This is a genomic window from Aeromonas sp. S15(2024) (genome assembly GCF_041402265.1).
GTDB lineage: Bacteria > Pseudomonadota > Gammaproteobacteria > Enterobacterales > Aeromonadaceae > Aeromonas > Aeromonas dhakensis.
The window spans coordinates 56,190-111,760 of record NZ_JBGLQY010000015.1 but is presented as its reverse complement, the minus strand read 5'-3'; the positions used below and the strand labels follow the sequence as shown (position 1 = coordinate 111,760).

Sequence of the window (55,571 nt, the reverse complement as noted above, 5' to 3'; positions counted from 1 at the left end):
AACTGCTGCAACTTAAAAGTTGCTTTGGTCACTTCATCAGACATTGAAAATCAAAAATTGTTTTTGATGCTCGATGCTGTGAGTGCCCACACAGATTGCTTGATTCAAATTATTAAAGAGCAGGGTCTGAAACTATAACCCTCACCAGCTTGCTTTGCAAGACCGACCAGACGCGCACTGTGCCGTGCTGATGGAGGCGCATTATAGGGATATGATTCTCGCTGACAAGCGAAAACTCCGTGTTTTTTTGAAAAAGACGTTCAAGTGTTTAACTAACCACCAATCAGGATAAAAAGCAATCCAGCAATAACCCAAAAGAGGCCCACTCCGGCTATTTAGCGTTACCGCCTGGTATGGCCATCCCACTACAGACATGCTAAGACGGCACTGATGCAGAAACGAAAAGGGCCCCTAGGGGCCCTTCGATATCACGGGGTATCTCTATATCTCAGATAGAGAAGCTGGAACCACAGCCACAGGTGGTAGTGGCATTGGGGTTGGTCACGGTGAAGCGGGAACCTTCCAGACCTTCGGTGTAATCCACACTGCCGCCAACCAGATACTGCAGGCTCATGGGATCGATCACCATGGTGACCCCGCTCTTCTCGACCACGGTATCCCCTTCGTTGATCTTCTCATCGAAGGTGAAACCATACTGGAAACCGGAGCAGCCACCGCCCGTGATGTACACCCGCAGCTTGAGCTCGGGATTTTCTTCTTCGGTGATCAGGGTCTTCACCTTGTTGGCTGCCGCATCCGTCATCTGGATGGGCAACGGGGCTTCTGCTACTGCACTCATTACTGACCTCACAACCGTTAAATCCACAAACATGGAAACCGCGAAATTATCCAATACCCGACCATTCAGTTCAAGTATTCACCAAGCTTCTTACTGTGCGGCCGGCACAGGTGCCGGTGGAGCGACCACCAGCGGCTTGATCACCTCGCCCCATTCGGCCAGCAGCTCCTGGGCCGGTTGCCGACCATCCTTGCTGATGGTGATCCGTACCCGGTCCGGTACAAAGCCTTCCGGCAACTGCCAGTTGCCTTCCAGCAGCTGGAAGTAACGCAGTGCATAGCGCCCCTCTCCTACTTTCATTCCCAGCTCACGGCTGCCGAGGGTTCTGGGCTTGTCACCCTGGCTTCCTTCCACCTTTATCTGGACCTGACCGCGGAACAGCTCGCGCTTCTTGGCGGGCTGGGTCAGTGCCAGCCGATAGTGATAACGGCCAGGGATACTGGTCTCCTGCAGGGTGAGGTTGTCGATCACCACCCCCACCTGCTCGCCAGTGGGACGCATGATCCGCTCGAAGAAAGCCAGCTGGCGCTTCTGCTCCTGCACCTGGGCTTCCTGATCCTTGAGCGCCTGTTGCAACTGCTCGAATGCTGCCTTCTGGGTAGCCAGCAGGGTCTCCTTGATACCGAGCTCGCCCTTGAGCTGGCCAATGGCCTTGGCCTGGCGCTCCAGCGTCTCCTGCTGAACCGTCAACAGACTGCTCTGAGCCAGCTCCTGGCGATTACCGACGAAATAACCGATGAGCACCCCCATCATCAGCACTGCCAACCACTTCATTATCTGGGACATAAGGCCTCTTTTGTTACTGCGCATACTGCGGCCACGCTCCCTTCACTATACGCGACACAGCAGATTCAGGCCGGCAGACAAAGAGTTAACCGGCACTGGCGCCGCCTTCTCCCCGCTTTTGACGCGCCGCGAGCCGTAAAGTTCGCTCCAGGATCTGGGAATAGATGGGGCGGCCTCCCAACCACTGGGCCACCAGGGTCGCACCCACCGTGGTGATCATCATGGGCAGGATCAGTTGATAGTTGTCGGTCATCTCGGTCACCAGCACTATGCCGGTGATGGGCGCACGCACGGTGGCGGCAAACAGCGCTCCCATACCGGCGATGGCAAAAGCGCCTGGCTCAATGCCAAGTTCGGGAAAGGCCGAGTGGAACAGGTGACCAAACACCACCCCGAACAGGGTGCCCAGGGCCAGGGTCGGCGCAAACACCCCGCCCGGCGCACCGGAGCAGAAACAGACCAGAGTGGCCACCAACCGGATGGAGAAGATGAGGAACAGGGTGGCCATTGCATACTCCCCGCCCATCAGGTGAGGGATAAGCTCGGTGCCGCCACCGGTCACCGCCGGGGCGAACAGCGACAGCACGCCGAAGGTGCCTGCCACCAGCATGCCGATGGCCACGAAGCGATGGCGCTTGTTTTGATGCAGTGCCAGATAACCATCCTGGCAGGCCAGCACCAGCTTGTTGAAGACGAACCCCAGCACGCCGAAAGCGGCCCCCATGAAGAGGAACAACCAGAGCGCCTTGAGGGCAGGCGCATCGTAGTGAGGCAAGCTGATCACCGCCCCCTGCCCCTTCATGTTCTGCAGCATCAGGGTCGCCATGATGGCAGAGATGCCCACCGCCTTGATGGCCAGAAAAGAGTAGCGAAACTGCGGTCGCATCTCCTCCATCACGAACAGGATCCCCGCCAGCGGCGCATTGAAGGCGGCGGCCAGACCACCGGCCGCACCGGCCGCCAGCAGGGCGTGGCCATGCTCCTTGGGCAGCCGGAAGATATCCGCCACCATCTTGCCGAGGTTGCCGCCGATCTGCACCGAGGGCCCCTCCCGCCCCAGCACCATGCCGGAGCTCAGGGTACAGATGCCACCGAAGAACTTGACCGGCAACACCCGCCACCAGCGCACCGGCCGCAACTCGTCCATGGCGCCCTCGATCTCGGGAATGCCGGAGCCCCCCGCCTCCGGCGCAAAGGTGTGGGTCAGGAAATAGCCGATCATCCCCAGCAGGGCGCTGAAACCGAAGCCGAGCAGACCGAGCTGCCACCAGGGGCGATCGGCCAGCAGATCAATGCGCTGCTGCGCCAGCCAGTGGACGCCGGACTCGAACAGTCCACAGACCAGCCCGGCCAGGGTTCCGACCAGTGCCGCCAACAGCAGCACCAGTAGAGGCATCTTGTCTTGATGAATGATCCGCCGCAGGACGGGGCCACGGGGAGGCGAGAGCGGTTCGGCAGAGGAGAAAGCTTGTTGCGACATGAAAAAACCACATTCGTTTGCTGACGGAGGTGACGACATCCAGCCTGCTGCCCGGCTGCCCAGCACCGGGCCTTTCTGCTATAGTCGGCCCGTTTCATTTAACACGGGGCAGTCCTTGGCCAGGGAGTCAAGAGCGCAAGCATACTCCAGCTCCCCCCGACTGCCGAGCCGCAATCGGCCACCTGCACCTGTGTGACGACCAAAATCCCATTAAGGATGATCCATGTCAAAATCAGATCAGCTGTTTGAACAGGCCCGCCAGACCATTCCGGGCGGCGTCAACTCACCGGTCCGCGCCTTCAATGGGGTCGGCGGCACACCCCGCTTCATCGATCACGCCGATGGCGCCTACCTCTATGACGTGGACGGCCAGGCCTACGTGGATTACATCGGTTCCTGGGGCCCCATGCTGCTGGGTCACAACCACCCGGCCATCAAGGCCGCCGTCATCAAGGCCGTCGAGAAAGGGCTGAGCTACGGCGCCCCCACCGAGATCGAAGTACTGATGGCCGAAAAGGTACGCCAGATCGTCCCCTCCATGGAGCAGGTGCGGATGGTCAACTCCGGCACCGAGGCGACCATGAGCGCCATTCGCCTGGCCCGCGGCTACACCGGCCGCGACAAGATCGTCAAATTCGAAGGCTGCTACCACGGCCACGCCGACTCCCTGCTGGTCAAGGCCGGCTCCGGCGCCCTGACCCTGGGTCAACCCAACAGCCCGGGCGTGCCGGCCGACTTTGCCAAGCACACCCTCACCTGCGTGTTCAACGATCTGGACTCGGTGCGCGAGGCCTTCAGCCAGTACGGCAGCGAGATCGCCTGCATCATCGTCGAGCCGGTGGCCGGCAACATGAACTGCATCCCGCCTGTGCCCGGTTTCCTGGAAGGGCTGCGCGCCATCTGTGACGAATTCGGCGCCCTGCTGATCCTGGATGAGGTGATGACGGGTTTTCGCGTCTCCCTGCGTGGCGCCCAGGGCCACTACAACATCGACCCGGATCTCACTACCCTCGGCAAGATCATCGGTGCCGGCATGCCGGTCGGCGCCTTCGGCGGCAAGAAGAAGGTGATGCAGCATATCGCCCCGACCGGCCCGGTCTATCAGGCCGGCACTCTCTCCGGCAACCCGGTGGCCATGGCCGCCGGCCTCACCATGCTGGATCTGCTGCTGGAGCCGGGCCTCTATGAACAGCTGAGCGCCAAGACCGCCCGGGTCGCCGAAGGGCTGAAAGCCGCCGCCGCCAAACACGGCATCCCGCTCGCCATCAACTACGTGGGCGGCATGTTCGGCTTCTTCTTCACCGAAGAGCCAGAGATCACCCGTTACGAGCAGGTGACCCGCTGCGACATGGAGCGCTTCAAGCGCTTCTACCATCTGATGCTGGAAGAGGGCGTCTATCTGGCGCCGAGCGCCTACGAGGCGGGTTTCCTGTCGCTGGCCCACGGCGACAAGGAGATCGAACACACCTTGGCCGCCGCCGAGCGCAGCTTCGCCAAGCTGGCCGGCTAAGCCGTCGCCATCTGTCGCACAAGGGCCCTTCACGGGCCCTTTTTCATCCTCCCCTCGCCATGCCCGCTGCCGGTGCAATCTGCCCGTCGGCAACCGTGATTTGTCACCAAACGGTGCAACCCCCACCACAGTCGTTGTCATAAAGCAGGCCCACAATTTGCAGCCGTCAGCAAGACCCACCCTTTGTGAGCGAGGTAGGTATGGCGGAAATGAGCCCCATCGATGTGCTGCGACGCTATCAGGAGTACGAAGCCGAACTGGCCCCCCTGCTGCTGGGGCTGCTCACGGCGCCACCCGATTCACTCAAGGATTACCCCTTTATCCTGCATCAGGCCCTCAGCCGGGAACCGCTCGGGATCCTACCGCCAGTGCCTGCGCCGCAAGCCCGTTTGCATCTGATAGTGAGAGGTCATGGCCGTGAACTGACCCTCTGCCTGAACCAGCTTATCGCCTGGCTGATGGGGGACAGGGAGCGGCGCCGGGCCATGCCCTGGTTCAAGGGGGTTTATGTGGTGCTGAGTCTGGCGCTGTTTCTGATCGTCGCGACGCTCATCTGGCACGGGCTGGAGCAGCTCTATCTGCTGCTGTGCGGAGCGCAGCAGAACCGGCTGGGGGCCTTCAGCGCCATCATCTTTCTGACCCTGGCGCTGGCGGTATTCGATCTGGGCAAGACCATTCTGGAAGAGGAGGTGCTGCTGCATAAAGACATCTTTCGCCACAGCGCCATTCGCCGCACCATTACCCGTTTCATCGCCGCCATTCTGATCGCGGTCTCCATCGAGGGGCTGTTGCTGCTGTTCAAGGGCTCTCTCGGCCAGGTCGAGCTGCTCTGGCCGGCGGTGGGGGTGATGGGGTGCGCCGTGGGACTGCTGCTGGCGCTCGGGCTCTATGTGTTTCTGGGGGCAAGGGCCGAGGCGGCGCTGGTGCAGGCCAGCCTGCGACCTCCGCCAGCCGGGGTTGTGGCGCCCGTCGCGCCGCCCGCCAAGAAGCGGGCATGGTCCAGGAGGTATAGATAACGCTAAAGGCCTGCAATCACATCAATACTCCACGGCCAGCACCGGCACGCGCCGTACTGGCTAACCAGTGACGCCTGCCAGCCGGGGTTGTGGCGCCCGCCGCGCCGCCCGCCAGGAAGCGTACATGGTCCAGGAGGTATAGATGACGATGAAGGCCACCAGCCATTTGAGCATCGCCATGTCCATGGATTTGACCAGCATGGCCGCCAGCACCACGCCGACCGGACCGAAGATGGCCACCGCCAGCACAGCCTTGGCGTCGAAGGCCCCCTTGCGGATGAAGGTGCCCGCCGAGAAGACGCTGAGCACGGCAGTGGAGCCCATCATGATGGGGAAGGCCGCCAGCGGGTTCATGCCGAGCAGATAGACCAGGGTCATGCAGGGGGCGAACAGGCCTATGCCCACGTTCATCAGCACACCGAAGAGGAAGTTGCCGGCGAGCGCGATCCCGAGCTTGTAACCGGTCAGCCCCATGGCATCGCCACCAAGGGGGAAGAGCCCCAGCAGGCCGGCGAAGATGAGGCCAGCCACCACCAGCAGGGAGACCGCCATCACCAGCCGGATGGTCTGGCGATCGAACGAGGCGACGTGGCGCGCCCCCCAGGCCGCGCCGGCAGCGGCGGCCACCATCATGCCGATGAGGGTGAGCGGATCTACCTGCACGGCGCCGATGAAGATCAGCGACTGGGTGACCGTCGGCAACACGCACTGGCCGTTGAGGGTGCCCGGCAGCAGCCGATCGTCGATCAGCTTGAACTGCTTGTAGCAGGCGGTCTTCACCGCGAAGCTGCCGACCCCCAGGGTATCGAGAAAATTGGCGACAAAACCGATGGCCGCCACCGGCCAGAAGGGGGTCGACTCCAGCGCACCCTGCTGCCGCTTGTGCCACCAGGCCCGTACCAGCATGAAGATGAACGCCAGCGCACAGATGATGAATATCAGGCGCAAAAGATTAATTAACATACAGAGTTCTCCAGCAACGGGCGGCGATTCTAAGGCAGCAAAAATAAAAAATCTTGGCCCTGATCAAGCATTCATCCCTTGCAAACGATTCCTTGGAGAAACTCTTGTTAGGCACGCCCGAACGAATCTGCTAATACTTCTCTATGAGGGCCAGCAGGCCTGGGGCCGCCGGTGGTAGTCATGGTCATTTCGCGACGACCACAGTCACCGGCGGGAAGTAGACAAAAAGAAGGCCGGTATGCACCGACCTTCTTTTTTATTGCTGACTCGCCGATGTTTTGCCCGCCAGCCACTGCCAGCCCGGCAGGCGTGGCAGCCGCTGGGCGATCCAGCCGATCAGCGCATCCGACAGACCGGTCGACAGCAACAGCGGCAGACAGAGCAGGGTCAAGGAGAGGGCGCCGACATAGACATCCGTCAGCCAGTGGGCACCGGAGAGGATGCGGGGCGCCGAGAACAGCGGCACCATCAGCAGCGCCGTCACCCCGGCCCAGCGTGGCAGATAGCGCAGGGCAAAACCGGCGAAGATCATCAGGAACAGGGCGTGATCGCCGGGGAAGCTGTCGCTGGACGAATCCTTGGTCGGGATCCCGCTGAGCTGGGTGACCCGCAGTACATCCGCCACCATCAGGGTCGGACTGGGCCGGCTGACCGGCAGCAGATGACCAAACTGGTTGATCACCAGGGCCCCCAGCAACATGACACACCCCATGGCCACCAACCGGCGACGCCCCTGCTCGTCCGCACGCCAGAAGCAGCGGGAGAGGATAAGCCCCATGCAGGAGAGCACCGCCAGATCGAACAACCGGTTGTTGGTCACCGCCACCAGATCGGCCCACCATTGGGCCTGACCCAGCCAGCCATTGACCAGATGGAAGACGACGAGATCCCACTGATCCCAAGGACCGTGCGCGGGCAGAGCGGCCCAGCTGACGGCGATGAGACCACCCAACAGATAACAGGGTATAAATTTGCGCATACGGACTCTCCTCCCCGAAAAATGGGGCCGTATTTTAGAACATAAGAAGCGTGACGTGAATCACACAAATGAGGGAGGAAGCAAAGTTCATGGGGAAAACAGAGCGGCAACACAGGTTCCGTTTAAGCCCTTCATGGAATGCTCCGATCCTGATGGCGGACTTGGCCGTCCCTGACCTTGCGGCTAGTATGGAGCTCTTCCCTTTCGCGAGATGAACAGCAATATGCGCAGCTACCTCAGGATGATGCTGTTTGCCTTTGGCCTGCTGGCCGGCGTGCAGATCCCGGGTCTGATCGACCTCTACTACCAGCGGCTGGATGCCCGGCTGCAACAGGCCAGCCTCAGCCTTGCCCCCTTTCAGGAGACGGCAGACCAGCACTTCGACGGCGATCTGACGGCCCTGGTCAACCACTACCGCACCAACCCGGATCCGGTCTTCGCCAAGGATGCGGCCAGCCTGCAACTGCTGGTCAGCCAGCGTCAGACCCTGCAGCAGGAGAGCGTCTACAAGGACGCCCCCTGGTACCGGCAGCTCGCCCACCTGCTGCTGCGTGCCGAGCCCCAGCTCTGGCAGGATACCCTGCAAAACTACAGCTACGTGGTACCGCTCAAGCAGGCCGCCATCGTCTGCGGCATGGCGGCGGGCTTGCTCGCGGCCCTTGTCGGCGATCTGCTGCTCGGCCTTCTGCTGCTGCCGTTTCGCCAGCGCCAGCCCAGGGTACGCTACGGCCAGCGCTGATCCCTCAGCCAGTCCCCGCCAACAACAAGGGGGCCCGTGGCCCCCTTGTTGTCTCTTGCTCACCCCTACAGCTCGTAGGGCAAGCGCGATTCGCTGACCAGCCGGTTGAGCGCCTTCACCACCTCGGGATCGAACTGACTGCCTGAGCGCGACATGATGTACTCCATGGTCTGGGCCAGCGACCAGGGCTCCTTGTAGGGGCGTTTGCTGAGCAGGGCGTCGAACACGTCGACCACCGCCACGATGCGGGCCGACAGCGGGATCTGCTCGCCGGCCAGCTGCTCCGGGTAACCCTTGCCATCGAAGTGCTCATGGTGGCCACGGGCGATCTCGGCCCCCAGCGACAGATAACTGGTCCCCTCCACCATCTCCCCCGCCTTGTGCAATATACTGGCGCCGATGTCCGCATGCTGCTCCATGATGGCCCGCTCGTCCGGCTCGAACCGCCCCGGCTTGTGCAGGATGTGGTCCGGCGTGCCCACCTTGCCCACGTCATGCAGTATGCTGGCCATGCCGATCATGTCGACGAAGCCGGGGGTCAGCTCGTCGGGATAGGCTCCCGCCTGTTGCAGCTCGGCCACGATGGCATCGGAGAGCTTCTGCACCCGCAGCACGTGATCGCCGGTATCCGAATCGCGAAACTCCGCCAGCGCCGCCAGCGCCACCACGGTGGCCTCCTGGGCGCGCAGCAGCTGGTTGTAGAGATAGAGGTTGTCATACGCCGCCGAGATCCGCTGACAGAACACGTCCAGCAGATCGCACTCGAGCGGGTCGAGCGGCTGGGTGGGGGTGAAGTTGAGCACGAACTCGCGCCCGTTCTGGGCCGCGATGTAGAGCGCATCCTGGGGATGCTCGAAGCGGTTGCAGCGATTGGCCAGCGCACTCATCACAGAGTCATGCAGGGCCGGGAAGGCAGTGAGCGGCACGTCGCTCAGCAGGGATTCATAGTCGCCGGTAGCGGCCAGGATCTCCAGCTCCTGCGAGCCGGGTCGGCGCTCTGCGCAGATGGCACCTTCGGTGCCCACGTCGAGAATGGCGCTGATCTGCTTGAGCACCCCAGAGGCAAACTCCCTGAGCGAATGCAGGTGATAAAGATCCCCCGCCCCCTCCAGTATCTTGCCGAGCCCCTGCCGGCTCTTGTCGATGGCGCAGAGGGTCTCGTAGGAGCGCAGGGAGGCGATGACGGTAGTGTAGAGCTTCTGCACCGTCAGCTCGGTCTTGGTCTTGTAGTCGTTGATGTCGTAATCGAGGATCACCCGCTGCTCGGGGGCTTGCCCGGGCTGGCCGGTGCGCAGCACGATGCGGACCAAGCCGTTCTTCATCTCGTTGCGGATCTGGTGCACCAGCCGCAGGCCGGCGTCCTCGGTCTCCATTACCACGTCGAGCAGGATCAGGGCGATGCGCGGGTTGGCTTGCAGCATGCGGGCAGCCTCGGCACCGCTGTAGGCGTTGAGCAGGGCTAGCGGGCGGGATTTGTACTGAATGTTGGAGAGTGCCAGCCGGGTGGCATGATGAATGTCCGGTTCGTCATCGACGATCAGCACCTGCCAGGGGTTGGCCATCCTGGTCACCACGGCTTCATCGTCATCCAGCTCGATGATGTCGTCATCCAGCCAGATCTCGTCCTTGTCTTGGGCACTGCTCATATCGTTCACGCCTCCAGGCGCTGCATGAGGGTACAGACAGTATGTACCATCAGGCCACGATGGATCACAAGCCCCGCGCGATCCGCCTGCCACCATCCATGAACAGATGACTCACTCGAAGGGTTCGAGATAGGCCTGGATCGCCTTGCGCAGCCAGGCCAGCACCCTGCCGTGATAGGCATTTTCCGACAGATAGACGCCGTAGTCCCGCCACTGCAGGCTGAACTTGTGCTTGAGGGTGAGCAGGGAGCCTTGGCGCAGCTGACTCTGGATCAGCGGCGACGGCAGTACGGCCCAGCCGAGGCCGTCGATCACCGCATCGCGCATCAGCTCGAAACTCGACAGCCCGATGTGGTGGCCGCCGATGGGCAGTAGGCTCTTGACCGAGAATTCATCCACGTAGGAGAGGGTGACCTGGGTATGGCCGGTCAGATCCTGCTGCAATACCCGCTTCAGGCTGGCCAGCGGGTGGCTCGGCGCCACCACCATCAGGGTGCGGATCGGGTTGAGCACCTCGATATTGAGGCCGCTGCGCTCCTGCTCCTCGGTGATGAGGCCAAAAGCGGCGTCGACAAACCCCTCCTCCACCAGCGCGGGCAGCTCGGGCGGCGAGGCCAGCACCAGCGAGATGCTGGTGCCGGGAAACCGGTGGCGCAGCTGGCCCAGCATCTCCCGCCACACCGCCTCTGGAATGGCATCGTCCCGCGCCACCCGCAGCGCCACCTCGGCGCCGGAGGCGTAGTGCTCGCACTTGAGCTTGAGACTGTTGGCCGCCTGCAGCAGCCGCTTGCAGTCGTCCAGCACCTGCTCGCCAATCTCGGTCAACCGACTCTGGTTGGCCCCTCGTTCAAAAAGTTCGACGCCAAGCTCCACCTCCAGTGCCGCTATCGCCGTACTGACAGCGCTGCGACTCTTGCCAAGCCGGCGCGCCGTGTTGGCGATGGAGCCGCTACTGGCTGATTCCACAAAGAGTTGTATCTGGTAGAGCTTCATGATCCGGGTCGAGAGCTGGGTATCCGATATTCACCTTACCTCGCCCGCTTCTGCCAAGGCAAACCGTCAGCGTCTGAATTATCGACGCTCAGCGATTCCAGCCTCCCGCCGGGCTGCGACTATCATGGCCCCGTCGCAGCAACAAAAGGACATTTTATGTTATTCAATCGCATGCTCCTGGCCCGCATCTTCCTGACGGGCGCCATCCTGACCGAGGTCGCCGGCACCTCCAGCATGGCCATGATCCCGGAGAACGAAGCCGGCTGGCTCAACTACCTGCCCATGTGGCTGCTCATCTCCTTCTCCTACATGTTGTTGGCCAAAGCCGCCAAAACAATCTCCATTGGCATTGCCTTCGCGCTCTGGGAGGGGCTGGGGATCGCGCTGATCACCGTCGTCTCCGTGCTGTTCCTCGACTACCAGCTGAATGCTCAGGAGTTGATCGGACTGGCGCTGGCCATAGTGGGGATTGTTCTGGTGACGATGGGCGAGCGCCACGATGAACCTGCCGCTCGCACACCCCGTGCCAACGAGGAGGTCGTATGCACCCGCTGATGATAGTGCTGGGCGCGGCCTTGCTGGATATCGGCGCCAACATGGCGATCAACCGTTCAGTCGGTTTTCGTCACAAAGGGTGGGGATTCCTCGGCATCCTGCTGGTGCTGTGTGCCTTCACCCTGCTGTCGGAAGCGGTCAGCACCGGCCAGATCGATCTGGCCGTGGCCTACGCCACCTGGGGTGCCATCGGCATCCTGGGCACCGCCCTCGGCGGCCTGCTGCTGTTTGGCGAGCGGCTCAAGCCCATCGGCTGGGTCGGCATGCTGGTGATGGCCGTCGCGGTCACCCTGCTCACCACCGCCTGATCCCGAGATTGCATCCATGAAAAGCAGCCGCCCGGCACACCGGGCGGCTGCTTGTTTTTGGGCATGGCTTCATGACGGCGAGCGCCCCGGCACTAGGCTTCGTAAAGCTCCAGCGGCAAGCCGTCGGGGTCGGCGAAGAAGGTAAAGCGGCGGCCGGTCAGCTCGTCCACCCGCACCGGCTCCACCTCGACGCCATGGCCCTGTAGATGGGCGATGACCCGCTCGAGATCCGAGATCCGAAAGGCCAGGTGACGCAAGCCGCACGCCTCCGGCCGGGAAGGGCGCGGGGGCGGCGCCGGGAAGCTGAACAGCTCCAGCTGGCTGCCGTCCGGCAGCGCCAGATCCAGCTTCCACGACTGGCGCTCCTCGCGCAGCGTCTCGGCGATGATGGGCAACCCCAGCACCTGGTGGTAGAAGTGGCGCGAGCGCACATAGTCGCTGGCGATGATGGCCACGTGGTGGATGGCATCGAACAGGGGAAGGCTCATGAGCACTCCTGGCAGACGGGCAGCCAGGGCTGCCCGCCTCCGTCAGTTGAAGAAACCGTTGAACCAGTTGTCCAGCGCATTGACCGGGCTGGACACCGGAGTGGCACAGCTCGTGGGTTCGGCCAGCCCGGCCAGCTTGGCCGGCACCTGCAGACTGCCGGGGCAGTCGCTGGCAACCCGGGCGCCGCTGGTGCGAGAGAAACTGGCCCAACTCACCCCCTGCGGCATGTTCATGGCCAGGCTGTTGACCCCGCGCTGGCTCATGTAGCCACTGAACAGCTGCAGGGCACCGCTGGCACCGGTCAGGCCGGCCGGGGTGTTGTCGTCGCGACCGACCCAGATGCTGACCAGCTCGTTATTGTCGAGCCCGGTAAACCAGGAGTCGCGCAGCTCGTTGGTGGTGCCCGTCTTGGCCGCCATGGTGGCACCGGGGAACTTGGCACCGAGCGCCCGCGCCGTGCCCTGGCTCACCGTCTTGGTCATGGCGAACAGGGTCAGCCAGCTGGCCTGCTCGTCGGTCACCCGCTTGGCCGCTTCATCATGCTGATAGAGCTTGCTGCCGTCGCTGTTGACCACGGCCCGGATCGCCGACAGCGGCTGGGTCAGCCCCTGGTTGGCGATGGGCAGGTACATCTGGTTCACCTCCATCGGCGAGAGGGCCACCGCCCCCAGCACCAGGGACGGATAGGGCTGGATCTCCTGCTCCACCCCCAGCTTGTGCAGGGTGTCCACCACCTTGTCCAGCCCCACCTGCAGCCCCAAGTTGACGGTCGGCACGTTGAGGGAGCTGGCCAGTGCATCCATCAGCGGCACGCTCTGGCGGAACTTGCGGTCGTAGTTTTGCGGGGTCCAGATCTGGCCATCCTTGCCGCGAATGCGGATCGGCTGATCCTTGAGCGGCGTGCCCAGGGTCAGGCCGTTGGAGAGGCCGGTCAGGTAGACCGCCGGCTTGACCAGGGAACCTATCTGGCGGCGGGCATCCAGCGCCCGGTTGAAGCCGGCGTAGCGTGGATCCCGCCCCCCCACCATGGCCACTACCTCGCCCTTGTGCCAGTCGGAGACCACCATGGCCGCCTCCAGCTTCTTCTTGCCACGTTGCTTCTCGATGGTGGCCAGACCCGACTCCACCGCCTGCTCGGCGGCGTGCTGGGCGATGGGATCCAGACTGGTGAAGATCTTGAGGCCGGACTGTTTGAGCAGATCCGGGCCGAAGCGGCTCTGGATCTCCCGCTTGAGCAGCCCCATGAAGGCCGGGGTGCGGCCATAACTCATCTGGCCGCGGGTAATGATGCCGAGCGGCTGCTTGCTGGCCAGTTCATACTCGGCCGGCTGCAAACTGCCGTGATCCATCAGCAGCTTGAGCACCAGATCACGGCGCGCCTTGGCCCGCTCCGGGAAGCGCCAGGGATCGTAATAGGAGGGGCCCTTCACCATACCCACCAGCAGGGCCACCTGATCGATGTCCAGCTCGTTGACCGGAATGCCGAAGTAGAAGTAGGAGGCGAGCCCGAAGCCATAGACCCCCTGGGAGAAGTTCTGCCCCAGATAGACCTCGTTGAGGTAGGCCTCCAGGATCTCGTCCTTGCTGTAGCGATAGTCGATGAGCACCGCCATGTAGGCTTCCTGGGCCTTGCGCCACAGGCTGCGTTCCCGGGTCAGGAAGAAGTTCTTGGCCAGCTGCTGGGTCAGGGTACTGCCGCCCTGCACGGTGCGCCCCGCCAGCAGGTTGGCCGCCATGGCGCGCATGATGGCCACCGGCGAGACGCCGCCGTGCTGGTAGAAGTCCCGATCCTCGGTGGTGAGCAAGGTCACCAGCAGGCTGTCCGGCACCTCGGCGAGGCGCACCAGCAGGCGATCCTCCCGATCCTCGGTGTTGAGGCGATCGAGCAGCACAGGGTCCATCTGGGCGTAACCGAGCTGACGCTGGTTCTCCAGCGACTGGATCCCCTCCAGCCGCGCGCCGTTGAAGGTGAGGCGCAGGCCGCGGGCGCCATCGGCCCCGTCATGGAAGGCAAACGGCCGGCGAACAAGCTCGATGCGATTGCCGCTCACCGCATACTCGCCCGGGGAGTGGGGCTGGCGCACCTGCTTGTAGCTCAGCATGTTGAGCTCGCGCAGCATCTGGGTCTGGGAGAGGCGCTGGCTGGGATAGAGCTCCAGCGGCCGGCTGTAGACCATCACTGGCAACTGCCACTTCTCGCCGTCGAAGCGTTCACGCACCTTGGTATCCAGGTAGATGCCAAACACCACCATGAAGGCCGCTCCCACCAGGGAGAGCTTGAAGCCCAGCCAGAACAGCGTGCGCCAGATGGTGCGTTTGGGCGCCGCCTTCTTGGGAGTGCGCTTGCGTCGTTGCGTTGCCATAAATCCTCTTTGCTTCTCTTTCTACTTATGTTGTCGCATTCGCGAACGTCCGATCGGGCCTGACCAATCGAACCGGGATCCTGAGTTTCATTTCGCCAGACATTCGCCAGACCAATGGCTGAACCCGCATTCCCAACCCTTCTCCCATCTCGTTGAAAAAGGCAGAGGAAAAGGGCGCAAACACCCAGCTCGATCGGTTCCCTCTCTCTGGGAGAGCGTCAGGGTGAGGGGCGTCTGCTGGCGCTGGGCTTCGCCATGCCCGGCAGCAATCTACAACCCCATCTTATTCTTGGTGACTCTGGTCGGCATCGCTTCCAGCGGGTTGTCCGGCCAGTAGTGGCGGGGGTAGCGTCCCTTCATCTCTTTTTTCACCAGCTCATAGGAGCCGGCCCAGAAAGCGGCCAGATCGGCGGTGATCTGCAGCGGCCGCTGAGCCGGAGAGAGCAGCTCCACCACCAGCGCCACCCGGCCATCGGCCACGCACGGGGTCGTGGCCTGGCCGAACATCTCCTGGATGCGTACCGGGATCACCGGTGCCTGACCCGGCTGATAGCGGATCCGCACCCTGCTGCCGGTCGGCGCGGTGAAGTGGCCTGGCAACGCCTCGTCCAGCCGCTTGGGCAATGGCCAGGGCAGAGACTGGCGCAGGATGTCGCTCATATCGAGTTTTTTCAACTGCTCCAGCCGGGTCATGCCGCTCACCGCCGGCAGCAGCCACTGCTCGAGGTCGGCCAGCAGGCTCGCCTCGCCCATGGCTGGCCACCCTTCGTCGGGCAGCCAGTCACGGGCGCAGCGCAAGCGGGCCAGCAGCCCCTCGCTGGTGTCATCCCAAGGCAGCACATGCAGCCCCTTGCGGCGGATCCCCTGCAGCAGGCAGCGCCCCTTCTGTTCATCGGAGAGATCTGTCAGCGGCCGTTGGCTCAGCACCAGCTCGCCGATCACCTGCTGGCGTTCGGCCCGCACCCGCTCCTCGCGCTCGTCCCAGTCGAACCACTGGCGCTCGCCGACCAGCTCGGGCAGCTGGCGCACCAGCTCATCCAGCTCCACCGGCTCGGCGATGAAGATGCGGCTGCCGCGCTCGTTCTGGCCCATCTCGATGGCAATGAGTGCCCCCTGCCCCTGACAGGGGTGACCTTCTACCAGATCGCAGCTCACCCCGCCACTGAGCTGATAGCGGCTGCCGCTGCGCAGCTTGCCGATGCGATCGGGCCAAGCGAGGGCACACAACAGCCCCAGCCATTGCCCCTGGGCACTGGCGGGGCGAGTGCCGAGCCGCTCGAACCAGCGGGCCGCACTCTGGCGCAGGGCCCCCTGACGGCGGTGGAACAGCACAGAGAGGCGCTCCGATCCTCGCAGATCTTCTTCCAGCAGCGCCACCAGGAAAGCCGCATCGGCGACAATCCCTGTCAGACCCTCGGCCTCCAGCGCGCGGGCACGCAGCAGCATGCGGGCAAGCCGGGGGTGGGTACCGAAGGCTGCCATGGCGCGGCCGGCCGGGGTAAGTTGTTGCTCACCCTCCGGCTTCATGGCGCCGAGGCACACCAGCAGTCGCTGGGCGCTGGCGACGGCGGCGGCCGGCGGCATGTCCAGCAGCGGCAGATCTTCGACCTTGGCGCCCCACTGGGCAGCGTCCAGCAGCAGGCCGGTCAGCTCCTGGGTGAGGATGTCGGGCGGGCTCTGCTCGGCGAGGCGCTCCTGCACCTCGCTGCTCCAGAGCCGGTAGCAGACGCCGGGGCCGAGACGACCGGCACGACCCGCCCGCTGGGTGGCGGAGGCTTTGGCGATGGGGCGGGTCTCCAGCCGGGTGACGCCACTCTTGAGGTCGAAGGAGGCGCGCCGCTCCAGCCCGCTGTCGACCACCACCGAGATCCCCTCGATGGTGAGGGAGGTCTCCGCCACATTGGTGGTGAGCACCAGCTTACGGCGCCCAGCAGGCGCCGGCTCGATGGCCGCCTGCTGGGCCGCCATGTCGAGGCGGCCGTAGAGGGGGGCGAGGGTCACCTCGTCCGGCAGCCGCCCTTCCAGCCACTGTGCCAGCCGCTCGATCTCCCCCTGGCCCGGCAGAAACACCAGCAGGCTGCCGGCATGGGCGGCCAGCGCCTCCAGCACCACGGCGCCAACCTGAGGCTCCAGCCACTGCTGGCGATTGGCGGGGCGATAGTGGTAGTCGATGGGAAAGCCGCGCCCCTCGGAGCGCACCACCGGGGCCTCCGGCAGCAGCGCCTCGAGCGCCATGCCATCCAGGGTGGCGGACATCACCAAGAGCTTGAGATCATCGCGCAACCCTTGCTGGCTCTCGATGGCGAAGGCCAGCGCGGTATCGGCGTGCAGGCTGCGCTCGTGGAACTCATCGAAGATGACCAGGGACACGCCGGTGAGTTCAGGATCCTGCTGCAGCATCCGGGTCAGCACCCCCTCGGTGACGATCTCGAGCCGGGTCTGGCTGCTGGTGCGGCTCTCGCCGCGTACCCGCAGGCCAATGCGCTCACCCACCCTCTCCCCGAGCTGGCGCGCCAGAAAGCCCGCTATGTTGCGCGCCGCCAGGCGTCTGGGTTCCAGCATGATGATGCGACCGGGCAGCCGGTTCTGGCGCACCAGCTCCAGCGGCAGCAGGGTCGATTTGCCCGCGCCGGGGGGGGCCTGCAGGATCACGCTGGCGTGGTTGTCGATGGCGGCAAAGAGTGCGGGCAGCACCGACACTATGGGGAGAGAAGACAAAGGGATCAGCACCTTCTTGTTGCAAGCCGTAAAACGGCGCCTATTCTGCCACAGCCTGCCCGGCCACCGTGAGTGGATGTCGGCCGGCGAGACAGGAGCGGACGGCTGCCATAGAATGGGCCACCCGTCCGCATCAAAGAGGCACCCTCACCCGAATGGCCAAACTCTTCTTTGCCCTGCCCGCCGAGGCGCTGGCCGCCGATATCGTCGCCTGGCGCGATCAACTGCCCTGGCCGGGCCAGCCGGTCCCCGCCGCCAACCTCCACCTGACACTGGCCTTCCTCGGCGAAGCGGATCAGATCACCACCACGCAGCTGATGGCCGCCGTCGAGCGCCAGCACTGTCCGCCGCTCACCATAACGCTCAATGAAACCGGCTGGTTCGGCCGCGCCAAGGCCGCCTGGATTGGCCCTAAAGAGTGGCCCAACGAGCTGACCGTGCTGGCCAGGGCGCTGCGCCGCCACGGCGAAAAACTGGGGCTTGGCAACGGCGAGCAGGGCTATCGCCCCCACGTCACCCTGTCGCGCAAGGCGAGCGAGCCGCCGGCGCTGCTGCCCGCCCCCGACTTTGTGCTGCGGGCCGACCGCTTCTGCCTCTATCAATCCCTCTCGACCCCGGACGGGGTGCGCTACCAGCCCCTCGCCTGCTGGCCGCTGCGGGCCAGAGAGAAGATGGCATCCTGACCGGCTGCCATGCCCAGACTCATCGATTAAGAGAGCCATTCCATGATCTTCGATCCCCCCCTGCAATCCGGGCAGCTGGTCGCCCGTTACAAGCGCTTCCTGACCGACGTGCGGCTCGACAACGGCGAGGTGATCACCATCCACTGCGCCAATACCGGCGCCATGACCGGCTGCGCCGAGCCGGGTACCCGGGTCTGGTACTCCACATCAAGCAACCCCAAGCGCAAGCTGCCCCACAGCTGGGAGATCGCCGAGAGCCCGGCCGGTCACTTCATCTGCGTCAACACGGCCCGCGCCAACCAGCTGGCCCGGGAGCTGATCGAGCAGGATGCCCTCGCCCCGCTGCGCGGCTATGCCCGGCTGCGCACCGAGGTGAAATACGGCGAAGAGAACAGTCGCATCGATCTGCTGCTGGAAGATGACCACCTGCCTGCCTGTTATATCGAGGTGAAATCGGTGACCCTGCTCGACGAGCGGGAGCAAGCCGGCATGGGCTACTTCCCCGATGCGGTAACCACCCGTGGCGCCAAGCACTTGCGTGAATTAATGGCCATGAAGGCGGCAGGGCACAGAGCCGTGCTGTTATTTATGGTTTTGCACTCAGGAATCGTGAGAATGCGCCCGGCAGCGCATATAGATCCGCACTATAGTCTGCTTATTGAGCAAGCAATTGCGGCAGGGGTTGAAATTTTATGCTATCGACCCCATGTTGGGGTGCAGAGCATGGTGGCACAAGATTTTATCCCGTTTGAATCTTGTCACCTGCTACCCGAGGGCAGCGAATAAATGTTGGAGTGGGTAACATTATTGGTACGGCTTGTTTGCCTCCAAGTTACCCTTCTGCTATAGATGTCGCCCTCAATTTATGGATGGCACGGGTAGCGTGCTGAATTAGGAGACAGGGCATGCCAACAGGCGAAAACAGGAAATCTCTGGGCCCCCTGGCCATTGCGGGTGTGGCGCCTTACCAGGAAAAACCGGGTGAGGAGTACATGAATGACCAACAAAAGGCACATTTTCGCAAGATCCTGGGAGCCTGGCGCAACCAACTGATGCAGGAAGTTGACCGCACCGTTGACCACATGAAGGATGAGGCTGCCAACTTTCCGGATCCAGTGGATCGCGCCGCGCAGGAAGAAGAGTTCGCGCTGGAACTGCGTACCCGCGACCGCGAGCGCAAGCTGATCAAGAAGATCGAGAAGACCTTGCTGCTGCTCGAAGACGACGACTTCGGTTACTGCGAACACTGCGGCATCGAGATCGGCATCCGCCGTCTGGAAGCCCGTCCGACCGCCGACCTCTGCGTTGACTGCAAGACACTGGCCGAGATCAAGGAAAAACAGATGGCCGGTTGATACCGACCTCTGGCATGACACAAAAAAGGGAGCTCGTGGGCTCCCTTTTTTATTGAGCTTTTGGCCGGGTCGTCCCAGAATGCTGCCTCAATGCCTTTTTTATCCGAATGACCATGTCCGTGAATGCCACCCCGTCATCCCCGCCCCTCCCTTATATAGGCCGCTTTGCCCCCTCCCCTTCGGGTCCGCTCCACTTCGGCTCCCTGATTGCGGCGCTCGGCAGCTTTTTGCAGGCCAGGGCACAACAGGGGCACTGGCTGGTGCGCATCGAAGATATCGATCCGCCGCGGGAGATGGCTGGAGCCGCCGACCTTATCCTCAAGACCCTTGAGGCCCATGGCCTCGGGTGGGATGGCGAGGTGATGTATCAGAGCCGGCGTCACACCCGCTATGACGAGGTCATCGAGCAGCTCTATCGGGCCGGCGATCTCTACTGGTGTCGCTGTACCCGGCGCGAAATCATGGCGAGCGGCGGCTTTTACAACGGCCACTGCCGCACCCTCGGCCTGAGCGCAGAGGGCTGCGCCGCCCGCCTGCGCCAGCATCACCCGGTCTACGACTTCGAGGATGGCCTGCAGGGTCATATCGCGGTACCGGCGGCGCTGGCCGAGGAGGATTTCATCGTGCGCCGGCGCGATGGCCTCTATGCCTACAACCTGGCGGTGGTGGTGGACGATATGGACTGCGGCATCACCGAGATAGTGCGCGGCGCCGACCTACTGGAGCCGACGGTGCGCCAGATTGCCCTCTACCAGACCCTGGGCGCCCCCGTGCCCGCCTGGGTGCATCTGCCGCTGGCGGTGCAGGCCGACGGCAACAAGCTCTCCAAGCAGAATCACGCACCCGCGCTGGCACAGGACGAGGTGCGCCCGGCCCTGTGGCGAGCACTGCACTTCCTAGGTCAATGTCCGCCCCCCGAGCTGATGGCGAGCCGGGTGGACGAGATCATCGACTGGGGCATAAGCCACTGGCAACTGGCCAAGGTGCCCGCCAGCGAGAAGATTGCGCTGACAGCAGGCGTAAACGAATAGACAGTTGGGGGGATTTGGGTGTGAATCAACGCGGTTTGCGGTGATTTAGCCGGAATAATCCGAGTCAAACGGGATCAATTGCCGTCACGGTTTTTCATTTGGTTAGACGTGAGTTATTGAATAGACCGCTATTTTTGGCGGCAATCCTGATTCAAACGGGATCAATTGCCAGCACGGTTTTTCATTTGGTTAGGCGTGAGCTATGATAGGCCGCTATTTTTTTGGCCTCCCGTCAATTTGAAGTCATAACGAGGTGTACCATTTTTTCCCAGATCGCAAACTTTTGCCGCAAGGTGCTCGGCAAGGAAGACGGCGAGCAGTCGGTGGAGTCCCCCATTCCGGCCCGTGTCGCCGGGCAACGTCGTACCTTAAGCCGTGACCAGCACCCGATTTCGCGCAAAGAGATCAGCGAGAATGCACTCAAGGTGCTCTATCGCCTGAACAAGGGCGGCTACGAAGCCTACCTGGTCGGCGGCGGGGTACGGGATCTGCTGCTCGGGAAGACGCCCAAGGATTTCGACATCGCCACCGATGCGACGCCGGAGCAGATCAAGTCACTGTTCAGCAACTGCCGCCTGATCGGCCGCCGTTTCCGGCTGGCCCACATCGTCTTTGGTCGTGACGTGATCGAAGTGGCCACCTTCCGCGGTCACCACCATCAGGTCAATACCAGCAAACATGTGTCGGCCCAGTCCGATGAAGGGATGCTGCTGCGCGACAACGTCTACGGCACCATCGAAGAGGATGCCGAGCGCCGCGACTTTACCGTCAACGCCCTCTACTACAGCGCCAAGGATTTCACCCTGCACGATTTCGAGGGCGGGCTGGAAGACCTGGCCGAGCGCAAGCTGGAACTCATCGGCGACCCCGAGACCCGCTACCGCGAAGATCCGGTGCGGATGCTGCGCGCCGTGCGCTTCGCCGCCAAGCTGGACATGACCATCAGCCCGCGCACCGCCGCCCCCATCAAGGAGCTGGCACCGCTGCTGCAGGATATTCCGGCGGCCCGCCTGTTTGAGGAGACCCTCAAGCTGTTCCTGGCCGGCGATGCCCTGACCACTTACAAGCTGCTGCGCGAGTACGGTCTGTTCCAGCAGCTGTTCCCGCAGGTAGCCGCGCTGTTCACTCCGCACGGCAACTCGCCCTACGAGCAGTTCATCGAGCAGGCGCTGATCGATACCGACACTCGCGTTCGTGAAGAGAAGCGCGTCACCCCCGCCTTCCTCTACGCCACCCTGTTGTGGGGCTGCGTCGAGGCCCGCGGCCGGGTGCTGGAGAACGAGAGCGGCCTGCCCTGGTATGACGCCTTCATGCTGGCGATCAACGAGGTGCTGGACAACCAGGTGCGGATCATCGCCATCCCGCGCCGTTTCACCACAGATGTGCGCGACATCTGGGCCCTGCAGCAGCGGCTGACCCGCCGTCAGGGCCGCCACCCCGAGCGCGCCATGGAGCATCCCAAGTTCCGTGCGGCGTTCGACTTCCTGCTACTGCGCAACCGGGTCGAACGCGGCCTGGGCGAGCTGGCCAGCTGGTGGGAACGCTACGTGGAGTCCAACCCGGACGTGCGCCCGCAGCTGCAACGGGAAGCGACTCGCCGCCCGGCCAGCGGTGAGCGCGGTCAGAGCGGTGCGGCCCGCAGCAACGATGGCGAGAAACGCAGCAGCAACAGCCGCAACCGTCGTCGCCCCCGTCGTCGCAAACCGAAAGCGGCAGAGTGACAACAGACGTGATGACCGAGGTCTTCGTCGCCATCGGCTCCAACCTGGCCGACCCCGTCGGCCAGGCTCGCCGCGCCATCGTCGCGCTGGCGACCCTGCCGGATTCCGTGCTGGTGCAGGCCTCGTCGCTTTACAGCAGCCGCCCCATGGGCCCTGCTGATCAACCGGACTACGTCAATGCCGTGGCCCGGCTCAACACCCGGCTGGCGCCGCTGGCGCTGCTGGATCAACTGCAAAAAATCGAGCTGGAACAAGGACGTGTGCGCAAGGATGAGCGGTGGGGGCCGAGAACCCTAGATCTCGATCTGCTGCTCTATGGCGATCAGGTGATCAACACTGAGCGCCTCATCGTTCCCCATTACGGCATGCAGGAGCGGGAGTTCGTGCTGCTGCCCCTAGCCGAAATCGCGCCCGCTCTGGTGCTGCCCTGCGGCACGCCGCTCGCACAACTGGTTGCCCGCTGCCCGCGCAATGGTCTTGCCATCATTGCCGCAAGTGCAGACGAACAGGAGCCTCTATGAGCAAGATCACCACCACCAACCTGCTGAAGATGAAGCAGGAAGGCCAACGAATCACCGCCATCACCGCCTATGATGCCACCTTTGCCAAGCTGTTCGACGACGAGGGCGCCCACGTGCTGCTCATCGGCGATTCGCTGGGCATGGTGCTGCAGGGTGGCCAGGACACCCTGGCGGTCAACATGGACGAGATGGTCTATCACACCCGTTGCGTGGTGCGCGGCACGACCAATGCCCTGGTGGTGAGCGACATGCCGTTCATGAGCTATGCCACCCCCGAGCAGACCTATCAGAATGCCGCCCGCCTGATGGCAGCTGGCGCCCGCATGGTGAAGATGGAAGGGGGTGACTGGCTGTGCGACTCCATCCGCCATCTGACCCGCAACGGCGTGCCGGTGTGCGGCCACCTCGGCCTCACCCCGCAGTCCGTGCACGTGTTTGGCGGCTTCAAGGTGCAGGGGCGCGACGAGTTCCAGGCCCAGGAGATCTACCGTCAGGCCCTCGAGCTACAGGCTGCCGGCATCCAGCTACTGGTGCTCGAGTGCGTACCCACTTCGCTGGCAGAGCGCATCAGCAAGGCGCTGCGCATTCCGGTGATCGGCATAGGTGCCGGCCCGGCCACCGACGGCCAGATCCTGGTGATGCACGACGCCTTCGGCATCACCTCCGGCTATGTGCCCAAGTTCACCAAGAACTTCCTAGCCGAGACCGGCGACATGCGTGCCGCCATTCGGCTCTATGTGAAGCAGGTGAGCGAAGGGACCTTCCCGGGCCCGGAGCACTGCTTCAACTGATGTGATGCCGTGACGAGAGCGGGGGTCTGCGCCCCCGTTTCGCCCTCCGGGGCAGAGTGAGCCCCCTCTTTTGATGATTCATCCCAAGGTAACCGCCGATGATGATGCCGCGCGTTGACACTTCGCGCTTATCCGCACGGGCTCCTGCCCGCCTCTCTTTGATCTTTTCGAAGGTGAACAGTTGATGTTGGTCGTTAACAATCCCGCCGCTCTGCGTGAACAGATCGGCCAATGGCGCCGTGAAGGGCGCGCCATCGCATTCGTGCCCACCATGGGCAACCTGCATCAGGGCCACCTTACCCTGGTGAAGGAGGCGCACAGCCACGCCGAGAAGGTGGTGGTCAGCATCTTCGTCAACCCGATGCAGTTCGACAAAGCCGAAGATCTCGCCAACTACCCGCGCACCCAGGAGCAGGATTGCGCCGTGCTGGAGGCGGCCGGGGTGGACATGGTGTTCACGCCGACCCCGGAGATCATGTATCCGCAGGGGCTGGCCAGCCAGACCTTCGTCGAGGTACCGGGCCTCTCCGGTCTGCTGGAAGGAGCGCTGCGTCCGGGTCACTTCCGCGGCGTCAGCACCGTCGTCACCAAGCTGTTCAATCTGGTGCAGCCTGACGTGGCCTGCTTCGGCCAGAAGGATTACCAGCAGCTGGCGCTCATTCGCAAGATGGTGGCCGACATGGCGATGCCCATCGAGATCGTCGGCGTGCCCACTGTACGGGCCGAAGACGGGCTGGCACTCTCCTCGCGCAACGGCTACCTGACCGCCGCCGAGAGATCTATTGCCCCTGAGCTCGCGCGCACCATGAACTGGATCGCCGAGCAGATTGAAGCAGGTGACCACCACCTGCCCTCCCTGGTGGCCCAGGCCAGCCTGCGCCTCGACAAGGCCGGTTTTCGGACCGACGCCATCGACATCGTCGATGCCGCCACCCTGGAAGCGGCCACCGACGAGAGCGAGCAGCTGGTGATCCTGATGGCGGCGTATCTCGGCAAGGCCCGCCTCATCGACAACCGGGTGGTGGCGCTGGCCCGCCCCTGAGTCACTGCGCCACTGACAACAAAGCCCGCATGTGCGGGCTTTGTTGTATCTGAGCACTTCCTGCCTACTCGGCGCTGATCGGGTAACCCGCCCCTTTCCAGGCGAAGATGCCGCCCGGCACCCGATAGACCTGCTGATACCCCTGAGTGACCGCCCAGGCTGCCCCGTTGTGGCTGCGGCCACACTTGACGAAGCCGCAGTAGAACACCACGGGCCGGGTCTTGTCGTCTCCCAGCAGGGCCAGCAGCTGCTCGGGCGTGCCGCTCCCCTCGACGATCTGGCTCCAGTCATCACCTGATTTGGCCTCCTTCACGAAGGCAAAATTCCTGGCCCCCGGAATGTGCTCCTTCTTGTAGGAGTCCTCGAACGGCATGGTGTCGATGATCACCAGCGCCTCGCCTTTATCCATCCGGGTTTTCAGCTCGGCCACGGTCAGCAGCTGATAGCCACCCTGTTGGGTCTCCTGGGAGAGCTGTACCGCCGCCTGCTCCAGCTTGGTCTCCTGCTCGAACTGGTTGTCGCCACAGCCACCGAGGGCAAAGCTGGCCGCAATCAGCGAGGCCATCAGGGTGCGGGATTGCAATCTCATCATGTCACTGCTCCTTTGAAACGGTAAAAACGGGGCGGGAGTGACGCAGCAAGGCGCCCGCAAGCGTCAACAGCAGCAGATCCCGCAAGAGGGCCTGTGGCAGCGAGCCGAGATCAGCCCTGCCAAGACAGCCGCAAGAGATGTCGAGCCCGATGGCGATGCCATAGCCCAACACCGGAATGAACAGGGCGAGCAGCCCGATCACCAGCCACAGTCCCCAGCGCCGGTTGGCGATGACCGCCACGCCTGCGCAGAGCTCCAGCCCGATAAGCCCCCAGACGGCAAGGGGAATGAACGGCGACCAGAGCAGACCGAAGGCGCCGATCTGCTCGGCGAACAGGTCCGGCGCAGCCAGCTTGAACCCGGCGGAGGCGACGAAAAATCCCCCCAGCGCCAACCTGGCCAGCCCCCACAGACAAACGGCCACAGACCACCTCTTTATGGATAGGCGCATATTCTATCAACCACAGATGGGGTCGCAATGACCTGGCTCAGGAACTACGACAAATCCGATTGTTGCTGACTTCGAACCGGTAAGGCAGTGGTTACACCCGTATGCTGCCAGCTTGCCTGGCTGCTGGTTCATCCTCCTGAGACTGCCCCCGATCGTACTGGTGGGCCAGCAGCTCGGCAGCAAGCTCAACGGCACGCTCCAGCAATATCAGCAGGCGCTCCAAAGTCAGGTGATCGAGCCACTCGCGGGTCCATATAAGGGTTTCACCCTGTTTGGTCTGGTCCAGTAGAAAGGCCGGTTCGTCACCAAGATGATTGAGCAGGGGAGCATTGGGCATGGCGTGGCCCGGCAACAACAGATAGATCACCAAGTGTCCCTCATCCTCTGCCAGCGTCAATACCAACTCTTCGTTGATGGCGAGGGTGGTGACGGACTGGCCGCTGGCAGGCAAGGGCAAACCCAGTTCGGTAAAGAGGGCGGAGATGAGAGCGTGATACATGAATGAATCTCAGATTAGGGGAGAGAAGGACACCCTATGTGGTCGGCCAGTTGCTGCTTATCACCTAAGGCCAGCTTTTTTTAGGTTAGTGTCGGCTGAGGGGCAAGATATGCCGGAATTGTGAGCTGGCAGGCATCTTTAAAGGGGCTGTCCGAATCCTAAAAAAGGGGGGCCGAGAGTGACAGGGGAGAATGTCGGGCAGGCGTAGGCTGAAGATATCCCCCCTTTCCAAGTCAGGATCACTGCCATGCCCGAAATGAGAATTGCACCACAGGATTTGAATGCTGCTCGCACTCAGCCCAACGGGGACGAACCAGCCCAGCCGGCAACGGCACACCTTGGCAACGTCCGATTGCGACTGCTGGATGCCGGCAACCGTGAGTTCGAACGTGGTATCCGTCGCGGGATCGGCCACATGCAGAGCCATGAACTCAAAGCGGTCAAACAAGCTGTACGCCAGTACCAGAATGGAAAGACACCTTCATTGGCCGGGCTGACCAAGATCGAGCAGGCGCTACAGTTCTGGATCGATTCAGGCAAAAACCGCTCCCGCCAGCAGGATCCCGTGCTGAAACAACTGGTGGCCGACATTGCCGCCCGTCGTCAGGCGTTGGGACAAACAGGAAGCGCCCCTTCGTTCCAGCTGTCCTGGCTCTGTAACGCACAGGGATTGGTCAATCAACCCATTGAGAGCAACCAGAAGATCCGCCAGTGGTGCAGTGAACTCGCCGGCCTGCAGAAGGAGGGAGCACACGATCTGTTCCACCACGAGCTGCAAAGGGGACTCGACCTGATGTACGGAGTGAGCGAGACCATGACGGCACGGCGGCTGGAGCGGGCTCCCACTCGGGAGGAAGTCGTCGACAGCCATGAGTGGAAGTGCTTCTGCGGCCTCTTGCGGGATCGCTTCCCTGCCGAGCTGACGCTCAAGCCGCAGGCCACCGCCGAGGAAAATGGTCGCGATATCCTGCTGACTCACAGCCAGTTGCTGGAGCTGACCCACCTCAAGGAGGTGTTGGCCCTCAGTATGGAGCAGAAAGTAAGTCAACAGGGAGAGATAGGCCTGCTTCGAACCGAGCTGCTGACGGCACTGGTCGATGGCCTGGATGAGCCCTGGCTTGAACGCGAGGCTCAGGATAAAGCACTCTGGCAGAGAGAGGGTAAGTCAGAAAAGCACTACCAGACCGGTGGGCGGGCCGAGATCAAGAGCCCGCTAGAGACTGCCGGCAAGGAGCTTAAACCGGGCGAGCCAATGAGCCAGAAAGCCTTCAGCGGGCTTGGTCTGGTAAGCGCCAGTGCGCTGGTAGAAGCCTTCGCCAAAATCGAGATCGGCAAGTGGGAAGGTAGCCGTGATACTCCTGTGGGCGAGTTTAGCGGCAAGGTAGCACTGACACAGGAGAACAAGGCGAGTGCCAAGGCCGAGCTGGTGGTGGGCAAGGCGGAAGGTTCACTGGCATTCAACCCAGCTACCCGCATCCTGAGTGAAACCGACGGTGATCGCTACAAGCCAGGCCCTCATGATGTGAGCCTGCTACGCATCGGCGCCAGTGCCGAACTGGTAAGCAAGCTGGGTCTCTCGGCCGAAGCCAGCTGGACGGTGGGCAATCTGCTCAACCTCAAGTTGGCAGGTACTGCCGAGGCTGGGATCAATGCCAAGCTGGAGGCGGGAACGGCGGCAATTATGACGCCGGCGGGCCCGATCCTGAGCGCCACAGCCAATGCTTCGGCTTTTGCCGGCCTCAAGGCAGAAGGCACTGCCCAGCTCAATCTGCTCAAGAGCCAGTATGCCGATGCCTATAGTCTCTCGGCCAAGGTGCGAGCATCAGCCAATGTTGGCGTCGGGGCATCGGCCGGAGCTACCGCGGCAATCGGACCTCAGGGGGCTAAACTCCATACCTCCCTCGGCGTGACGCTGGGGATAGGGTCTGATGTGGGCTGGGAAGGCAGCGTCAACGCCATGGCGACCAAAGCCTATGCACTGGAGCTGGCGGCCCGCGCGGTGAATGCCTTTGATCAGCGCAAAGGGGAGATGCTTGAGGGGCTGGCGATGGCTTCCGGCAACGACCACCGCCTCTTCGAGCTGGCTCAGCGAGTCGAAAGCCGGATCGACACACTCACGTCACAGCTTGACGAGTTGCAACTGGCAACCAGTGCAAACCGGATCAGGATGCAGGAAAGCCTTATCGATCCCGATATCGCCGCAGGCCGCAGCGCCATGGCCCAGGCCATCGATGACACCTTCGGGCTTGAGCGGGTCGATGAGCATGGGATAGTCACCGTGCCGGAGCGGGCAATTGAGCGCAATGAGAAACTTGAACTCACCGCCCGGTTGCTCAAGGAGCATGCCATCAAGGTATAACGGTCCGCTAATGACAATGAACAAGAGGAGCTACCGCACGGGAGCCCCTCTGCTCTTCAGGTGATGGGATAACGGGCCAGTTCGCAATACTCACCGTCTTCGTCACAGCGAAAGACGGCGGCGGTTTCGCCGCGCTGGCACCACTGCTGCCACTCCTCGGGCGGGCAGTGCAGGCGGATGGCGAGGCCGCAGCCGGCGCTGAGCCGGCGCGGTACGTCGCAGACCCGAAACGGGTGGGGCTGCTGCTCCAGCCGCTTGCGCAGCCTGACCGTGCCGAGGGTGGAGTGGAACAGGTAGAGGAACTCTGTGTTCATGATTTGCCTCCCGTGCGGGCACGGGCACCGAACAGGGCCGCCCCCAGCGCGCCGGCAAACTGGGCGTCCGGGTGGGTGGCCACGTCGCAGCCCAATCCTTGCGCCAGATAGTGGCGGAAGGTGGCGCAGTGGCTGACGCCGCCGGTAAAGAGCACTGTGGGTCTGGCGCCGAGGCGGCCGATGAAGTTGGCACTGCGCCTGGCCATGGATCGGACGATGCCGGCCAGGATCGACTCGGCGGGAATGCCCGCCGAGCGCAGGCTGATCGCCTCCGACTCGGCAAACACGGTGCACATGCTGCTGATGTCGTGGGGTTCGGCTCCTTGCAGCAGCTCGTCGAGTTGTTCGACCCGCGCCCCCAGGGTACGGGTGATCACCTCGAGAAAGCGGCCGGTGCCGGCGGCGCACTTGTCGTTCATCAGAAAGTCGGTGAGGTTGCCCTCGCCATCGAGCTGGATCACCTTGCTGTCCTGACCGCCGATGTCGATGACGGTGTGCACCGACGGACAGAGCAGGCGCGCCCCCAGCCCATGGCAGGAGATCTCGGTGACCCGCCGATCGGCGAATGACGCCAGATCGCGGCCATAACCGGTCAGGGTCAGATGGGGGCGCTCTGGCAAATCGGCCGAGAGCGTCTCCCAGCCTTGCTCGATGGCGGCCAGCGGGCGAAAGGGGGTCGGCACCAGAAAGCGGCGGACGATACGCCCGCCCTCCCTGTGGTCGAACAGGATCCCCTTGGTTGCACTGGAGCCGGAGTCAATCCCGATGGTGAGTGACACGGCGCCTCCTCACAACATCTCGATAAAGGCCGCCAGCCGGGTGGCCAGCTGTCCCTTGTCGGCGCTGGAGTAGTCGGTCTCCACCGCCATGTAGGGGATGCCGTGGCGTTCGCGCACGTGGCGCTTGATGGCCAGCGACTCCACCGCATAGGTGTGACAGGCCTGCAGGATCACGTCGATCACCCCGTCCGCCTGATACTCCTCCACCATCTGGCTCAGCAGATTCATGCGCTGGTGGTTGGGGGAGATGCAGGAGCAGCCGATGGCCAGATACTTGTCGGTCAGCGCATCGAACGGATCGCCCTCCTCGCTGACGCACTGCTCGGTCGCCTTGGCGCCAGTGCAGTTCTCGTAACCCACCACCCAGCCACCGTGCTCCTCGATGAGGCGCACCACCTTGTCGGCCGCGCCGCCAATGGGGCAGCCGGTGATGAGGATGCGCGGGCGGGCATCGAGCCGCTTGCCCTCGGCATAGTCGGCCTTGATGCGGCGAGTCATCTCCTGCAGCTCGCTGATGAGCTGCTCCTTGTCGAAGCGGAAGGTGGCGCCATAGACCACCTTGAGGATGTCGGTGCCGCTCAGCGCCGGCGGGTTGAGCTGACCCAGCCGATAGAAGTCGGCCAGCGCACGGCGCTCGCGGTTCTTCAGCACGATGGCGTCGCGCAGCGCCTGCTCGCTGATGGGATTGCCAAACTGCTGCTCCAGCAACTCCTTGAAGCGGACGATTTCGCTGCGCCACAGGGTGCGGGAGGCCTCGTCATCGGCGCTGTTGGGCAGCTGCATCACGTGCACCGGTTTGAACTCGGCCATGTACTCGTACATCTTCTTCTTGCCGTCGCAGGTGGTTTCCCCCACCACCAGATCGGAGAAATAGAAGTAGGGGCACTTGTCGGTCTTGCCAAACCCGTAGCTGCTCTTGATCAGCGGGCAGAGGTTGCGGGGCAAGTCTTTCTCGGCCTCCTCTATGGTCTCGTCGCTGGTGGAGCAGAGCGATACCACCACGGCACCGGCGGCCATCGCCACCTCTTGCGGCATGAAGGTGCAGTAGGTGCCGACCAGGGGGATCTGTCGCTCCTTGAGTGCCATCACGGCCAGAAAGCCCTGCCGGCGGGCATCTGAAAAACTGTCAAAAATGGCTGGCAACTCGGTGATCAGTGACATAGGCGATCCTGCCCTGGTGAGAAAAAGAAGAGACGGAGGGCCCCTATTGTGCAGACCTTCCAACCGCGGGAATTATACCTTTGGGGGTAAGTTGAAAAGTGCGGTGGATCACAAGGTGCCGGATAAAACCTTGATAAGCAGGAGGTTATTAACCCTGTTCGAGAGGGGGTCGGAGTAGAAGAGAAAACAGAGGCAACAAAAAACGGGCACCGAAAGGTGCCCGTTACATTGCATCAGTGGCGCAGCCCGGTGCCGCGGGAGATGAGCCACCAGGCCAGACCGTAGAGGGCCACGATGAAGCCGATGATGATGAGATAGGCGGTGCCGAGCGGCACGTCGGAGATCCCGAGGAAGCCGTAACGGAACGCGTTCACCATGTAGATGATCGGGTTCACCTGGGAGACCCCCTGCCAGAAGGGCGGCAGCAGGCTGATGGAGTAGAAGACCCCGCCCAGGTAGGTGAGCGGCGTCAGCACGAAGGTGGGGATGATGCTGATGTCGTCGAAGGTCTTGGCAAACACCGCGTTGATGAGGCCGCCCAGCGAGAAGAGGATGGCGGTCAGCAGCACGGTGAAGCAGACGCTGAACAGGTGGTGGATCTGCAGCGGCACGAAGAACAGCGACACCAGGGTGACGATGAGGCCGACACAGAGGCCGCGCGCCACACCGCCGCCGACATAACCGGCGATGATGACGTAGTTGGGCACAGGCGCCACCAGCAGCTCCTCCACGTTGCGCTGGAACTTGGCGCTGAAGAAGGAGGAGGCGACGTTGGAGTAGGAGTTGGTGATAACCGACATCATGATGAGGCCGGGCACGATGAACTCCATATAGCTGAAGCCCCCCATGTCACCGATGCGGCCGCCGATGAGGTTGCCGAAGATGACGAAGTAGAGGCTCATGGTGATGGCAGGCGGCACCAGGGTCTGGATCCAGATCCGGGTGAAGCGGCTGATCTCCTTGGCCAGAATGCTCTTGAAGGCGATGTAGTAAGTGGTCAGGTTCATGCTTTTCTCCCCTCCTCGACCAGGCTGACGAACAGCTCTTCCAGCCGGTTGGCCTTGTTGCGCATGCTCAGTACCTGCACCTGCTGGCTCGACAGCTGATCGAACAGGCTGTTGAGGGACTGGCTCTTGTCCAGATCCACCTCCAGGGTACGTTCGTCCTGCATGCGGCCGTTGAACTCCGGCAGGTTCGGCACGGCGGAGCCCGGCGCCAGATCCAGCATGAAGGTCTCGCGGCCCAGCTTGCCCAGCAGCTTCTTCATGCTGGTGTTCTCGATGAGGCGCCCTTTGTCGATGATGCCGATGTTGCGACACAGCATCTCCGCCTCTTCCAGATAGTGGGTGGTGAGTATGATGGTGACGCCCTGCTCGTTGAGATCCTTGAGGAAATTCCACATGGAGCGACGGATCTCGATGTCCACCCCGGCGGTCGGCTCGTCGAGGATCAGCAGCTTGGGCTCATGCATCAGGGCGCGGGCAATCATCAGCCGGCGCTTCATGCCGCCGGAGAGGGTGCGGGCCGGCATGTCGCGCTTGTCCCACAGGTCGAGCTGGCGCAGGTACTTCTCGGCACGGATCTTGGCCTCGGCTCGCGGCACGCCATAGAAGCCGGCCTGATGGGTGACGATCTGGATCACCTTCTCGAACTGGCTGAAGTTGAACTCCTGTGGCACCAGCCCGAGCTGGGCCTTGGCCTCTTCCAGGTGAGTGTCGATGTCGTAGCCGAACACCTTCACCTTGCCGGCACTCTTGTTCACCAGCGAGCTGATGATGCCGATGGTGGTGGACTTGCCCGCCCCGTTGGGGCCGAGCAGGGCGAAGAAATCCCCCTGTTTGACAGAGAGATCAATGCCTTTAAGGGCTTCGACGCCCCCCTGATAGGTCTTCTTCAGGCCGCTGATTTCCAGTGCGTTCATTGCAACCCCTGTGATGGCTCATCCCATCTCGAGACAGAAAAGGCGGCCAAGGCCGCCTGCAGACAGAAAATGGCGCTCTGCCACCTTGCCCGTCATATTCCTGAACCTTGCTTACTCTTGCGGTATTACCTTGCCGATGAACGGCAGATTGCGGTACTTCTGGGCATAATCGATGCCGCAGCCCACCACGAATTCATCCGGAATGGAGAAACCGATCCAGTCCACCGGCACCTGCACTTCACGGCGGGACGGCTTGTCCAGCAGGGTGCAGATGGCCAGGGATTTCGGCTCGCGCAGAGAGAGGATCTCGCGCACCTTGTTGAGGGTGTAGCCGGTGTCGATGATGTCTTCGACGATCACCACGTCCTTCCCTTTGATGTCGTCATCCAGGTCTTTGAGGATGCGCACGTCACGGGTGCTGTGCATGCCGGAGCCATAGCTGGAGGCGGTCATAAAATCCAGGGTGATGGGCAGCTGGGTCTGGCGGCACAGGTCGGCCAGGAAGACGCAGGAGCCGCGCAGCAGGCCGATCATGACCACTTCATCAGAGCCCTGGTAACGGGCGGTGATCTCTTCACCCAATTTGGCGATCCGGGCGGCGACTTCAGCCTCGGAGATCATCACCTCGACAGTGTGTTTCATCACTTACTCCATAATGGCCAAAGCAAATTTGGCCGTTCATTAACGTCAAAACCGATGATTCTACCATTCAAGCCGAAGGGCGTCAGGCATACGTGATGCTTTTATCGGCTTATTTTAATTGATAGAGTTAGCAGGCCCTCGGGCATTATCGGTGACAATACTATAAACACCATAATCAATAACTATTAGATGAAAAAACTATGGAACCACGCGCAGAAATTAGACGTCGAACCCGGCTTTCGCCGGAGGCCCGACGCAATCAATTGATGGAATGTGCCATCGAGGTGTTCTCCCGTCGCGGCATCGGCCGTGCGGGTCACGCCGAAATCGCAGAACAGGCCAAGGTCTCGGTTGCTACCGTGTTCAACTATTTCAACACCCGTGAAGAGCTGGTGGATGAAGTGTTGGCCGAGATCGAACGTTTCGTGCATCAGATGCTGGAACAGGCCTACTCCGGCCAGGGCCCGGTCAGCGACAGCATTCGCCGCCACGTGAAGCTGTTTGTTGACGCCGCCTACGATCAGCCTGACCACGCCAGCATCTGGCTGGAGTGGAGCTCATCGGTGCGGGAAGAGGTCTGGCCCCGTTACGCCAAGCTGCTGGACAAGGCTCTGGAGCGCATTGCACCTCACCTGCAACGCGCCATGGATGCCGGCGAGATCCAGAGCGTGCTGTCGGCGCAGGATCTGGCCCGCTCCCTGACCGGCTTCGGCTACGTCATGATGCAGATGATCAATCAGCCACAACGCCCGAGCCGGGAAGAGGTGACCGATTTTCTGTTCAAGTACGTAACCGCCCCCATCCAGGCAGCCTAATCCGCTCCAGCAAAAAAGCGGCGCCGAACTGTTCAGGTCGGCGCCGCTTTTGTTTGTCCGCTATCCGCTCATCTCACCCTTTGTCGTAGCCCCAGCGGCGGGTCAGTGCGTGCTCGATCCCCAGATGATCGAGGATCCGCGCCACCATGAAGTCCACCAGATCCGCGATGCTTTTTGGCTCATGATAAAAGCCCGGCGCCGCCGGCATGATGGTCACGCCAAGGCGGGCCAGTTTCAGCATGTTCTCCAGGTGGATCGCCGAGAAGGGGCTCTCGCGGGGCACCAGAATGAGCTGGCCACGCTCCTTGATCACCACGTCCGCCGCCCGCTCCAGCAGGTTGTCGGAGGTGCCGTTGGCAATGGCCGAGACGGTGCCCATGGAGCAGGGGCAGACCACCATCTGCTTGGGCGCTGCCGAGCCCGAAGCCACCGGCGAGAACCACTCCTCCTTGCCACAGGCGACGATCTGCCCCTCCTTGGCGCCATATTGGCGACAGAGGTAGGCAGAGAGCTCTTTTGGCGAGCCCGGCCACTCCTGCTGCTGCTCGGTCTTGAGCACCACACGAGCCGCCGAGGAGGCGAGCAGATAAACCCGATAGTCCGCCTGCACCAGGCATTCCAGCAGGCGCAGGGCATAGGGGGCGCCGGAGGCACCGGTCAGCGCCAGGGTGATCGCTTTGTTCATAGCTGGCCGTGATAGTCCTTGAGGCGGGCGATCAGCTTGTCATGAATGCCGCCGAAGCCGCCGTTGCTCATGATCAGAATATGATCGCCATCGCGGCACTCGGCCACCAGCCGGTTGATCAGGGTCTCCAGATCGTTGAACACCTTGGCCGGTCGGGTCATGTGGGCGGTCACCTCGCCGAGATCCCAGCCGATGTTGGGCGGCTGGAAGAAGAACACCTCGTCGGCGCCGTCGAAGCAGCCAGCCAGCTCTTCCTTGTGCACTCCCAGCTTCATGGTGTTGGAGCGGGGCTCCAGCACCGCCAGGATGCGGGCCTTGCCCACCTTGGCACGCAGGCCGCCGAGGGTGGTTTCAATGGCGGTGGGGTGGTGGGCGAAGTCGTCATAGATGCTGATGCCGGCCACTTCCCCCTTGAGCTCCATCCGCCGCTTGGGAGACTTGAACTGGCAGAGGGCCGCAATGCCGTGCTCCACCATGACACCGGCATGGCGGGCGGCGGCGATGGCCATCAGGCCGTTGTTGACGTTGTGCTCGCCGATGCACTCCCAGTGCACCTCGCCCTGCTTCACCCCATCCAGCCACACCTCGAAGGCAGAGCCGTCGTCGGCCAGCTTGACCGCCTTCCACTTGGCATCGTCCTGACCCACCAGCTCCACTTCGCTCCAGCAGCCCATCTTGCGCACGGCGGCCAGGTTCTCGTCCCCCTTGGGGAAGAGCACTCGACCGTTGCTCGGCACGGTGCGCATCAGGTGGTGGAACTGACGCTGGATGGCGGCGAGATCTGGGAAGATATCCGCGTGGTCGAACTCCAGGTTGTTCATCACCAGGGTACGCGGGTGGTAGTGAACGAACTTGGAGCGCTTGTCGAAGAAGGCGCAGTCATACTCGTCCGCCTCGATGACAAAGAAGGGAGCCGAGCCGAGACGGGCGGAGACCGGGAAGTTGCCGGGCACGCCGCCGATGAGGAAACCGGGCTCCAGCTTGGCGTATTCCAGTACCCAGGCCAGCATGCTGGCGGTGGTGGTCTTGCCGTGGGTGCCGGCGACGGCCAGCACCCAGCGATCCTGCAGCACGTGTTCCAGCAGCCACTGGGGGCCGGAGATGTAGGGCAGATTGCGATCCAGCACATACTCCACACAGGGGTTGCCGCGGCTCATGGCGTTGCCGACCACCACCAGATCCGGCGCCGGATCGAGCTGGGAAGGATCGTAGCCTTCGGTCAGTTCGATGCCCTGTTGCTCGAGCTGGGTACTCATGGGGGGATAGACGTTGGCGTCAGAGCCGGTGACCCGATAACCAAGCTGTTTTGCCAACACCGCCAGACCACCCATGAAGGTGCCGCAGATCCCGAGAATGTGAATATGCATACCGCTTCCTTTCGCAGTAAAGGGAAGTGCGCATTCTAACAAGGTGACGGCAATTTGGCAGACCCAAGCTGCACGGTATCCACCAACTCTGTCGCAGTGGCCCTGAAATATGGTCATTTGACGCGACATCGCTATAATATCGGCCTGCAAACTTGACTCCAACACTCAAAGGAAACGTCATGAGCCTGAATCTGGTACCGGCTGGCAAGAGCCTGCCCGACGACATCTACGTCATCATCGAAATCCCGCAGAACGCCGACCCGATCAAATACGAAGTCGACAAGGACAGCGGTGCCATCTTCGTTGATCGCTTCATGTCTACCCCGATGTTCTATCCGTGCAACTACGGCTACGTGAACGCCACCCTGTCTCTGGATGGTGATCCGGTTGACGTGCTGGTTCCGACTCCCTACCCGCTGCTGGCCGGCTCCGTCATTCGCTGCCGCCCGGTTGGCGTGCTGAAGATGACCGACGAATCTGGCGAAGACGCCAAGATCGTGGCCGTTCCGCACTCCAAGCTGACCAAGCAGTACGACCACATCCAGGATGTGAACGATCTGCCCGAGCTGCTGCGCGCCCAGATCCAGCACTTCTTCGAGCGCTACAAAGAGCTGGAAGCTGGCAAGTGGGTCAAGGTTGAAGGCTGGGGCGACAAGGCCGCTGCCGAAGCAGAGATCAAGAGCTCTGCCGAGCGTTACGCTGCCAAGTAAGCGTAACCTTCGTGAAAAAGGCGCCTCAGGGCGCCTTTTTCACGGGCTGTTGCTGGGGCTGACCCGGCGTCACACCGCTGGGATCCCCCTGTATATAGATGTCACGTCCATCCTGCTGATAAGGCCGATAGTAATTCCCCCCGCAGCGATAACTACCGCCAGCATCGCTCATCAGCTCGCAGTTCACCGGCAGCACCTCCAGCCACTTGATGGCCTGCTGAAAGCGCAGCCACTCCTGCCACTCATGTTTCTTCGCCAGCTTGTCGCGCAGGGCAAAGGTATCCGCGCTGGACATTCCCTGGTTGACGATGACAGGCCCCGCCGCGGCCGGCAGCGTGGCCAACAGCAGCAACAAGGGTGTGATTCGCTTCATGACGGTTTCCTGCATGACTTATTTCCAGAATTAAATTAAAAGCCCGATCAATCTGTTATCAAAATCACAAATGCCGGACTCATCCAAAATCGGCCAGCTCACCTAGTTGTTTATTATCACCCCGAGCAGGATGCACATCATGAAACTGGCACAAGGTCTGTTGTTGAGTCTAGTGTTCGCGTCCATGGCCGGGGCCAACGAGGTCACCCTGAGCTGGCAGTGGCAATCGAGCGACGGTCAGCAGAAGCATCTGCAACTGAACGCAGACGAGCGGGTCATCGCCGCCAGCCGCCACGAGATGACCCTGCTCGATGCCTCCCTCAACTATCCGCTGGAGACCCTCTACTCCTACATCAGCCCGCGGCTCTACAACAGCATCAACCTTATCAATCAGACCAGCCCGGAGACTGCCACCAAGTTTCGCAATCTGGAGCAGGCCTTCACCCTGCACGACGACAGCATGGAGTCGACCCTGTTTTGGCAGGCCTATCAGCAATATCAGGACGACGCCTTCTATCAGATGCGGGTGGTGCCCTGCGTTCACCCCGCCAACCGCAAGCTGCCCTGCGTGCGCCCCAACTATTCCCAGCTGTTCTACCAGTTCAAAGGTGACCTGAGGCCCCTGGCGAAACAGTTCCTGGCCAAGGATCTCGCCACCAGCGTCGGCCTGCTGCAGGAGTGGCTGAGCGGCATTCCCACTCCGCCCGAGCAGATGGACCACTTCGCGCCGCCGCTGCAAGCCTTGCAGAGCAACAAGGCGGACAGTGACGAGAAGGCACTGTTGATGGCAAGCCTCTTGGCCGAGCTGGCCCCCCAATACATGCTCAGCATCATCTACCCGAACATCAGCATTGGCAGCGTCTCGCCAGCCTGGCTGGCCATCACCGCCGACAGCGGCCTGAAAGGGGATACAGTGGTGATCGGCAATCAGCGCCACATTCTGCTGACCGGCTCTCCCCTGCTGGCCCAGCAGATGACCATGGCCAAGATCCCGCTGGTGAGCGAACCGCTCTACTGAGGCCTATCCCCTTCCTCAAGTCTGGCTGCAGAGCGCGGCCAGACTCCTCAAACCAGTTTATAAGCAATTGATTTTTATTGACTGCGTGCCATCCTGGCCGCCTTTGTCCGCCAGCCCCCGTGCTGGCGGGCAGTCGAACACCTCAATGCCGGCTTTTATTTAACACTTTTTAAACAGATCCGATCAGTTTAGGATGAGTTCGGCCCCATTCCCTCAATGCAAAAATCGTTATAACATAACAAAAGGAGTGTCATCAGGATGAAACATCTCGTACTTACTCTGGCGCTGCTGCCAACGCTGGCCCTGGCTCACAACATCAAGGAGTCGGCCCAGGTGCCGCTGGTCAACATCGGCGACAAGGGTGAGCTGGTACTGAAAGAGAAAGAGATCGGCTATCAGCCCTGGCAAAGCAAGGTACTGACCGGCAAGGTCTTTCTGATCCAGCACATCGCCGGTCGCTCCAGCGCCAAGGAGCTCAACGCCCCCATGATCGAAGCGATCAAGGCGGCCAAGCTGCCCCACGACAAGTATCAGACCGTCACCATCATCAACAGCAATGACGCCATCTGGGGCACCTCCGGCTTCGTGAAGAGCAGTGCCGAAGACAGCAAGAAGGAATTCCCCTGGTCCGCCATGGTGCTGGATGCCAAGGGCATGGCCCGCAACGCCTGGGATCTGGCGCCGGAAAGCTCGGCCATCATCCTGCTGGACAAAGAGGGCAAGGTGCTGTTCGTCAAGGACGGTCAGCTCGATGCCAACAATATCGCTACCGTGATGGGGCTCATCCAGTCCCATCTCTAAGCCAGAGAAAAGGGGCGCTGATGGCGCCCCTTTGATAGGGGTCTATGGGTCGTACCAAGCTGAAAATCTGGTTGCTGCTGCTGGGCTGGTTGTGGTTGCAACCGGTGCTGGCACAGCATCCGCTGGAAGCCGACCTGCCCGGCCACAACCACGCCTGCGTCCTCTGCGCCCTGCATCTGGATGGCAAGCTGGCACTCACCCCAACCCCGGTCATCCCCTCTTCACAGGTCGTCATCGGCAAGCTACTTGACGCAGCCTTGCCCAATCCTCATGCCACCCCCTCAGGCCAGTGCCGCATCCGCGCGCCGCCACTGCTTCATCGCTTATCCGGCTAAATCCATTTTTCAATAAATTTTTCAAAGGATTAACGATGAAAGCAGTCACCCTGTTACTGGCGGCCGCCGCATTTGGCGTGCAGGCAAACCACGATGAACACGACAGTCACGGCCACGGTGCCCACGAACACGGCCACGGCCACCTCAACCTGGTGCTCGACGGCAACCAGCTGATGATCGAGCTGCAGGCCCCCGCCGCCGATCTGGTGGGCTTCGAGCACGCCGCCAAGAGCGATGAAGAGAAGGCGCAATACGCCAAGGCCGTGGCCCAGCTCAAGCAACCCGATGCCCTGCTGCGCTTCGACCCGGCCGCCGGCTGCACGCTGACCCAGCAGGCGTTGCAGGCCGCCAAGGAAGATCACGACCATGACCATGACCATGACCATGACCATGACCATGACCATGACCATGACCATGACCATGACCATGACCACCAGAAGTCTGACGGCAAGCACAACGAACACCAGCACGACGATGCCGGTCACGCCGACATGGGTGCCATGTACACCTACACCTGCGCGGAGCCAGCCAAACTGACCGGGCTGGAAGCCACCCTGTTCAGCGTCTATCCGAGCCTGGAGAAGCTGAGCGTGCAGGGCATCCTGCCCAGCGGCCAGACCGCGGCCGAGCTGACCCCCTCCGCCAACAAACTGAGCTGGTAACGCCATGAAAAATGCCGTGGTTGAGATCCGCGATCTGGCCTTTGCCTGGCCGGGTCACGAGGTTGTACTCGATCTTCCCGCCCTCACCATCGGCGAGGGGGAACGGGTGTTCATCAAGGGACCGTCCGGTTCGGGCAAGTCGACCCTGCTCGGCCTGCTGGCCGGGATCCAGACCGCCAACCACGGCACCCTGGAGGTGCTGGGCCAACCGCTGGCCCGGCTCTCTGGCCGGGCCCGTGACCACTTCCGGGCGGCCAATCTGGGTTACATCTTCCAGCAGTTCAACCTGCTGCCGTTTTTATCCGTGCAGGACAACGTCACCAGCGCCCTCACCTTCTCCCCCGAGAAGCGGGCCCGGCTGCAGGGCAGCCCGGCCGACGAGGCGCGCCGCCTGCTGCGGGAATTGCAACTGCCCGAGGAGGCGCTGCACAGGCCAGTCCATGCCCTCAGCATCGGCCAGCAGCAGCGGGTGGCCGCCGCCCGCGCGCTGATCGGCTCGCCGCCGCTGGTGATCGCCGACGAGCCCACCTCGGCGCTCGATACCGACAACCGGGCCGCCTTCATCAAGCTGCTGTTCGAGGAGTGCGACAAGCAGGGCTCGACCCTGGTCTTCGTCAGCCACGACCCCTATCTCGAGCCGCTCTTCCCGCGGGTGGAAAACCTGCAACAACTGAACAGGAGGGCAACATGCTGAAACTCGCCCTGCAAAGCCTCTGGGCCCGCCGCCTCACCGCCGGGCTCACCCTGCTGGCGGTCGCCATCAGTGTCACCCTGCTGCTCGGGGTGGAGCGAGTGCGCAATCAGGCGCGCGAGAGCTTCGCCAACACGGTGTCGGGCACGGACCTCATCGTCGGCGCCCGCTCCGGCCAGGTGAACCTGCTGCTCTACTCGGTGTTTCGCATCGGCAATCCCACCAACAACGTGGGCTGGGATGCCTATCAGGCCATCAAGAACCAACGCGGCATCGCCTGGACCATCCCGCTTTCCCTTGGTGACTCCCACAAGGGGTTTCGAGTGCTTGGCACCAATGGCGACTACTTCACCCACCTCAAATATGGCCAGCAGCAGGCACTGGTCATGCGCGAAGGGCGAGCATTCGAGACGCCGTTCGAGGCGGTACTCGGCGCCCAGGTGGCAGAGAAGCTCGGCTATCACCTGGGACAGTCCATTGTCATCGCACACGGCGCCGGCAATACCTCGTTCAGCCAGCACGACAACCTGCCGTTCAAGGTGGTGGGGATCCTGGCACCGACCGGTACCCCCATCGATCGCACCATCCACGTGCCGCTGGCCGGCATCGAGGCGATCCACCTGGGCTGGGACACCGGCCGTCACAGCAAGAACGTGACTGCCGAACAGGCGCTGGCACAGGATCTCACCCCCAAGACCATCACCGCCTTCATGGTGGGGCTCAGCAACCGGATCCTGGCGTTCCAGCTGCAGCGCAGCGTCAACACCTACCGGGGAGAGCCGCTGATGGCGATCCTGCCGGGGGCCGCCCTGCAGGAGCTGTGGAGCCTGATGAGCGTGGCGGAGACGGCGCTGTCGGTGATCGCCGGCTTCGTGGTGGTGGCAGGCCTCATCGGCATGCTGACCACCCTGCTGGCCGGCCTCAACGAGCGGCGCCGTGAGCTTGCCATCTTGCGCTCCCTCGGCGCCGGCCCCTCCCACCTGTTCCTGCTGCTGGCGCTGGAGGCGATGGCCCTCACCACTGCCGGCATCGCGCTCGGGGTGGCCGCGCTCTACCTGGGCCAAGCCCTTGCCACCCCCTGGCTGCTCGGTCACTATGGCCTGCAATTGAGCCTGGGGCTGCCAAGCGCCCACGAGTGGCAACTGCTGGGGCTGGTCTGGCTGGCCGGCATGGTGATAGGCCTGTTGCCCGCCGCCCGCGCCTATCGCTACAGCCTGAGCGATGGCATGAGCATTCGCGTCTAGCCAGGCGCCCATAAGAAACGAGAAGGACAGATGATGAAGTGGAAAATCGTGGCGCTGCTGGCCGCCCTGCTGACGCTGCCGGCCATGGCCGCCGACTACAAGACCATCGACTGGGACGTGCTCATTCCGGAAGGTGAAAAACTGCTGCCCCCACCCCAGGTGAGCCACGATGGCAATCTTGCCTCAGTGCCCCAGCCGGTGGGCGGGGTCAACAAGAAGCTGGACAACCAAGAGGTGCGTATCCCGGGTTTCGTGGTACCGCTGGAGGGGGACGCCAAGAAGATCACCGCCTTCCTGCTGGTGCCCTACTTCGGCGCCTGCATCCATGTGCCGCCCCCGCCCACCAACCAGGTGGTCTATGTGAGCTACCCCAAGGGGGCGCCGGTGGACGACCTGTGGGACGCCATCTGGGTGAAGGGCAAGATGCGCACGGTCAGCTCCAGTCACGAGATGGCCACCGCCTCCTATTCGCTGGAGGCGGTCGAGGTCAGCGTCTACGAAGAGCAGTAACCAGGCACGCACGGCCTCCCACGGGAGGCCGTTTTGTTATCCGCGACGGCAAGAACCCGGCCAGCCCCTGCCTGAGGGATTGCCCGCCATCCCGGTTGGAGTAACATTCAAGGCTAGACCTTGCGATCACGGAGCCAGCATGGCTGACCTGCCCCCGCCCAAGAAAGAGAGTTCCATCCTGAGCAGCCAGGAGCAGACCCTGCGCCTGGCCCGCAGCCGCGGCATCGACGGCATGCTCACCCGCAACAGCGACAGCACCTTCGAGCAGCGCGCCGCCTTTCGCCAGCTGGCGGATCAGGCCGCCCGCCAGCGCAACCTGGAGTCCATCATGGTGATGGCCTCCCGCCACTGCGAAGAGACCGCCGCCGGCGGCGAGATGGACAGCGACTGGCTGACCCACTTCCTGCAACTGGCGGAAGACATCAGCATGGTGCCCATGCAGCAGTTGTGGGGCCGCATCTTCGCCATCGAGATCGCCACCCCGGGCCGCTTCTCCATCCGAGCGCTCACCACCCTCAAGGAGATGACCCAGCGCGAGGCCCAGCTGTTCCAGCGCATCTGCTCCCTCTCCTGCCACTACGTGGGCAGCGACGAGCAGCGCCTGCTGCTGGGGCTGCACAAGGGGGCCAGCCTGCTCAGCCGCGCCCGGGTGACCCGGCTCGGCCTTGGCAAGTACCGCATCCCCTACAACGCCCTGCTGCAGCTGTTCGAGCTCGGCCTGCTGCACCGCGGCGAGCTGGAGTCCGGCCCGCTGCCCGCCGACGGGGTGGAGCTGGAGTTCGGCGATCAGCGCTGGCGCCTGCAGCGCAAGCAGACCAACATCACCCTGCTCTACTACCGGTTGACCCCGGTCGGCAACGAGCTCGCCCAGCTGCTGCAGGAGCCGCCGCTGGAAGAGTATCTGCAGGATCTGAAAACCGTGCTGGTGCAGGGGCTGCAGATCGAGACCATGATGCTGACCCCGCCCGCCGGGCCTGAACCGGCCCCGGCCGAACCGACCCCCTGATCCTCCGGAGCCCGTCAGGGCTCCGCTGTTTTGCGCCTCCCGCCGCCGCTCGCGAAATGGCGCCGCCGTTGCCAAAACGGTTCCTGAAATGCAAATCCGCCGCCTCTGACTCGTCAGCCCCGCGCCCGCAGATCCGCTCGCCACCGGTCATCGCCCCCCGCCGTGCCGCATGAGTGCCGCATGATCGACGATTTTCACCCCCGCTGGTGCAGCCCTTGCATTGGTGATGACTCCTTCCCCACAACCCGGTTTCGGAGCACACCATGAGAGTCAATCAGCCTGTCACCCAGCATGAGCGTCGCTATCCCGAACACCAGCACCTCATCTCCACCACGGATCTGGAGAGCCGCATCACCTACGCCAACGAGGAGTTCTGCCAGATTGCCGGCTTCACGCTGGAGGAGCTGCAGGGGGAGCATCACAATCTGGTGCGCCATCCAGACATGCCCAAGCAGGCCTTCGCCGACCTCTGGCACCATATCCGGGCCGGCAAGAGCTGGATGGGCCCTGTGAAGAATCGCTGCAAGAACGGCGATCACTACTGGGTCAGCGCCTTCGTCACGCCGATCAAGGATGCCAGCGGCAAGGTGGTGGAGTATCAATCGGTGCGTACCGCCCCCAGTGAGGAGATCAAGCAGCGGGCCGAGCGCATCTATGCCGGGCTGCGCGCCGACAAGGCGCCGCTGGCTCTCAGGCTGCCGGCCTTCTCCCACACGCTGGCAATCACCCTCTGCCTGCTGCCGAGCCTGGTGGCCATGATGGCGCTGGGGTATGAGCAGGCCTCCGGCTGGCTGCTGACCCTGGCCGTGCTGCCTTTGCTGCTGGCGGCCATGATCACCCAGGCCCTGAGCCGTCGCCTCGGCAAGCTCGACAAGCTGGCCCGCAGCCGCTTCGACAACCCGCTGATGCAGCTGCTCTACACCAACAAGGTCGACAACATCGCCGCCATCGAGCTCGCCATGCTGATGAATCAGGCCGAGTTCAACGCCGTGCTGGCGCGCACCCAGCAGACCTGCAGCCGGATCCTGCACTCGGCCGAAGGCGATCTGCGCAATGCCGAATCCATCACCAGCAACCTGCAGCAACAACAGGCCGAGACCAATCAGGTCGCCACCGCCATCACCCAGATGGCCGAGTCGATCCGCGAGGTGTCCCACAGCTCCACCGCCGCCTCCGACCTGCTGGATGAAACCGCCGACCTGTTCCGGGAGGGCAACCGCAGCGTGCAGGAGACCATAGGGGCGGTCGAGGGGATGCACGGCGAGATCGCCACCTCCAAGACGGTGATCCACACCCTGGCGACCCAATGCCGGGATATCGACGGCATCCTCGATGTCATCAACAGCATCGCCAACCAGACCAACCTGCTGGCCCTCAATGCGGCCATCGAGGCGGCCCGTGCCGGTGAGGCGGGCCGCGGTTTCTCGGTGGTGGCGGACGAGATCAGATCCCTGGCCATCAAGACCCAGTCCTCCACCGGCGAGATCCAGAAGATGATCAACCTGCTGCAAACCAGCGCGGCCAACGCCGAGCAGGCGATGGAAAAGGGGGGGGATCTCTCTGCCAGCTGCCAGCAGAAGGCCTCCGCCACCGGTACCATACTGCAGCAGATCAACAGCATGTTGCAGCAGGTCGCCTCCGGCAGCAGCCAGATAGCCCAGGCCGTGCAGGAGCAGTCCCAGGTTACCGCCGACATCGACCGCAACGTGCTCAGCATCAAGACCCTAGCCGATGACTCCAGCGTCGGCAGCCAGCATGCCGTCCACGGCATCAACCAGCTGGTACGACAGCTGAGTGACCTGGATCGGCTGGTACGCCAGTTCCAGCAGCAACCCGCCTCTCCACAAGTCGTCAATCCCAGCCCCGCCGGCCAAGTGGTGCTGGCCCGCTGATCCCGAGACCGTGCGCTAACCACAAAAAAGGGCCCCTGTCGTCACCGGCAGCGGGCCCATTTATCTCTGGTGGGAAACGCAGATCTGACCGGGCCGGGATGCCCATACCATCACTGACCCGGCCTTGATGTCATTACCTTGGCATCTGCTCTGCAACTCATTCAACAGAGTGGCATCCCGCAGTTCATTCCCCCCGCCCAAATACGCAGCGAGCATTGAGAAAGTACGGACGCTGAGATACCCCTATCGCCCGCCCCCCCAAGGCAGCTCAATTTATTGATCTTGCCCGAGAAATCACTCACTCCCCCTTCCCTAACCAGCTCCGTTCGGTAACATGGCATCAGATCCCCTCTTGTCGGAGTCAGCCATGTACCAGACCGGAGCCACACCACAGGGAAGGAGCAGCAGACTGGAGGCTGGAATTCAGGGGCGGTAGCCTTGCCGATGATTTCCACAGCCAACTCCCTTACTGTTTCTTTCTTCGGTGGTAATAGAAGCGCTAAAAGAGGACGTCAAGCGAACACGTTCAACTGCAGAACCTAGCTGGTAACGCATTTATTTAAAATTTACTTTTTTAATTCGATTATCCGGGCGGAACGGACTTATACGGAGGGCGGCACTAACGTGTTAGTACCGCCTTCCATATAATCACGGTTAAATTTTCAGAGACAATTTATGAAGAAAAAACTTCAAGTGTTCGTATCTTCAACCTATGAAGATCTAAAAATTGATCGGCAAGCTGCAGTCAGCGCGATATTGAAGGCAGGTCATATCCCAGCTGGGATGGAGCTTTTTACCTCTGGTGACAAATCCCAAATGGAAACAATACGCAGGTGGATTGATGAATCTGATGTGTACATGCTTATTTTGGGTGGACGTTACGGAAGTGTTGAGCCAACAACTGGGGTGAGCTATACGGAACTAGAGTATGACTATGCTTTAGAGTTAGAAAAGCCACTTTTTGCTGTCGTTCTTAAAGATGATGCACTTGAGGAAAGAGTAAAGCAATCTGGAACACACTTGATGGAAAAGGAAAACCCTAAGCAACTATCCATGTTTAGGGATAAAGTTCTTTCCAATATATCTTCATTTTTTTCTGATGAGAAAGATATTCGGCTTTGTGTCTATGAAAGTCTATCTGACTTTGCATCCAGCCGTGACTTGAAGGGGTGGGTATCATCAGATGAAATTGTTAACTCTCAGTCCCTTCTCGATGAAATCTCGAGACTAAACAAAGAGAATGACGAACTAAAACAAAAGCTAGAAAGCGCTGAGAAAAAATTAGCAAGCCATCAAAGTCAAAAGGTGATGACGCAGATTTTGAAGAGTTAATAAAAATTCTAGAGGTAACTGAAGTTAAAATACCTTCTAGTCTTACGGACGGCGAAGAAGATACTATTAAGTCTCTATTAAGTATATTCCTTGGTCAAAAAGAATCCTTTGTTACTGGTGTCACTAATAAGGCTCAAACTACAGAGGTAATGTCATTTTTGTATTTCAATGTGGCACCAAAGCTACAAATCCACGGTCTCGTGCTAAACGAAAAAGTTGCTAGTGTTATGTGGAGACGATTTTCGATAACACAAAAAGGCACAGCACTGCTAGCGTATATAGAGAAAAAGCGGTTGCTAAAATAATACATTTAACAAGGCGCTGCTATGGGACAGATTTTCCGTAGAGAGCTGCGTTACAGCCAGGAGATACGATGCAAAGTAGAACGATAACAAACTGGAGTGAATTTGACAAAATCGTCGGTACAAAACATTTTCGCAAATGGATTTTTAGAGGCCAGTCTTGCTCTGAATGGGCTCTTGAGAGTTCATTGCACCGCGCATTTAAAGAAGCCCAGTTAATACATAAACTGAAAAGTGGAAATGAGAAGAAGCTTAATCGAATTGAGCATGAAAAAGTGATGATAGAACGTTTCAAGTGTAATGCTCATTTGTATCTAGACCACTTCCCACAACCTGAAGACATTCTTAGTTGGCTTTCGTTGATGCAACATCATGGGGCTCCTACAAGGCTCTTAGATTTTTCATTTTCTCCCTATGTAGCATTGTTTTTTGCTTTGGAATTCGGCGAGGAAAATGCTGCCGTTTATTGTATTAATCATAATGCCATTCGAAATTATGACGATGAATATTTCGGGAGCAATCTACTCGAAGTATACTCAAGAATACTTGACCCTATAAATGGAAAAGATAATCCATGTCTCTTCGCATTTGAGCCTATGTTTTCCAATCATCGTTTACTGTCACAGCAAGGCTTATTTGTTGCAACGAACACGCTTGATGTAAGCCATGGGAAAATTTTGAATGACTACGACATAAAAGACTCTGATGCAATCAAGATTATAATACCAGCCAAACAAAGGTTAGCGGGGCTTCAAAAGCTGAATAAAATGAACATAAACTCCTCAAACATATATCCAGGATTGGATGGTTTTTGCAAGAGTATGCGTCGACAACCAGTTTTTGGTCTGGAATGGCAGAGAAGACTTGGCAACAAATAACTGCAATTGACAATCCAATCAATACAGCATTACACCTCATTAAACACTATTCAAGCAACAGATGAAATACTTTCATGTTAATCATATTTCACAATATTCACCTCAAAAAAACCTGGAAGTTGGGGATGTCATTGAACTGTCATCAAAAGAATTTAACCCATACTATAAAAGCATATTAAACAGGCAGAAGCATATCACAGTTGGCGAAAAGGAAATACCACTACTGAAGTTTTTCGACGGAGTTCAAAGAGGCCAATACAAAGAACACCCAGAAATTAGTGACCCTAAGACGATAGCTAAATTTGCTCACTCGCTACTTGATGACTTTATACAGTTTCATCGTGAGACACACTTTGAGAATATTAGAAGTTCTGAGTTTCCACATCTACCATCAAGATTAAATTGTATATGGCTAGCATCTTCCTATGAAGAGGCGGTTTCTTGGAGCCAACGACTAACAGATAGAAAAAAACCTAGAATAGTTCAAGTTGAGCTTGAGAGTGAACCTTTTCAAGCTAATGAATGTCATCTTTTCCAAGACACTGAGCTTACCGAAATAACTTTAGAACGAGCGAGAAATTATTGGAATGGATATGGTGGAAACGGAAGAACAGAGCTTCTGTATGTTGGCAAACTAACTGTTCTTGAAGTATTTCAAATACCAGGCTCATAAAAGGTGCATCAGTCATAGGCCTGAAGCCCGACTGAGTGACTTTCACGCTTGACTGTGCAATGAGTTGTTCTTATTGCACCCCAGGATCTAACAAACGCTCAACGGATAAATGGCCGCAACACGTAAATCGTTGCGGAAAATAGGTAAATAAAAAGGGGGCAAACGCCCCCTTGTTTATCAATAATCCGTCTAGGCAATCAACCTCAATCGATTCCCCCCCGCAGTCTTAGAGCAGTCAGCAACTCATCCACCAGCACCTCCACTGGCTTGCCGGCGTTGAGCAGATGGATTTCCGGCTGCTCGGGGGCCTCATAGGCGGAATCGATGCCGGTAAAATTCGTGATCTCCCCCGCCCGCGCCTTTTTATATAGCCCCTTGGGATCGCGCTCTTCGCACACGGCGAGCGGAGCATCGACAAACACCTCGACAAACTCCCCTTCACCCACGAGATTGCGCACCAGCTCCCGCTCGGCACGGAACGGCGAGATAAAGGCGGTGAGCACGATAAGTCCCGCATCCACCATCAGTTTCGCAACCTCGCCGACCCGGCGGATATTCTCCTGACGGGCGGCATCATCGAAGCCCAGATCGCCACAGAGGCCGTGGCGCACATTGTCCCCATCCAGCAGATAGGTGTGCTTGCCTTGCGCGGCCAGCGCCTGCTCCAAGGCTCCCGCCAGAGTAGATTTACCCGCCCCGGAGAGCCCGGTAAACCAGATCACCAGGGGCTTCTGCCCCTTCTGCTCGGCCCTACGCTCTTTGCCCACGGCATGCTGATGCCACACGATATTGCTCATCCAAAACTCCTTGCTTGGCGCGCGCGCCTCAATGCTGAAACGGTCTGGCTCTCAGGAGCCCAGCCTCTGGCCACTCGCCACTGACGGAGGCCACGGTCGTCGTGTATTCCTATTCCCTGCGAAGCCCAGTTGCGCCGCCTTAAAACGGAAACAGCAGGGGCACCATGACGATCACCCCGATGCTGTAGGCCAGGGAGACCGGCAGGGCTAATTTAAGGTAATCCGGCATCTTGTAGTTGCCCGCCGCATAGACCATCAGGTTGGTCTGGTAGCCGTAGGGCAGGATAAAGCTGGAGCTGGCCCCGAACAGCACCGCCAGAATGAACGGCATGGTGGAGACATCCATGCTGAGCGCCAGCTGGTAACCCATGGGGAAGGCCAGCGCGGCCGCGGCGTTGTTGCTCATCAGCTCGGTCAGCACCAGGGTAAACAGGTAGATGCCGATAAAGGCGATGATGGGGCTGGCACCGTTGAACTCCCCCATCAGCCAGTCGGCGATGAGCTTGGCCAGGCCGCTCTTTTCCAGCTGATCGGCGATGGCCAGCGCCCCGCCCACCACCAGCCAGATATCCAGCGGAAAGCGGCGGCGGATCTCGTCCAACGTCAGGATGCGGGAGAACAGCAGCACCACCAGCATCACCAGCAAGCCCTTGAACAGCGGCACCAGATCGAGCACCGACAGGGTCAGCACCCCAAGGAACCCCGCCACCACGGCGGCGCTGCGCGTGGCATCGAGCCGGGTGGAGGCCTCCAGCCCGCTCACCACCACGAACTCGCGGGAGAGGGACTTGTTGCCCGCAAACTTGGGGCCGGGGGCCAGCAGCAAGGTGTCCCCTGCGTGCAATTCAATCTGGCCGAGGCCGCCGGTGAGCTGGGTCTCGCCCCGGCGCACCGCCAGCACCACCGCATCGAAGTGGGTGCGAAACTCCGCATCCTTGATGGTCTGACCCACCAGCCGCGAGCTGTGGCTGACGATCACCTCCACCAGGTGCTGGCCGTTGAGCCGGTGCTGGCCGTAGAGATCCAGCCCCTTGAGCTCCTGCAGCACGCCGACGCTCTCCACGTCGCCGCAAAACAGCAGCATGTCCCCCTCATGCAGCTCGTGTTCCGGCTGCACCGGGCAGATCACCTGATTGCCCCGGATGATCTCGGCAAGATAGAGGCTTTTCAGGCTGCGCAGGCCGTTCTCCTTGACGCTGCGCCCGGCCATGGGGGAGCCGGGGCCCACCTTGGCCTCGAGAAAATAGCCGGATTCCCGGCTCATCTCGGTATCCTGCTCCGGCAGGTGGCGGGCAAACAGCAACACGGCGATGAGGCCGGTCAGCAGGGTCCCCGCCCCCACCATGAAGAAGTCGAACATGCCGAGCGGCTTGGCCCCCATCTTGATGAGGAAGCTGTTGACGATGAGGTTGGTGGAGGTGCCGATCAGGGTCAGCACGCCGCCAAAGGTCGCCGCGAAGCACATGGGCAACAGCAGCCGGGAGGGCGCATGGTTGGGGTTGCGTTTGACCGCCCCCAGCATGGACGCCACCACGGCGGTGTTGTTGACGAACGCCGACAGGAAGGCGGTGGAAAACCACACCTTCACCAGCACCTTGTTGAAGGAGCCGGTGCCCACCAGGTTGGCAAACCAGCTCATGACCCGGGTCTTCTCCACCGCGAGCGACACCAGCAGCAGCAGCACCAGGGTCAGCAGGGCGCTGTTGGTGTAGCCCGCCACCACGGCGTTGATGTCCGCCAGGCCGCTCAGGTAGGTGATGAGCACGGCGCCTGAGAAGAGCAGCGCCGGCCGGAGTTTGCCCTGGATCAGCAGGGCGACGAGGGCAGCCAGCAGACCCAGCACCAGGGATTGTTGCCAGGTCATGGGCTTACTCCTTGCCGGAATCGTTGCTGATGGTCAGCGCCTGCCAGTGGGGGAAGTGCTTGCGCACCAGGGCGTTGAGTTCCACTTCGAACTCGCTGTATTGCCCTGCCATAACCTTGGTCGCCAGCCCTTCCACTATCATGCCGGCACCGACGGTGACGTTGGTCAGCCGGTCGATCAGGATAAAGCTGCCGGTATCGCGGATCTCCTGGTACGGGTCGAACGCCACCGGGTCGGTCAGGCTGAATTCGCACAGGCCGATCTCGTTGAGCTTGAGCTCGGAGGCCGGCAGCTCGTCGAGCTTGTTGATCTCGATGCGGTGGCGGATGGCCTCCACCTGACCGCGGCTCTTCTTGGTGGCCAGCTTGACGTCATAGACCCGGCCCGGTTGCAGGGACTCCTCCCCCATCCAGACGATGTGAGCCAGCACGTTCTGGGTCACCTGGGGCTTTTTCGCCGCGTCCACCAGCAAGTCGCCGCGGCTGATGTCAATTTCGTCCGCGAAGGTGACCGTGATGGCCTGACCCGGCAGGGCGTACTCCAGATCCCCGTCGAAGGTGACGATGCGAGTCACAGTGCTCTCCTTGCCGGACGGCAGCACCGCCAGCTTGTCGCCCACCCGCAGGATGCCGGAGGCCAGCGTGCCTGCGAAGCCGCGAAAATCGAGGTTGGGGCGGTTCACGTACTGCACCGGCAGGCGCACCGGGTGACGCTCCAGCTCGCGCTCCACTTCCGCAGACTCCAGCAAGGAGAGCAGGGTCTCGCCCTGATACCAGGCCAGCTTGTCGCTTGGGTTCACCACGTTGTCACCGTCCAGCGCCGAGACCGGCACGATATGGATGGTGTCGACGCTGAGCTTCTTGGCAAATTCGCGATACTCCAAGCTGATGCGCTCGAACACCTCCTGGCTGAACTCCACCAGATCCATCTTGTTGACCGCCACCACGAACTGCTTGATGCCGAGCAGGCTCGCGATAAAGCTGTGGCGACGGGTCTGATCCAGCACCCCCTTGCGGGCGTCGATCAATATGATGGCCAGATCGCAGGTGGAGGCGCCGGTGGCCATGTTGCGGGTGTACTGCTCGTGGCCCGGGGTGTCCGAGATGATAAATTTGCGCTTGGCGGTGGAGAAATAGCGGTAGGCCACGTCGATGGTGATGCCCTGCTCGCGCTCCGCCTGCAGACCGTCCACCAGCAGCGCCAGGTCCAGCTTCTCTCCGGTGGTGCCAAGCTTCTGGCTGTCGGATTCCAGCGCTTTGAGCTGATCTTCATAGATCTGCTGGGAATCGTGCAGCAGGCGGCCGATGAGGGTGCTCTTGCCGTCGTCCACGCTGCCGCAGGTGAGAAAACGCAGCAGGCTCTTGTGCTGCTGGGCGTGCAGGTAGGCTTCAATGCCCTGTTCGCTGATGGCGGTCTGAATGTGGTTGTTCATGTTGCGATTCCTTAGAACATTTTTTTAGAAATAGCCCTGACGCTTCTTCTGCTCCATGGAGCCGGCCTGATCGTGGTCGATGAGCCGCCCTTGCCGCTCGCTCGAGGTGGTGATCAGCATCTCTTCGATGATCTCCGGCAAGGTGGTGGCATTGGATTCGATGGCCCCGGTCAGCGGGTAGCAACCGAGGGTGCGAAAGCGCACCAGCTCCTGCTTCACTTCATCTTCCGGGCCGATGGGCATGCGCTCGTCATCCACCATGATCTTGATGCCATTGCGCTCCACCACAGGGCGATGAGCGGCGAAGTAGAGCGGCACTATGTCGATGTTCTCGAGATAGATGTATTGCCAGATGTCCAGCTCGGTCCAGTTGGAGAGCGGGAAGACCCGGATGCTCTCACCCTTGTTGACCTGGCTGTTGTAGACGCGCCACAGCTCGGGACGCTGGTTCTTCGGATCCCAGCGGTGGGACTTGTCGCGGAAGGAGTAGACCCGCTCCTTGGCACGGGACTTCTCCTCGTCGCGGCGGGCACCACCGAAGGCGGCATCGAAGCCGTATTTGTTGAGCGCCTGCTTGAGCCCCTCGGTCTTCATGATGTCGGTGTGCTTGCCGCTGCCGTGCACGAAGGGGTTGATGCCCATGGCGAGCCCTTCCGGGTTCTTGTGGACGATGAGATCCAGCCCGTATTTCCTGGCGGTCTCGTCGCGGAACTTGATCATCTCCTTGAACTTCCAGTCTGTGTCGACGTGCAGCAAGGGGAACGGGATCTTGCCCGGATAGAAGGCCTTGCGGGCCAGGTGCAGCATGACGGAGGAGTCCTTGCCGATGGAGTACATCATCACCGGGTTTTCAAATTCGGCAGCCACCTCGCGGATGATGTGGATGCTCTCGGCTTCCAGCTGCTGCAAGTGGGTCAGTCTTTCACGGTCCATGTCTGGGTCCTCGGTTCATTGCTGACGCGCCTGGTCAGGGCGCGGTGTTGGTTCAGGTCGGTGCCGCCGTGGCAGCACCGTCAAATCGATTGCTGTCTCGGCCTCAGGCCAGGCTCACCAGCTTGAGCTCGTGGCCGCTGTCGGCCCCCTGCCCCTGCGCCGTCTCGCCAAACCAGGCCAGCTGTTTGCGCAGGGCAACCACCTCGCCGATGACGATAAGGGACGGGCTCACCGCCTGGGCGGCCAGCTCGGCCAGCTCCGCCAAGGTGCCGGTCAGTACCCGCTGCCGCGCCGTGGTGCCGCGCTCGATGATGGCGATGGGGGTGGCGCTGCTGCGGCCATGGTTCACCAGCTGCTGCTGGATATGCTCGGAGCGCATCAGCCCCATGTAGATGACCAGGGTCTGGCTGGTGGCGGCGAGCTGCTGCCAGTCGGGCTCCTTGCCCTCCTTCTGGCAGTGGCCCGTGATAAAGACGGCGCTCTGGGCATGGTCGCGGTGAGTGAGCGGAATGCCCGCATAGGCGGTGGCACCGGCGGCGGCCGTGATGCCGGGCACCACGGAGAAGGGGATGCCCTCCTCTGCCAGCACTTCCAGCTCCTCGCCGCCACGGCCGAACATGAAGGGATCGCCCCCCTTGAGCCGCACCACCCGGTTGCCCGCCCTGGCGTATTCCACCAGCAGGCGATTGGTCTCTTCCTGGGGCACGCTGTGGGCGCCGGCCTTCTTGCCGACCGACACCAGGGTGGCGTCGCGGCGCACCAGCTCGAGGATCTCGGCGGAGACCAGCTGGTCATAGAGCACCACCTCGGCCTGTTGGATCTGTTGCAGCGCCTTGAGGGTCAGCAGGCCCGGATCGCCGGGTCCCGCTCCTACCAGCACCACCTCGCCCACCTCGGTCTGGGCTTGGTCAAGCCCCTCGTTTAGCCACTGCTCGGCACCCTGCCAATCGGCTTTCTCAATCAAACCGGCCAGGGTGTTGGAGGCAAAGGCGCGCTCCCAGAAGCGACGACGGTCGGAAATGGAAGAGAGCACCCGCTTGGCCCGGTCGCGTACCCGACCGGAGAGCTCGGCCAGACCACCGAGGTGGCGCGGCAGCAGACTCTCCAGCCGCTCGCGCAGCAGGCGCACCAGCACAGGCGCCTTGCCGCCGCTGGAGACGGCCACCATGATGGGGCTGCGATCGATGATGGAGGGGAAGATAAAGCTGGAGCGCTTGGGGTCGTCCACCACGTTGACGAACAGACCGAGCTGGTTGGCGCTCTGATAGACCAGGGCGTTCACCTCGAGGTCGTCGGTGGCGGCCACCACCAGGATCTGGCCGGCCAGATGGGCCGGGGTGAAGCGCTCCGCCAGATGGGTGAAGCGACCGGCAAATTCATGGAAGTCGGGTTCCAGCTCGGGGGAGACCAGGGTCAGCCTGGCACCGGCTGCCAGCAGCAGGCGCGCCTTGCGCAGGGCCACTTCGCCCCCACCCACCAGCAGCACCGGGCGACCGTCCAATTTGGCAAACATCGGCAAATAATCCATTTCGGCCCATCCCTCGGAACACGACTAATATGGGGCGACTATAGGCAGGGCTGCTTATCCCTCAAAATAATAAAAAATGCTTTTTAATGCGTTTTAGTAATTAACAAAGCCGTATGATGACAAAGGCGCTTGTGGTGCCGTACACAAGGCCATAGGCTAGTGAAAGTGTTTCATAAGGAGCTAAATGATGAATGAGTCATTGATTGTGCTGGGGATCTTCGTGTTTCTGGTACTTCTCACCCTGAGTGCCGGCATCAAGATAGTGCCGCAGGGTTACAACTGGACCGTGGAGCGCTTCGGCCGCTACACCCGCACCCTCTCCCCCGGCCTCAACCTGCTGATCCCCTACATAGATCGCATCGGCCACAAGATCATCATGATGGAGCAGGTGCTGGACATCCCGGCGCAAGAGGTGATCTCCCGCGACAACGCCAACGTGACCATAGACGCCATCAGCTTCGTGCAGGTGGTGGACGCCCGCAAGGCGGGCTACGAGGTCAACGATCTCACCAGCGCC

At 61.4% G+C, this 55,571-nt stretch carries 56 protein-coding genes (1 of these 56 only partly in view); 29 read left to right on the top strand and 27 right to left on the bottom strand.

Annotation, left to right across the window (positions count from 1 at the left end; all coding sequences use genetic code 11):
* Positions 1-448: 448 nt before the first annotated feature.
* The 3 genes from erpA to clcA all read right to left on the bottom strand — a co-directional run bounded on the left by erpA (position 449) and on the right by clcA (position 3,065).
* Positions 449-799: an iron-sulfur cluster insertion protein ErpA gene (erpA, locus tag ACB033_RS21295; RefSeq protein WP_005304404.1), complete on the bottom strand. Its 351-nt coding sequence runs from the start codon at positions 797-799 to the stop codon at positions 449-451.
* Positions 800-889: 90 nt separating this feature from the next.
* Positions 890-1,585, bottom strand: a complete 696-nt coding sequence (locus ACB033_RS21290) for a DUF6776 family protein (protein WP_139726519.1) — start codon at positions 1,583-1,585, stop codon at positions 890-892.
* An 85-nt stretch (positions 1,586-1,670) separates the two neighbouring features.
* Entirely contained in the window at positions 1,671-3,065 is a 1,395-nt protein-coding gene (gene clcA / locus ACB033_RS21285; RefSeq protein ID WP_139726518.1) for a H(+)/Cl(-) exchange transporter ClcA, read from the bottom strand.
* Positions 3,066-3,288: 223 nt separating this feature from the next.
* Between clcA and hemL the strand changes: the two genes are divergently transcribed.
* Positions 3,289-4,575, top strand: coding sequence for a glutamate-1-semialdehyde 2,1-aminomutase (gene hemL, locus ACB033_RS21280; protein WP_017766319.1), 1,287 nt, complete (start codon positions 3,289-3,291; stop codon positions 4,573-4,575).
* 200 nt (positions 4,576-4,775) lie between these two features.
* Positions 4,776-5,591 carry a hypothetical protein gene (locus ACB033_RS21275; RefSeq protein WP_139726517.1) on the top strand — a complete coding sequence of 272 codons (816 nt, stop codon included), beginning with the start codon at positions 4,776-4,778 and terminating at the stop codon, positions 5,589-5,591.
* Between the two features lie 60 nt (positions 5,592-5,651).
* On the opposite strand, the gene ACB033_RS21270 is transcribed toward ACB033_RS21275, so the two are convergent.
* Complete coding sequence (locus tag ACB033_RS21270) at positions 5,652-6,554, bottom strand: sulfite exporter TauE/SafE family protein (protein WP_017766317.1); 903 nt, start codon at positions 6,552-6,554, stop codon at positions 5,652-5,654.
* Between the two features lie 256 nt (positions 6,555-6,810).
* Positions 6,811-7,533, bottom strand: coding sequence for a phosphatase PAP2 family protein (locus ACB033_RS21265; RefSeq protein ID WP_371140731.1), 723 nt, complete (start codon positions 7,531-7,533; stop codon positions 6,811-6,813).
* 211 nt (positions 7,534-7,744) lie between these two features.
* Here ACB033_RS21265 and ACB033_RS21260 point away from each other — a divergent pair, with 211 nt between their 5' ends.
* Complete coding sequence (locus ACB033_RS21260; protein ID WP_162519994.1) at positions 7,745-8,272, top strand: DUF2937 family protein; 528 nt, start codon at positions 7,745-7,747, stop codon at positions 8,270-8,272.
* Between the two features lie 65 nt (positions 8,273-8,337).
* Here the strand turns inward: ACB033_RS21260 and ACB033_RS21255 are convergent, their stop codons facing one another.
* The gene (locus ACB033_RS21255) at positions 8,338-9,918 is read right to left on the bottom strand and encodes a response regulator (RefSeq protein ID WP_010636269.1); all 1,581 of its coding nucleotides are present in this window, start codon (positions 9,916-9,918) and stop codon (positions 8,338-8,340) included.
* Between the two features lie 111 nt (positions 9,919-10,029).
* Positions 10,030-10,911: a LysR family transcriptional regulator gene (locus tag ACB033_RS21250; protein WP_025201199.1), complete on the bottom strand. Its 882-nt coding sequence runs from the start codon at positions 10,909-10,911 to the stop codon at positions 10,030-10,032.
* A 156-nt stretch (positions 10,912-11,067) separates the two neighbouring features.
* On the opposite strand from ACB033_RS21250, the gene ACB033_RS21245 reads away from it, so the two are divergent.
* Together ACB033_RS21245 and ACB033_RS21240 are read left to right on the top strand one after the other, a co-directional pair.
* Positions 11,068-11,466, top strand: coding sequence for an SMR family transporter (locus ACB033_RS21245; protein ID WP_139726514.1), 399 nt, complete (start codon positions 11,068-11,070; stop codon positions 11,464-11,466).
* Positions 11,454-11,774, top strand: coding sequence for an SMR family transporter (locus tag ACB033_RS21240; RefSeq protein ID WP_017766311.1), 321 nt, complete (start codon positions 11,454-11,456; stop codon positions 11,772-11,774). Before ACB033_RS21245 ends, ACB033_RS21240 begins: the two co-directional genes overlap by 13 nt.
* 92 nt (positions 11,775-11,866) lie before the next feature.
* Here the strand turns inward: ACB033_RS21240 and ACB033_RS21235 are convergent, their stop codons facing one another.
* The 3 genes from ACB033_RS21235 to hrpB form a co-directional block, all read right to left on the bottom strand.
* Positions 11,867-12,262, bottom strand: a complete 396-nt coding sequence (locus tag ACB033_RS21235) for a VOC family protein (protein ID WP_139726513.1) — start codon at positions 12,260-12,262, stop codon at positions 11,867-11,869.
* A gap of 42 nt (positions 12,263-12,304) precedes the next feature.
* On the bottom strand, positions 12,305-14,626 hold the full coding sequence (gene mrcB, locus ACB033_RS21230; protein WP_139726512.1) for a penicillin-binding protein 1B: 2,322 nt from the start codon (positions 14,624-14,626) through the stop codon (positions 12,305-12,307).
* Between the two features lie 270 nt (positions 14,627-14,896).
* Positions 14,897-17,344: an ATP-dependent helicase HrpB gene (hrpB, locus tag ACB033_RS21225; RefSeq protein ID WP_371140730.1), complete on the bottom strand. Its 2,448-nt coding sequence runs from the start codon at positions 17,342-17,344 to the stop codon at positions 14,897-14,899.
* Positions 17,345-17,499: 155 nt separating this feature from the next.
* Between hrpB and thpR the strand changes: the two genes are divergently transcribed.
* From thpR to panC, 8 genes are all read left to right on the top strand, one after another.
* Positions 17,500-18,027, top strand: a complete 528-nt coding sequence (thpR, locus tag ACB033_RS21220; protein WP_139433153.1) for an RNA 2',3'-cyclic phosphodiesterase — start codon at positions 17,500-17,502, stop codon at positions 18,025-18,027.
* A 42-nt stretch (positions 18,028-18,069) separates the two neighbouring features.
* Complete coding sequence (sfsA, locus tag ACB033_RS21215) at positions 18,070-18,813, top strand: DNA/RNA nuclease SfsA (RefSeq protein ID WP_017780529.1); 744 nt, start codon at positions 18,070-18,072, stop codon at positions 18,811-18,813.
* A gap of 119 nt (positions 18,814-18,932) precedes the next feature.
* Entirely contained in the window at positions 18,933-19,382 is a 450-nt protein-coding gene (dksA, locus tag ACB033_RS21210; RefSeq protein ID WP_005304459.1) for an RNA polymerase-binding protein DksA, read from the top strand.
* A 113-nt stretch (positions 19,383-19,495) separates the two neighbouring features.
* Positions 19,496-20,413, top strand: coding sequence for a tRNA glutamyl-Q(34) synthetase GluQRS (gene gluQRS, locus ACB033_RS21205; RefSeq protein ID WP_371140729.1), 918 nt, complete (start codon positions 19,496-19,498; stop codon positions 20,411-20,413).
* A 221-nt stretch (positions 20,414-20,634) separates the two neighbouring features.
* Positions 20,635-22,134, top strand: a complete 1,500-nt coding sequence (gene pcnB / locus ACB033_RS21200) for a polynucleotide adenylyltransferase PcnB (protein WP_371140728.1) — start codon at positions 20,635-20,637, stop codon at positions 22,132-22,134.
* Between the two features lie 11 nt (positions 22,135-22,145).
* Positions 22,146-22,655, top strand: coding sequence for a 2-amino-4-hydroxy-6-hydroxymethyldihydropteridine diphosphokinase (folK, locus tag ACB033_RS21195; RefSeq protein WP_371140732.1), 510 nt, complete (start codon positions 22,146-22,148; stop codon positions 22,653-22,655).
* Complete coding sequence (gene panB, locus ACB033_RS21190) at positions 22,652-23,446, top strand: 3-methyl-2-oxobutanoate hydroxymethyltransferase (RefSeq protein WP_005304470.1); 795 nt, start codon at positions 22,652-22,654, stop codon at positions 23,444-23,446. Before folK ends, panB begins: the two co-directional genes overlap by 4 nt.
* A gap of 184 nt (positions 23,447-23,630) precedes the next feature.
* A complete protein-coding gene (gene panC, locus ACB033_RS21185; protein ID WP_139726215.1) occupies positions 23,631-24,488 on the top strand; it encodes a pantoate--beta-alanine ligase in 858 nt (285 codons plus the stop codon).
* 64 nt (positions 24,489-24,552) lie between these two features.
* On the opposite strand, the gene ACB033_RS21180 is transcribed toward panC, so the two are convergent.
* The 3 genes from ACB033_RS21180 to ACB033_RS21170 form a co-directional block, all read right to left on the bottom strand.
* Entirely contained in the window at positions 24,553-25,080 is a 528-nt protein-coding gene (locus ACB033_RS21180) for a rhodanese-like domain-containing protein (protein ID WP_042007043.1), read from the bottom strand.
* A 1-nt stretch (position 25,081) separates the two neighbouring features.
* On the bottom strand, positions 25,082-25,531 hold the full coding sequence (locus ACB033_RS21175; protein WP_139726214.1) for a MauE/DoxX family redox-associated membrane protein: 450 nt from the start codon (positions 25,529-25,531) through the stop codon (positions 25,082-25,084).
* Positions 25,532-25,622: 91 nt separating this feature from the next.
* Positions 25,623-26,030: a hypothetical protein gene (locus ACB033_RS21170; protein ID WP_054543439.1), complete on the bottom strand. Its 408-nt coding sequence runs from the start codon at positions 26,028-26,030 to the stop codon at positions 25,623-25,625.
* A gap of 247 nt (positions 26,031-26,277) precedes the next feature.
* Here ACB033_RS21170 and ACB033_RS21165 point away from each other — a divergent pair, with 247 nt between their 5' ends.
* Positions 26,278-28,389: a hypothetical protein gene (locus tag ACB033_RS21165; protein ID WP_139726213.1), complete on the top strand. Its 2,112-nt coding sequence runs from the start codon at positions 26,278-26,280 to the stop codon at positions 28,387-28,389.
* Positions 28,390-28,445: 56 nt separating this feature from the next.
* Here ACB033_RS21165 and ACB033_RS21160 read toward each other — a convergent pair whose 3' ends face one another.
* The 6 genes from ACB033_RS21160 to hpt all read right to left on the bottom strand — a co-directional run bounded on the left by ACB033_RS21160 (position 28,446) and on the right by hpt (position 33,206).
* Positions 28,446-28,703, bottom strand: a complete 258-nt coding sequence (locus ACB033_RS21160) for a DUF3343 domain-containing protein (protein WP_139726212.1) — start codon at positions 28,701-28,703, stop codon at positions 28,446-28,448.
* Positions 28,700-29,482 carry an acyl-CoA dehydratase activase gene (locus ACB033_RS21155; protein WP_095593401.1) on the bottom strand — a complete coding sequence of 261 codons (783 nt, stop codon included), beginning with the start codon at positions 29,480-29,482 and terminating at the stop codon, positions 28,700-28,702. Before ACB033_RS21155 ends, ACB033_RS21160 begins: the two co-directional genes overlap by 4 nt.
* A gap of 9 nt (positions 29,483-29,491) precedes the next feature.
* Positions 29,492-30,643: a double-cubane-cluster-containing anaerobic reductase gene (locus tag ACB033_RS21150; protein ID WP_139726211.1), complete on the bottom strand. Its 1,152-nt coding sequence runs from the start codon at positions 30,641-30,643 to the stop codon at positions 29,492-29,494.
* Positions 30,644-30,876: 233 nt separating this feature from the next.
* Positions 30,877-31,650 carry an ABC transporter permease gene (locus ACB033_RS21145; RefSeq protein WP_005304632.1) on the bottom strand — a complete coding sequence of 258 codons (774 nt, stop codon included), beginning with the start codon at positions 31,648-31,650 and terminating at the stop codon, positions 30,877-30,879.
* The gene (locus tag ACB033_RS21140) at positions 31,647-32,564 is read right to left on the bottom strand and encodes an ABC transporter ATP-binding protein (RefSeq protein ID WP_139726210.1); all 918 of its coding nucleotides are present in this window, start codon (positions 32,562-32,564) and stop codon (positions 31,647-31,649) included. Before ACB033_RS21140 ends, ACB033_RS21145 begins: the two co-directional genes overlap by 4 nt.
* 111 nt (positions 32,565-32,675) lie before the next feature.
* Positions 32,676-33,206 carry a hypoxanthine phosphoribosyltransferase gene (gene hpt / locus ACB033_RS21135; protein WP_005304637.1) on the bottom strand — a complete coding sequence of 177 codons (531 nt, stop codon included), beginning with the start codon at positions 33,204-33,206 and terminating at the stop codon, positions 32,676-32,678.
* Positions 33,207-33,406: 200 nt separating this feature from the next.
* Here hpt and ACB033_RS21130 point away from each other — a divergent pair, with 200 nt between their 5' ends.
* The gene (locus tag ACB033_RS21130) at positions 33,407-34,021 is read left to right on the top strand and encodes a TetR/AcrR family transcriptional regulator (protein WP_005304640.1); all 615 of its coding nucleotides are present in this window, start codon (positions 33,407-33,409) and stop codon (positions 34,019-34,021) included.
* Positions 34,022-34,094: 73 nt separating this feature from the next.
* Here ACB033_RS21130 and ACB033_RS21125 read toward each other — a convergent pair whose 3' ends face one another.
* Both ACB033_RS21125 and mpl read right to left on the bottom strand, forming a co-directional pair.
* On the bottom strand, positions 34,095-34,706 hold the full coding sequence (locus ACB033_RS21125) for a flavin prenyltransferase UbiX (RefSeq protein WP_139726209.1): 612 nt from the start codon (positions 34,704-34,706) through the stop codon (positions 34,095-34,097).
* Positions 34,703-36,073 (bottom strand): UDP-N-acetylmuramate:L-alanyl-gamma-D-glutamyl-meso-diaminopimelate ligase, encoded by a 1,371-nt coding sequence (gene mpl, locus ACB033_RS21120; RefSeq protein WP_005304646.1) that lies wholly within the window; start codon positions 36,071-36,073, stop codon positions 34,703-34,705. Before mpl ends, ACB033_RS21125 begins: the two co-directional genes overlap by 4 nt.
* Before the next feature lie 179 nt (positions 36,074-36,252).
* On the opposite strand from mpl, the gene ppa reads away from it, so the two are divergent.
* Complete coding sequence (gene ppa / locus ACB033_RS21115; RefSeq protein WP_005304649.1) at positions 36,253-36,783, top strand: inorganic diphosphatase; 531 nt, start codon at positions 36,253-36,255, stop codon at positions 36,781-36,783.
* Positions 36,784-36,808: 25 nt separating this feature from the next.
* Here ppa and ACB033_RS21110 read toward each other — a convergent pair whose 3' ends face one another.
* Entirely contained in the window at positions 36,809-37,171 is a 363-nt protein-coding gene (locus ACB033_RS21110; RefSeq protein WP_162519965.1) for a hypothetical protein, read from the bottom strand.
* Between the two features lie 124 nt (positions 37,172-37,295).
* Here ACB033_RS21110 and ACB033_RS21105 point away from each other — a divergent pair, with 124 nt between their 5' ends.
* The 12 genes from ACB033_RS21105 to ACB033_RS21050 all read left to right on the top strand — a co-directional run bounded on the left by ACB033_RS21105 (position 37,296) and on the right by ACB033_RS21050 (position 48,500).
* Entirely contained in the window at positions 37,296-38,174 is an 879-nt protein-coding gene (locus ACB033_RS21105) for a hypothetical protein (protein ID WP_019840510.1), read from the top strand.
* 258 nt (positions 38,175-38,432) lie between these two features.
* Positions 38,433-38,975 (top strand): YtfJ family protein, encoded by a 543-nt coding sequence (locus tag ACB033_RS21100; protein ID WP_010636247.1) that lies wholly within the window; start codon positions 38,433-38,435, stop codon positions 38,973-38,975.
* A 44-nt stretch (positions 38,976-39,019) separates the two neighbouring features.
* Complete coding sequence (locus tag ACB033_RS21095; protein ID WP_139726207.1) at positions 39,020-39,310, top strand: hypothetical protein; 291 nt, start codon at positions 39,020-39,022, stop codon at positions 39,308-39,310.
* Positions 39,311-39,345: 35 nt separating this feature from the next.
* Positions 39,346-39,972 carry a DUF2796 domain-containing protein gene (locus ACB033_RS21090; protein ID WP_371140727.1) on the top strand — a complete coding sequence of 209 codons (627 nt, stop codon included), beginning with the start codon at positions 39,346-39,348 and terminating at the stop codon, positions 39,970-39,972.
* Positions 39,973-39,976: 4 nt separating this feature from the next.
* On the top strand, positions 39,977-40,666 hold the full coding sequence (locus tag ACB033_RS21085) for an ABC transporter ATP-binding protein (protein ID WP_017780513.1): 690 nt from the start codon (positions 39,977-39,979) through the stop codon (positions 40,664-40,666).
* A complete protein-coding gene (locus ACB033_RS21080) occupies positions 40,660-41,907 on the top strand; it encodes an ABC transporter permease (RefSeq protein ID WP_139726205.1) in 1,248 nt (415 codons plus the stop codon). Before ACB033_RS21085 ends, ACB033_RS21080 begins: the two co-directional genes overlap by 7 nt.
* Before the next feature lie 30 nt (positions 41,908-41,937).
* Positions 41,938-42,417, top strand: a complete 480-nt coding sequence (locus ACB033_RS21075) for a DUF3299 domain-containing protein (protein ID WP_017787621.1) — start codon at positions 41,938-41,940, stop codon at positions 42,415-42,417.
* Between the two features lie 139 nt (positions 42,418-42,556).
* Positions 42,557-43,423, top strand: coding sequence for a TIGR03899 family protein (locus ACB033_RS21070; RefSeq protein WP_017781524.1), 867 nt, complete (start codon positions 42,557-42,559; stop codon positions 43,421-43,423).
* A gap of 263 nt (positions 43,424-43,686) precedes the next feature.
* Positions 43,687-45,315, top strand: coding sequence for a PAS domain-containing methyl-accepting chemotaxis protein (locus tag ACB033_RS21065; protein WP_139726204.1), 1,629 nt, complete (start codon positions 43,687-43,689; stop codon positions 45,313-45,315).
* Between the two features lie 675 nt (positions 45,316-45,990).
* Positions 45,991-46,647 (top strand): DUF4062 domain-containing protein, encoded by a 657-nt coding sequence (locus ACB033_RS21060; protein ID WP_371140726.1) that lies wholly within the window; start codon positions 45,991-45,993, stop codon positions 46,645-46,647.
* A gap of 373 nt (positions 46,648-47,020) precedes the next feature.
* Positions 47,021-47,827, top strand: coding sequence for an FRG domain-containing protein (locus ACB033_RS21055; protein ID WP_139724814.1), 807 nt, complete (start codon positions 47,021-47,023; stop codon positions 47,825-47,827).
* A 61-nt stretch (positions 47,828-47,888) separates the two neighbouring features.
* Positions 47,889-48,500, top strand: a complete 612-nt coding sequence (locus ACB033_RS21050) for a DUF2441 domain-containing protein (protein WP_139724816.1) — start codon at positions 47,889-47,891, stop codon at positions 48,498-48,500.
* Positions 48,501-48,703: 203 nt separating this feature from the next.
* On the opposite strand, the gene cysC is transcribed toward ACB033_RS21050, so the two are convergent.
* The 5 genes from cysC to cysG form a co-directional block, all read right to left on the bottom strand.
* The gene (cysC, locus tag ACB033_RS21045; RefSeq protein WP_139724818.1) at positions 48,704-49,297 is read right to left on the bottom strand and encodes an adenylyl-sulfate kinase; all 594 of its coding nucleotides are present in this window, start codon (positions 49,295-49,297) and stop codon (positions 48,704-48,706) included.
* A 139-nt stretch (positions 49,298-49,436) separates the two neighbouring features.
* Positions 49,437-51,161 carry an SLC13 family permease gene (locus tag ACB033_RS21040; RefSeq protein ID WP_010636237.1) on the bottom strand — a complete coding sequence of 575 codons (1,725 nt, stop codon included), beginning with the start codon at positions 51,159-51,161 and terminating at the stop codon, positions 49,437-49,439.
* A gap of 4 nt (positions 51,162-51,165) precedes the next feature.
* Positions 51,166-52,593, bottom strand: coding sequence for a sulfate adenylyltransferase subunit CysN (gene cysN, locus ACB033_RS21035; protein WP_139724820.1), 1,428 nt, complete (start codon positions 52,591-52,593; stop codon positions 51,166-51,168).
* Between the two features lie 24 nt (positions 52,594-52,617).
* Positions 52,618-53,526: a sulfate adenylyltransferase subunit CysD gene (cysD, locus tag ACB033_RS21030; protein ID WP_065017848.1), complete on the bottom strand. Its 909-nt coding sequence runs from the start codon at positions 53,524-53,526 to the stop codon at positions 52,618-52,620.
* A gap of 103 nt (positions 53,527-53,629) precedes the next feature.
* The gene (cysG, locus tag ACB033_RS21025; RefSeq protein ID WP_139724822.1) at positions 53,630-55,054 is read right to left on the bottom strand and encodes a siroheme synthase CysG; all 1,425 of its coding nucleotides are present in this window, start codon (positions 55,052-55,054) and stop codon (positions 53,630-53,632) included.
* 187 nt (positions 55,055-55,241) lie between these two features.
* On the opposite strand from cysG, the gene ACB033_RS21020 reads away from it, so the two are divergent.
* Positions 55,242-55,571: the start of an SPFH domain-containing protein gene (locus tag ACB033_RS21020; RefSeq protein ID WP_005304750.1), read on the top strand. 591 nt of this gene lie beyond the right edge of the window; the window shows 330 of its 921 coding nt (coding positions 1-330); its start codon is at positions 55,242-55,244; the stop codon falls past the right edge of the window.

Bases quoted from the DNA above. Each gene is read 5' to 3' on its own strand.
- erpA (WP_005304404.1), bottom strand. From the start codon at position 799: ATGAGTGCAGTAGCAGAAGCCCCGTTGCCCATCCAGATGACGGATGCG.
- ACB033_RS21290 (WP_139726519.1), bottom strand. From the start codon at position 1,585: ATGTCCCAGATAATGAAGTGGTTGGCAGTGCTGATGATGGGGGTGCTC.
- clcA (WP_139726518.1), bottom strand. From the start codon at position 3,065: ATGTCGCAACAAGCTTTCTCCTCTGCCGAACCGCTCTCGCCTCCCCGT.
- hemL (WP_017766319.1), top strand. From the start codon at position 3,289: ATGTCAAAATCAGATCAGCTGTTTGAACAGGCCCGCCAGACCATTCCG.
- ACB033_RS21275 (WP_139726517.1), top strand. From the start codon at position 4,776: ATGGCGGAAATGAGCCCCATCGATGTGCTGCGACGCTATCAGGAGTAC.
- ACB033_RS21270 (WP_017766317.1), bottom strand. From the start codon at position 6,554: ATGTTAATTAATCTTTTGCGCCTGATATTCATCATCTGTGCGCTGGCG.
- ACB033_RS21265 (WP_371140731.1), bottom strand. From the start codon at position 7,533: ATGCGCAAATTTATACCCTGTTATCTGTTGGGTGGTCTCATCGCCGTC.
- ACB033_RS21260 (WP_162519994.1), top strand. From the start codon at position 7,745: ATGAACAGCAATATGCGCAGCTACCTCAGGATGATGCTGTTTGCCTTT.
- ACB033_RS21255 (WP_010636269.1), bottom strand. From the start codon at position 9,918: ATGAGCAGTGCCCAAGACAAGGACGAGATCTGGCTGGATGACGACATC.
- ACB033_RS21250 (WP_025201199.1), bottom strand. From the start codon at position 10,911: ATGAAGCTCTACCAGATACAACTCTTTGTGGAATCAGCCAGTAGCGGC.
- ACB033_RS21245 (WP_139726514.1), top strand. From the start codon at position 11,068: ATGTTATTCAATCGCATGCTCCTGGCCCGCATCTTCCTGACGGGCGCC.
- ACB033_RS21240 (WP_017766311.1), top strand. From the start codon at position 11,454: ATGCACCCGCTGATGATAGTGCTGGGCGCGGCCTTGCTGGATATCGGC.
- ACB033_RS21235 (WP_139726513.1), bottom strand. From the start codon at position 12,262: ATGAGCCTTCCCCTGTTCGATGCCATCCACCACGTGGCCATCATCGCC.
- mrcB (WP_139726512.1), bottom strand. From the start codon at position 14,626: ATGGCAACGCAACGACGCAAGCGCACTCCCAAGAAGGCGGCGCCCAAA.
- thpR (WP_139433153.1), top strand. From the start codon at position 17,500: ATGGCCAAACTCTTCTTTGCCCTGCCCGCCGAGGCGCTGGCCGCCGAT.
- sfsA (WP_017780529.1), top strand. From the start codon at position 18,070: ATGATCTTCGATCCCCCCCTGCAATCCGGGCAGCTGGTCGCCCGTTAC.
- dksA (WP_005304459.1), top strand. From the start codon at position 18,933: ATGCCAACAGGCGAAAACAGGAAATCTCTGGGCCCCCTGGCCATTGCG.
- gluQRS (WP_371140729.1), top strand. From the start codon at position 19,496: ATGTCCGTGAATGCCACCCCGTCATCCCCGCCCCTCCCTTATATAGGC.
- folK (WP_371140732.1), top strand. From the start codon at position 22,146: ATGACCGAGGTCTTCGTCGCCATCGGCTCCAACCTGGCCGACCCCGTC.
- panB (WP_005304470.1), top strand. From the start codon at position 22,652: ATGAGCAAGATCACCACCACCAACCTGCTGAAGATGAAGCAGGAAGGC.
- panC (WP_139726215.1), top strand. From the start codon at position 23,631: ATGTTGGTCGTTAACAATCCCGCCGCTCTGCGTGAACAGATCGGCCAA.
- ACB033_RS21180 (WP_042007043.1), bottom strand. From the start codon at position 25,080: ATGATGAGATTGCAATCCCGCACCCTGATGGCCTCGCTGATTGCGGCC.
- ACB033_RS21175 (WP_139726214.1), bottom strand. From the start codon at position 25,531: ATGCGCCTATCCATAAAGAGGTGGTCTGTGGCCGTTTGTCTGTGGGGG.
- ACB033_RS21170 (WP_054543439.1), bottom strand. From the start codon at position 26,030: ATGTATCACGCTCTCATCTCCGCCCTCTTTACCGAACTGGGTTTGCCC.
- ACB033_RS21165 (WP_139726213.1), top strand. From the start codon at position 26,278: ATGCCCGAAATGAGAATTGCACCACAGGATTTGAATGCTGCTCGCACT.
- ACB033_RS21160 (WP_139726212.1), bottom strand. From the start codon at position 28,703: ATGAACACAGAGTTCCTCTACCTGTTCCACTCCACCCTCGGCACGGTC.
- ACB033_RS21150 (WP_139726211.1), bottom strand. From the start codon at position 30,643: ATGTCACTGATCACCGAGTTGCCAGCCATTTTTGACAGTTTTTCAGAT.
- ACB033_RS21145 (WP_005304632.1), bottom strand. From the start codon at position 31,650: ATGAACCTGACCACTTACTACATCGCCTTCAAGAGCATTCTGGCCAAG.
- ACB033_RS21140 (WP_139726210.1), bottom strand. From the start codon at position 32,564: ATGAACGCACTGGAAATCAGCGGCCTGAAGAAGACCTATCAGGGGGGC.
- hpt (WP_005304637.1), bottom strand. From the start codon at position 33,206: ATGAAACACACTGTCGAGGTGATGATCTCCGAGGCTGAAGTCGCCGCC.
- ACB033_RS21130 (WP_005304640.1), top strand. From the start codon at position 33,407: ATGGAACCACGCGCAGAAATTAGACGTCGAACCCGGCTTTCGCCGGAG.
- ACB033_RS21125 (WP_139726209.1), bottom strand. From the start codon at position 34,706: ATGAACAAAGCGATCACCCTGGCGCTGACCGGTGCCTCCGGCGCCCCC.
- mpl (WP_005304646.1), bottom strand. From the start codon at position 36,073: ATGCATATTCACATTCTCGGGATCTGCGGCACCTTCATGGGTGGTCTG.
- ppa (WP_005304649.1), top strand. From the start codon at position 36,253: ATGAGCCTGAATCTGGTACCGGCTGGCAAGAGCCTGCCCGACGACATC.
- ACB033_RS21110 (WP_162519965.1), bottom strand. From the start codon at position 37,171: ATGCAGGAAACCGTCATGAAGCGAATCACACCCTTGTTGCTGCTGTTG.
- ACB033_RS21105 (WP_019840510.1), top strand. From the start codon at position 37,296: ATGAAACTGGCACAAGGTCTGTTGTTGAGTCTAGTGTTCGCGTCCATG.
- ACB033_RS21100 (WP_010636247.1), top strand. From the start codon at position 38,433: ATGAAACATCTCGTACTTACTCTGGCGCTGCTGCCAACGCTGGCCCTG.
- ACB033_RS21095 (WP_139726207.1), top strand. From the start codon at position 39,020: ATGGGTCGTACCAAGCTGAAAATCTGGTTGCTGCTGCTGGGCTGGTTG.
- ACB033_RS21090 (WP_371140727.1), top strand. From the start codon at position 39,346: ATGAAAGCAGTCACCCTGTTACTGGCGGCCGCCGCATTTGGCGTGCAG.
- ACB033_RS21085 (WP_017780513.1), top strand. From the start codon at position 39,977: ATGAAAAATGCCGTGGTTGAGATCCGCGATCTGGCCTTTGCCTGGCCG.
- ACB033_RS21080 (WP_139726205.1), top strand. From the start codon at position 40,660: ATGCTGAAACTCGCCCTGCAAAGCCTCTGGGCCCGCCGCCTCACCGCC.
- ACB033_RS21075 (WP_017787621.1), top strand. From the start codon at position 41,938: ATGATGAAGTGGAAAATCGTGGCGCTGCTGGCCGCCCTGCTGACGCTG.
- ACB033_RS21070 (WP_017781524.1), top strand. From the start codon at position 42,557: ATGGCTGACCTGCCCCCGCCCAAGAAAGAGAGTTCCATCCTGAGCAGC.
- ACB033_RS21065 (WP_139726204.1), top strand. From the start codon at position 43,687: ATGAGAGTCAATCAGCCTGTCACCCAGCATGAGCGTCGCTATCCCGAA.
- ACB033_RS21060 (WP_371140726.1), top strand. From the start codon at position 45,991: ATGAAGAAAAAACTTCAAGTGTTCGTATCTTCAACCTATGAAGATCTA.
- ACB033_RS21055 (WP_139724814.1), top strand. From the start codon at position 47,021: ATGCAAAGTAGAACGATAACAAACTGGAGTGAATTTGACAAAATCGTC.
- ACB033_RS21050 (WP_139724816.1), top strand. From the start codon at position 47,889: ATGAAATACTTTCATGTTAATCATATTTCACAATATTCACCTCAAAAA.
- cysC (WP_139724818.1), bottom strand. From the start codon at position 49,297: ATGAGCAATATCGTGTGGCATCAGCATGCCGTGGGCAAAGAGCGTAGG.
- ACB033_RS21040 (WP_010636237.1), bottom strand. From the start codon at position 51,161: ATGACCTGGCAACAATCCCTGGTGCTGGGTCTGCTGGCTGCCCTCGTC.
- cysN (WP_139724820.1), bottom strand. From the start codon at position 52,593: ATGAACAACCACATTCAGACCGCCATCAGCGAACAGGGCATTGAAGCC.
- cysD (WP_065017848.1), bottom strand. From the start codon at position 53,526: ATGGACCGTGAAAGACTGACCCACTTGCAGCAGCTGGAAGCCGAGAGC.
- cysG (WP_139724822.1), bottom strand. From the start codon at position 55,054: ATGGATTATTTGCCGATGTTTGCCAAATTGGACGGTCGCCCGGTGCTG.